Here is a 57,671-nt window from a genome sequence, read left to right as displayed (position 1 = left end):
TTTAGCGCATTGGTGCGCCAAGGGAAAGACTTCATTGCAGCGTGTCGGGATGAAGCGCGGGCAGAATTGTTCAACAATGGGCCTTCACGACTCACCTTGCCCGCCCTCTCGACATGAGATGCCCGTGACCGATTTTCTCGATGCCCTGCTGACACTGCCCGATTACTCTGCGCTGGCCTGGAGCGCGATCATCTTCTCGACCTACCTGACCGGCATCTCCAAGGGCGGCTTCGCCGGTGGCTTCGGCTCGCTCTCGGTGCCGCTGATGGCGCTGGCCATCGGGCCGCTGGAAGCCGCCGGTATCCTGCTGCCGCTGTTGCTGGTGATGGACTTCCTGAGCTCTCGCGCCTGGTGGGGCAAGCAGCTGTGGTCGGAGGTGCGCATCATCCTGCCCAGCGCCGCCATCGGCATCGCGGTGGGCGTGGTGCTGTTCGATGAGCTGGACGAGAACATGATTCGCGGTCTGCTGGGTGTCATCTCGCTGCTGTTCGCCGCCTATATGCTGTTCAAACCGACAGCCAGGAAACCGCTGCCCCGCTGGCTGGCCATTCCTGCCGGGGCCACCGCCGGATTCACCAGCTTCTTCGCCCACGCCGGCGCTCCGCCCTACAACCTGTACATGATTCCGCGCCAGCACCCCAAGGAGACCTTCATCGCCACCACGGTGATCATCTTCGCTGGCATGAACCTGATGAAACTTGGCCCCTACGTTGCGCTGGGCGAGATCAACCTCACCAGCCTCTCCACCTCGCTGCTGCTGGTGCCGGTGGCCTGGGCGGGGGTCAGAAGCGGCCTGTGGCTGCAATCCCGCGTCAACGAGAAGCTGTTCTTCCGCCTGATCATCATCGCGATGGCGCTGGTGGGTGTGCAGTTGATCTACAAGGCCTGGGGCTGATGGCCACAAGCCCCATCACGGCCTGACGACCACTGCCGCCAGCCATTGAAAACTCCCGGTACGGCCCTTGAGGCCGAACGCTGGAAGCCCCCTTGAGAACGATCGAGACAACGCCATGACACACCACATCAGCTACTACCACGCCCATCTCTATTACACCGATGAGCAGAGCCTGGCCGCCGCTCGCGAACTGGCAGCCCAGGCCGAGCAGCGCTTCACGCTGCGCGTCGGGCGCTTCCATCAGCAGCCGGTCGGCCCGCACCCGCTGTGGAGCTGTCAGCTGTCCTTCCTGCCTGAGGAATTCGGGCGCATCATCCCATGGCTGGCACTCAACCGCGGCTCGCTGGACATCTTCGTGCACGCCGGTACCGGCGATGACCTCTTCGATCACACCCAGGGCGTGATGTGGCTGGGCAACTCGCATACGCTGAATCTCGCTGCCTTCGCCAGCGAGTGAGGCCGCGGCAAGCATTTAGCCCGCGGCAAGCATTTAGCCCGCGGCAAGCATTGAGGCCAGGGAAATGGTTGACGCCCACCGCGGGTCTGACACGCTATCATCGCCTGACACCACTGACTCAAGGATTCCCCCATGACGCGACTGCGCCGCCTTTCCTCTCGTGCTGCCCTGCTGGGTGTGATGGCCTCAGGCCTGCTGCTGGCCGGCTGTGATGACAACGAGGTCGGGGATGTCTCGCTGGGCCTGTTCACCACCAAGGACATCAAGATCGAGAGCCTGATCGACCCCAAGGTGCCGGGCGTGACCTGTCACCTGAGCAACATCGAGGCGGACCTCGACTTCTCCGATCCCTCCGACATGAGCATCGCCTGCCGCCAGACCGGCCCGATCACGGCGGAGATGATCGCCGACATCGACACCTCCAAGAGTGGCGAGGAGGTCTATCGCAAGTCCAAGAGCGTGCTGCTCAAGAGCCTCAAGATTCGTCGCATTCTGGATCGCGACTCCCAGAGCCTGCTCTATATCGCCTACAGCACCAAGGAAACCAGCGGCAGCTTCAAGCATGCGCTGAGCAGCGTGCCGCTGTGGGGCAGCGACGCCTGGCAGGCACCGGCAGCGCAGTGAGTCGCCTCGGCGCCTGAATCAAGCCCCGATTGATCAAGCGCCGACTCATCAAGTGCTGGCTCATCAAGTGCTGGCTCATCAAGCGAAAGCTTCACCATCATCCCTTGAAGTTGGGGGTCGTCGCTCCAAGGTCTTGTGCAACGGCTAGCCAGCCGGATTTTCATTCGCATGACGCAAAGGAGTGACACACGATGTCGAGCCCGGAGCACAAGCAGAAGATCTGGAAGCTGATCAAGGATGTGAAGGTCGGCATGTTGGTGACGCAAGGCGATGGCATGCCCCACGCCCGCCCGATGCACCTGGTGCAGGATGACTACGACGGCACCCTGTGGTTCTTCACCCGCGCCAGCGCCGAGAAGGTGTTTGAGGCCAAGAAGGACAGCGAGGTCTGCCTGAGCTTTTCCGATCAGGATGATGGCGTCTACGTGTCGCTGAGCGGTCATGCCAATCTGCACCGCGATCAGGGCCTGATCGACAAGTTCTGGAACCCGTTCGTGGCCGCCTGGTTCCCGGAAGGCAAGGATGACCCCGACGTCACCCTGCTGGAGATCTCGGTGCAATCCGGCGAGCACTGGAAGGCCAAGGAGAGCAAGGCCTATCAGCTCTACGAGGTGGCACGCGCCAACCTCGACAAGGACCACACCCCGGACATGGGCGAGAACGAGAAATTCGGCACGGTGTAAGCAGAAGCCCGAGCTCGTCATGGAGAGCTCTTTGCAGTGCCCGTGTGAGAGTCAACGCGCACGACCATGCCAGACACGACAACGCCAGCCCTCGGGCTGGCGTTGTCGTGTCTGGCAGCCTGCCGTTTCCAGCAGGCCTGTCATCGGTGGTGAGGATTCAGGTCAGCGAACGCCTCAGGCCTTCATGTCGAGCACGATGCGCCCCTCGATCTTGCCGTCGATCATGCGCCCGAAGATGTCGTTGATGTCCTCGAGTTTGCCGGTCTGCACGGTGGCGGCGACCTTGCCTTCCGCGGCGAAGTCCAGCGCCTCCTGCAGGTCCTGACGAGTGCCGACGATGGAGCCACGCACCGTGATGCCATTGAGCACGGTGGAGAAGATCGGCAGCGGGAAGTCGCCCGGCGGCAGGCCGTTTAGCACCAGGGTGCCGCCACGGCGCAGCATGTTCTGGGCCTGATCGAAGGCCTTGGGCGACACCGCCGTCACCAGCGCCCCATGCGCGCCGCCGATGTCGCGCTTGATGACGCTCGCCGGGTCTTCCTTCATGGCATTGACGGTCACGGTCGCGCCCAGACGGCGGGCCAGTTCCAGCTTGGCATCATCCACATCCACCGCCGCCACGTTCAGACCCATGGCACGCGCATACTGCACCGCCATGTGTCCCAGCCCGCCGATGCCCGAGATCACCACCCACTGTCCGGGGCGGGTGTCGGTCATCTTGAGGCCCTTGTAGACCGTGACCCCGGCGCACAGCACCGGCGCGATCTCCACGAAGCCCACGCTGTCCGGCAGGCGGCCGACATAGCCGGCGTCCGCCAGCGTGAACTGGGCAAAGCCGCCATTCACCGAGTAGCCGGTATTCTGCTGGCTCTCGCACAGCGTCTCCCAACCGCCCAGACAATGCTCGCAGTGTCCGCAGGCCGAGTAGAGCCAGGGCACCCCGACACGGTCGCCTTCCTTGACGTGGGTGACGCCCTCGCCCACCGCAGCGATGGTGCCGACGCCTTCATGGCCGGGAATGAACGGCGGATTGGGTTTCACCGGCCAGTCGCCATGCGCGGCGTGCAGGTCGGTATGACAGACCCCGGAGGCGGCGACCTCGACCAGAATCTCGCCACGTCCCGGGCGCGGTACCGCGACCTCCTCGATCACCAGCGGTGCACCGAATTCACGTACCACGGCGGCTTTCATGCTGTTATCCATGACGTACTCCTCATCCATTGAAGACTGACGAACATTCAAGAAAGACGGACATTCAAGACAGACGAACCAGCAGAGTTGCGGTGGAGAGTGTGGGCTTGCGCCTGCATGCGCCAGCGCCCATGCCAGCGTTTTTCCAGCGCCCGAGCCTGCGCTCATACCAGTGCAAAGCTTGCCTCTCCATTGAAACCGGACGCAGCGCTCCCTGCCCTGCGCCAGATCAAGCAATCGGATCTGGCGCGGGCATCGTTGTCATTTTCTCAAGCGAGAATCGCGGGAGGCATGCAGCACCACCAGTCGCGGTGGCGCTGCCAGTCAGGCCTAGAAGAAGCCGAGCGGATTGATGTCGTAGCTGACCAGCAGGTTCTTGGTCTGCTGGTAGTGCTCCAGTGCCATCTTGTGGGTCTCGCGACCGACACCGGATTTCTTGTAGCCACCGAAGGCGGCATGGGCGGGATACTGGTGGTAGCAGTTGGTCCACACGCGACCGGCCTGGATGCCGCGCCCCATGCGGAAGGCGACGTTCATGTCGCGGCTCCAGACACCGGCGCCGAGACCGAATTCGGTGTCATTGGCGATGGCCAGTGCCTCGGCCTCGTCACGGAAGGTGGTGACGGCCACCACCGGCCCGAAGATCTCCTCCTGGAAGACACGCATCGAGTTGTTGCCCTTGAGCAGGGTCGGCTGGATGTAATAGCCGTTGGCCAGCTCGTTCTCCAGCTGCTCGCTGCTGCCGCCGGTGAGCACCTCGGCGCCTTCCTCGCGGGCGACATCCATGTAGGACATGATCTTGTCGAACTGCTCGCGGGAAGCCTGGGCGCCGACCTGTACGTCGGTGTCCAGCGGGTTGCCGCGCTTGATGGTCTTCACGCGCTCCATCACCCGGGCCATGAAGTCGTCGTAGATGCTTTCCTGGATCAGGGCGCGTGACGGGCAGGTGCATACCTCGCCCTGATTGAAGAACGCCAGCACCAGGCCTTCGGCGGCCTTGTCGATGAACTCGGGTTCGGCATTCATGATGTCGGCGAAGTAGATGTTGGGCGACTTGCCGCCCAGCTCCACCGTGGAGGGGATGATGCTGTCGGCGGCGCACTTGAGAATGTGCGAGCCCACGGGGGTGGAGCCGGTGAAGGCGATCTTGGCGATGCGCTTGCTGGTGGCCAGCGCCTGACCGGCCTCGGCCCCGTAGCCATTGACGATATTGAGCACGCCCGCCGGCAGCAGGTCATTGATCAGCTCCGCGAGCACCAGAATCGAGGCCGGGGTCTGCTCCGCCGGCTTGAGCACCACGCAGTTGCCGGCCGCCAGCGCCGGGCCGAGCTTCCAGGCCGCCATCAGGATCGGGAAGTTCCACGGGATGATCTGCCCGACCACGCCCAGCGGCTCATGGAAGTGGTAGGAAACGGTATTGGCATCGATATCCGCCGCGGTGCCTTCCTGGGAGCGCAGGCAACCGGCGAAGTAACGGAAGTGATCCGCCGCCAGCGGGATATCGGCGTTGAGCGTCTCGCGCACCGCCTTGCCGTTGTCCCAGGTCTCGGCGACGGCCAGCATCTCGAGGTTCTGCTCGATGCGATCCGCGATCTTGAGCAGGATGTTGGAGCGCTCCTGCACCGAGGTCTTGCCCCAGGCAGCGGCTGCCTTGTGGGCGGCGTCCAGCGCGAGGTCGATATCCTCCGCACTCGAACGCGGGATACGGCAGAAGGCCTCGCCCGTCACCGGGCTGACATTGTCGAAGTACTCACCCTTCACCGGCTCGACGAAGCGACCGCCGATATAGTTGCCGTAGATATCCTTGAACGTGACCAGCGCATCGGCGCTGCCCGGGGAGGCGTAGATCATGGCGAACTCCTGTTGGCCGGATTCACGAGTGGCGCTCGTGATCGACGGCCTGTTGTTGTCATTGCTGCACAGTCGTTGTCGTTACTGAAAAATCGTTGTCGTTGCTGAAAAGTCGTTGTCGTGTCAGCGAAACGCCTGGGTTGGCTCTACTTCAGTGGCCCCATTGGCGTTGACCCGCTGCCCGCTCTATCAAGCGGTACTTGATCAGGCGACTCTCACAGTCTTGACCACCGGCGCCAATCGCGACATGCCCCCATGGGCGGAGACCGTCTCATCCCTTGGGAGGAGAAAAGGAAGGAGAAACGAACGCCGCCATACCGCGAAGGCCGCAAGGCACGACACCACGCCATGACGTTATGCTCAGGGTAGCTATGATCAGCAAGGTCATGATCAGCAAGGTCATGATCAGGATCGTCATGCTCAGGATATCGCCCGCCACCGGCCAGGAGCCTCCATGTACCGTCTGTTGATCGCGGATGACCATCCGCTGTTCCGTGATGCCATCAGTCGTACCCTGAGCCTGAGCGTCGCCGATGACCCCACGCCGCCCTACGAGCTGCTGCAGGCCGCCAGTCTCGCCGAGACGCTCAGCCTCATCGACGTGCATGCCGATAGCCTCGACCTGCTGCTGCTGGATCTCGACCTGCCCGATAGCCACGGCCTGGAAGGCCTGACGCGCTTGCGCCAGGAAGCAGACTGGCTGCCGGTAGCGATTCTCTCTGCCCACGAGGCACGCGAGACGGTGCTGGAAGCCTTGGCACTCGGCGCGGTCGGCTATCTCTCCAAGTCGAGCTCGGCGGAGGTATTGCGCGAGGCGCTTGCGCGCATGCTGGCCGGTGAGGTCTATGTGCCCGCCCGCCTGATGCGCGCCGCCCCGCGCCCGGCGCTGGCGAGCCAGGCGGCTTCCTCACCCTCACCCTCATCAGCCTCGGCATCGGCCCCAGCGCCATCGCCAGCGCCTCAACTCGCGACGAGCCTCAGCGAGGCGGAATTCGCGCAGCGCTGGCAGACCCTCACCACCAAGCAGCGCGGCGTGCTGGAGCGCATGGTGCTGGGCGAATCCAACAAGATGATCGCCTGGCAGCTGGGCGTGGCGGAGACCACCGTCAAGTCGCATGTCTCCGCCATCCTGCACAAGCTGGGGGTGGCCAGCCGGGTACAGGCGATTCTGCTGGCCAGCCACGCCCTGCCTGCCGTGTCAGGCGCGAGTGCGCCCCCTGCCTCTCCACAACGCGCAACGCCCCGCCGGGGCGCTCACGAATGAGGCACACAGCGGGGCGTTGCGAGGGCCTGCCACCGGCAGGGCTTTTACCTCTCACAGGGGCATGGGAACTGGGGCGTAAAGCATGGAGCCTACATCAGCTCGCCGACCAGCACATAGCCATTGAGCAGGATGATGATCGCCGCGACCAGCACCCCGATGGCCGTCACCCAGTGACGATTGACCAGGTCTCCCATCAGGCGGCGGTTGGCGGTGAATATCAACAGCGGCACCAGCGCAAAGGGAATCCCGAAGCTGAGTACCACCTGGCTTGCGACCAGCACCTGCTGCTCCGGCAACTCCATCAGGATGATGGCGATGGCGGGCGCCATGGTGATCACGCGGCGCAGCCACATCGGGATGCGGAAGTTGACGAAGCCCTGCATCACCACCTGACCGGACAGGGTGCCGACGATGGACGAGGACAGCCCCGCCAGCAGCAGCGTGAAGCCGAAGATGAGACTCGCCGCATCCTGACCCATCAGCGGCGACAGCAGCTTGTAGCTCTCGGTGATGGAGGCCACGCCGGTCTCGCCGTTGCCGTGGAAGACCTTGGCGGCCAGCACCAGCATCGCCATGTTGATCAGCCCCGCCAGCGCCATGCCGATGATGACATCCAGCCGGTAGTAGCCCATCACGCGACGACGCTGACCGCTGTCACGCACCCGGATGCGATTCTGGGACAGTGCGGAATGCAGGTAGATGACGTGGGGCATCACGGTGGCACCGAGGATACCGGCCGCCAGGAAGATGGCATGGCTATCCGGGAAGTTCGGGGTCAGCAGACCGTAGATGATCGGCTCCACCGGCGGACGACTGAGAATGATCTCGAGCAGGAAACCCGCCGAGACCGCCAGAATCATCGCGCCGATGATCATTTCCATCATGCGGAAGCCGAAACGCTGCATCACCAGCACCGCATAGGTGATGGCGCCGGTCAGCAGCGCCCCTTCCAGCATGCTGAGCCCGAACAGCAGATTGAAGGCTAGCGCCGCCCCCAGGAATTCGGCCAGATCTGTCGCGATGGCGACGATCTCCGCCTGCACCCAGAAGGCCCACACCACCGGACGCGGGAAGCGTTCACGGATGACCTCGGCCAGATTCTTGCCGGTCGCCAGCCCCAGCCGCGCGGACAGGGTCTGGATCAACATCGCCATCAGGTTGGCCCACAGCACCACCCACAGCAGGGTGTAGCCATAGTGGGAGCCGGCCTCGATGTTGGTCGCGAAGTTGCCCGGGTCGATATAGGCCACGGCGGCGATCATCGCCGGGCCGAGGAATGGCAAGGCGCGGCGCAGGCGGCCAGCGAGGCGGACAGGGGAAGCTGTGTGCGCACTACCGGCAGCAGAGGCGTCGCCTTCGCTGCCCAGTGACATGCTTGCGGCATGACGTACGGATTTATCGGACATGACATTCAGCATGGGGGGAAAACCTGCCAGATCAATGACCCGCGAACAGATAAAGAAATATGCGGGAGGCTATGTGATCAGCTTACACTCCAAATGCCATTGATTCTCATTAAAAATAAGCGTGATACTCAATAGGCTCCTTCAATCACCCCCGTGGCGGACGCCTATTTGCCACTGTCTTTGCCTTCCCCCTTTCCAGCATCTCTTTCAGCACTTCTGTAAGCGGCTAGCGACGATTGACCAGCAACTGGCGCAGACGCAGCGGCTTGACCGGCTTGAGCAGAAACCCGAAACCGAGCGCACGCGCCCTGGCCTTGAGCGGCGCCGAGTGGTCCGCACTGATCACCACCACCGGCAAGCCCGGCCAGCGTTGTTGCAGGCGTTGCGCCTGCTTGAGGCCATCGGGCTGCCCTTCGCCCAGCTGATGATCGACGATCAAGACCTGCGGCGCGGCCACGGCCTGCTGCAACAGCACCTCGGCATCATCGGCGCAGTAAACACTCGCGCCCCAGCCCCCGAGCAATGACTGCATGCCGGCACACACCTCCCGATCATCCTCGACCACCCAGATAACGGTATCGAGCAGTGGCTGCGCGAGCGGTGACGCGCAAGGCTGGCCGGGAGAAGTCGCGTCAACCGCTGGCCCCTCCACACTGGCAGGCTGCCGAATCGGCACGCGGACCGCGAAGGCGGCGCCGCGCCCCGGCGTGCTGGTCAGCGACAGGGGGTGCTCCAGCAGGCCGGTGATGCGCTTGACGATCGCCAGCCCCAGCCCGAGGCCGCGTTGCTCGTTGTCCTGGCGCGGCGCCAGGCGTCGGAATTCCTGGAAGACCACCTCGCGCTGATGCTCGGCGATGCCGGGGCCGTTGTCGGCCACGGTGATCTCCAGCCAGTCACCGCGACGCCGACACCCCAGCAGCACTCGCCCGCGCGTCGAGCCATCCGGCACATGGCGCAGCGCATTGCTAAGAAAGTTGCGCACCACCCGCGCCAGCAATTGCAGGTCCGACTCGATGCTCAGATGACTGGCCACGTAATGCAGCTCGAGCCCACGGGCAGCGCCCAGTTGACGATATTCCTCGGCGAGCACATCCAGAAGTTCACGCACCGGGAAGACTGCGACATCCGCCGTCAGCACGCCGGCATCCAGCCGCGAGATATCGACCAGCGTGCCCAGCAGACTCTCGACATCTGCCAGCGAGCGTCCCAGCCGCGCCACCAGCTCGCCGGGCGTGGAGACGCCCTGCGAAGCGTCGCCCGGCGTGACGTCAGAAATGGCATCGCCTGGCAGGGAAGTATCCAGCGCCAGCCGCGCCAGTTGCTCTTCCAGGGCGCTGGCGAATAGCCGGGCGGCATTCAGGGGTTGCAGCAGGTCATGGCTGATGGCGGCGAGAAAGCGGGTCTTGGAGTGATTGGCCGCCTCGGCGGCGGCCTTGGCGGCGGTGAGGCGTCGATTGAGTGCCCCCAGCTCATCGAGGGTGCGATGCAGGGCATCGGTGCGCTCGCGCACCTGATCCGCCAGCAGCACCGCATGTTCGAAGGCGGCGTAGGGCGCGCTCGGTGAAGGACTGCTGGATTCGACCCGCTCGATCAGGGCGGCGTTGATCTTCTCCAGCTGGCGATTGCGTGCCTTGAGGGCGGCGAGTTCGGCGCTTTGAGCGTCCGTCTGAGTCAGAGCGTCCGGCTCGCTCAGAAAGCCCTGTTCGGTCAGCGGCGTATCAGGCGACATCCTGTCCTCCCGTGCCGTCGGCAACCGAGCGGCGCTGGCCGATCACCACGCCGGTGAAGGTCTGGTTGATGTGCATGCCGTGATGCTGCTCACCGTAGGTATTGAAGCCGATCACCCGGTGCCGCCTGAGCATGCGTGAAGCCTCATCCTCCAGTGCCAGCGCCTCGATCTCCATGCGCCGCAGAAAGCAGTCGCAGCCGATGGTCAGCGCGGGCGGTCCCAGGCGCGCCTCCACCTCGGCCAGGCGCTGCTCGAGCTGCTCGAGAATCGGCGTGGCCTGCATGGCGGTGAGCACGATGCCGGTCTCCACCGCGCAGTAGAAACTCAGGCTGGCATCATCATTCACGCGCTGGATGGAGCGCACGTAATGCGACTCGCCGATGCGCACCGCCAGCGGGCAACGCGCGAAGACCGCCTCCTCCAGCGCCTCGGGCGCGACGCCTGCCAGCCTGGCGTACTCCTCGGCGGCGGGCTCGGCATTCAGCTCCAGCACGCGGCGCGAATCGCGATCCACCGCCGTCACCACCAGCTTGTCGGCCAGCGGCGTGAGGTGATGGGTGCTGATGACCTCGAACGGCAGCCGCGTATTGACCACCACCACGACCGCCGCCTGATCATGGAAGACGCCATCGGCGTAGACATAGGTGTGCGACAGGCGATTGTCATCCCCGGCGGAGCCACCGAAGGCGGGGATGCTGCCCAGCGCCGCATCCAGCGTCGCCAGCACCTGCTCCTCGCTGCTCGAGAGCCCGTCGAGCAACGTCAACGCGAAGCTGTTGCCCATCACCGGCGCCACGGCCTGCTCGCGACAGCGTGCCAGCAGCTCGTCACTCAGCGCCTGGGCACGCGGAAGATCGAAACCGCTCAGATCATCGATCAGCACCTGCGCCAGCGCGAAGTCACTGCGCGCAAGGCCGATGGCGGTGATGGAGCCGCGCGCATAGCCCGCGGGCGTGATCTCGCCGGCGGTGGTGCAGCCGCTCACCGGCACCTCGCCGAAGGTGGCGGCCAGCGCCTGGCCCAGTGCCGCCAGCGGATAATCCGCCGAGCAGAAGAACAGCACCCCGCCGAGCCGCTCACGACTTCCCAGCGCCAGATCAAGCGTTCGGGCAAGCTCAGCCACCGCCGCCTGTGGGTCCTTGAGCTGGCTGGCCGCCGTGGCCAGCGGCACGGTATGCATCTCGCTCTGTGGCTGCGCCCTTTCCTTCACGCGACTGCTGACATCCGTCATGTCCCCTCCTCCCGTCGAGCGCGGCGGAGCCGGAGACGACGATCATCCGTCAGTGTCCGGCCTAGAGCACCAGCCCGCTGGCTCTCACCACGCGTCGTTCAATGGCGCCTTCCAGCGTCTCGCGGCGGGTTCCCGCCAGCGTGACCCGCGACTTGGCCCGCGTGATGCCGGTGTAGACCAGCTCGCGGGTCAGAATCGGGTTGGCGCCCTCAGGCAACACGAATAACACATGGCGGAACTCGGAACCCTGCGACTTGTGGACCGTCATCGCGAAGACGGTCTCCACCGCCTCGAGGCGTGACGGCAATACCGCGCGCACGCCACGGTGAAAGCGCTGGATGTCGGTGTCCTGCCCGTCACGCTCGGTGTCTGGCGTCGCCTCCTCCTCGACCGGGAAGAACACACGCAGACGCCCGCCGGCGGCGGGGTCCGGCAGGGTGATGCCGACATCGCCGTTGTAGAGCCCCAGTGCGCGGTCGTTGCGCGTCACCATCACCGGGCGACCGGCGTACCAGCCGCGCTCGTCGGCGATCAGGCCGCGCCGCATCAGCACTCGCGCCACGCGCTGGTTGAGGCCATCGACGCCGTAGGGGCCACGGCGCAGCGCGCACAGCAGCTGGAACTCGAGCAGCAGGTCGATCACCTCACGCGCCGGACGCCGCTCACGCACGGCCTCCAGCGCCGGGCGGTAGCCGTTGACTACCAGCTTCTCGAGATCGCGGTCCTCCGGGCCACTGAGCTTGAGCCAGGCGATGTCGCGATAACCGGCCTTCCAGACCTCGCGCAGCGCCTGACGATCACCGGCGTTGCTGGCGCGTGCCAGCGCGCCGATGCCACTGTCGGCAGAGAAGCGATAGCTCTTCTGCAGCACCACCACGTGATCGGCGAGTCGGCCGCGCGTCGCTGATGTTTCCTCCAAGTCCTGGCCATCAGGCACGGCGATGGCCTGCTCCAGCGTTTCGCCGGTCAGGCGAGTGAGATCTTCACACAGCGCCGGTGAATAGCGCGGCGGCAGCGCATGCTCGCAGAGATCGCCCAGCACGGCGCCGGCTTCCACCGAGGCCAGCTGGTCCTTGTCGCCGAGCAGAATCAGGCGGGCGTGGGCGGGCAGCGCGCCGAGCAGTGCGGCCATCAGATCGAGATCGACCATCGAGGCCTCGTCCACCACCAGCAGATCCAGCGCCAGCGGGTTACCGGCGTGATGGCGGAAGTGGCGCGAATCCGGACGTGCGCCCAGCAGGCGGTGCACAGTGCTTGCCTCGCGCGGGATGGCGGCGCGTACCGCGTCTGGCACCTCGAGCTTCGCCACCGCCCCCCGGATCGACTCCGACAGCCGCGCCGCCGCCTTGCCGGTCGGGGCGACCAGGCGGATATCCAGCGCCCGCCGCTCGTGCGATTGGGCTGTCTCTTCGCTCTCCAGCTCGCCCTCTACACCGTCAGTCCCACCCGCCAGCGCCTGAGCCTGCAACAGCGCCAACAGGCGCGTGACGGTGGTGGTCTTGCCGGTGCCGGGGCCGCCGGAGATCACCGTCAGGCGCTGACGCAACGCCAGGGCACAGGCCAGCTTCTGCCAGTCCGGCTCGCCGTGCGGGTCCGGCTGATTGCTGGCGAACAGCTCGCGCAGACGCTCGCCCAGCGCATCGCTGACCCGCGCCTCGCCCTCCTCGCTCGGCCCCATCCGCGCACGCAGCCCCGCCGCGACTTCACGCTCGGCCTGCCAGTAACGGCGCAGGTAGAGGCGCTCGCCCACCAGCACCAGCGGGCGCAGCGGTAGATGGCCTGCCGGGGAATCGGCCTGCGCCAGCACGCTGACCAGCCGCGATGCCGCCAGTTGCTCGGCCCAGCGCCCGGCATCGAGATCCGCCAGGAAGGCTTCCGGCAGGGCCACGCTGACCTCGGCCAGATGCGCCTCGGACTGCTCCAGCGGCGGCAGCGACAGGGTCGCGCGTGGCTCGGCCAGCGCCCGCGACAGCGACAGGCACACATGCCCGCGCCCCAGCTGGTGGCTGGCCAACGCGGCCGCCAGCAGCACGCTGGCCGGGGCCTCCGGCACATGGCGCGCCATGAAGCGCACCAGATGGGCATCGACGCGCCTAAGCCAGCCCAGCTCCACCCACAGTCCGAGCGTGGCGAGCAGGGTGTCGGCAGTCGGGGCGTCAGGGGCAGCGCTGAGCTGCTGCGTTGGCACAGACATGGTGTCAGACATCGAAGGCCCCCTGCTGGCCGCTTTGCGTGAGTGGCGAGGTGTCGGTGGTGTTGAGGAGCAGGCTGTCCAATGCGGAGCTGTCGCCGCCCAGCCAGAGATCCAGCGCCTCGATCAGCGCCTGTGATGGCCTGCGCTGGAAGACGCCAGGCGTCGCCATTCCGGGCGTCGCCATTCCGGGCGTCGCCATTCCGGGCGTCGCTTCAGTCTCATCCACCGCAAGCGCGGGTGAGTCACCGCCGGCATCCAGGCCACGCAGGAAGACATACAGCACCCCGCCCATGCAGCGCTCGTAATCGTAGTCGTCGCCGAGGCGCGCCTTGAGCAGACGATGCAGCGCGAGGGTGTAGAGCACGTATTGCAGGTCGTAGCGGTGCTCGACCATGGCGCGGGCCAGTGACTCGCCAAGATAATCCTCGGGGCGCTCGCCCAGATAGTTGGATTTCCAGTCCAGCACGTACCAGCGCCCGCCGGACTGGAAGGTCAGATCGATGAAGCCCTTGAGCATGCCGTGCATGCGACGTGGCGCGAGTCTGGGACGCGAGCGCGGCAACGGTTCCAGCGCGGTGACCACGGCATCCAGCGGCAGACTGCGTGCGTGCACGGCCGGCAGCCAGAATTCCAGCTCCGGCAGCCAGGCCTCCAGCCGGTTGAGCAAGATAGGCTCGCCCTCGAAGCCCTGCAGCGGGCGGGTCAGCGCCTGCTCCAGCCAGTCGGTGAGGCGCGGCTGCCAACTGGCATCGAAGCCACCGAAATGCAGCCGCGAGCCCACCAGCCGCTCAAGCTCGCCGCGATAGTCATCCGCACCGAGGCGATCGAGGTCCACCGCCTCCAGCAGGCCATGCAGGAAGGTCCCCGGGCGCGGTCCGCGCGGGAAATCATGCAGATGGATCTCGCCCACCGTCATCGGCAGGCCGCCAGCCAGCAGCGGGCCGGACTGCCCGGCCACCTCGCGGTCCGGGCGCGTCAGGCCCTGCTCGCCCTCTTCCAGCGCGATCTCGGTGGCGCCCTCGGGCACGCGGTCATCCGCGGCATCGGCGGTGTCTTCCAGCGCCGCCGTCACCTGACGGGCATCGGTGAGCAAGGCGGTGTAGGAGGCGATCCACCAGTCATCCTCGATACCGCCCGCGAAGTGGCGCGCGCCGTGGAAGTGCTGATCGCGCTCCGCCGGTGGCTGATATTCGTGGCCTGCTGGCGTGGGCAGGCCGGAAACGCGCGCCAGGCCGGCAGACTGCTGTTCACACCAGCCGAGCAGCGCGGCCTCGATGGCGCTGGCCTCGATGTCCGGGGTATCACTCAGGCCGAGCAGGTAGCCGACGGCGGTGGACGGCAGGCTCAGCTGCTTGCTGAAACCGCCCTTGCCGATGGGCGCCAGTCCCAGCCAGCAGGCGAACTTGGGACGCGTCAGCGCCACGTAGAGCAGACGCACGTCTTCCATCAGCCTTGCATGGTCGGCCGCCGCGATGGCCTCCCTGGAGGGCTTCTTGACCAGGATGCTGTCATCGAGAGCGTCATCCTCCTGATCGACTCTGTGAGCAGGCACTTTCTCGTTATCGTCTTTCTCGTTATCGCCTTCCACGTCATCACCTTCCACGTCAGCCGAAGCCAGCCAGCGCTGCTTGAGGGTCAGCAGGCCGAAATTCCTGTCCGGCTCGGCCGCGCGGAAGCTGGCCATGAACGGCAACAGCACGATGGGATACTCAAGCCCCTTGGACTTGTGGATGGTGACGACGCGCACTAGCCCCTCATCACTTTCCAGCCGCTGACTGAGGCTATCGCTGTCCAGCGCTTCATGACCGGATTCCAGCGCCTGATGCCACCAGCGCAGTAACGCCTGCTCGCCATCGAGGCGCTGGGCGGCATTCTGGGCCAGCTCGCCAAGGTGCAGCACGTCCGTCAGGGCGCGCTCGCCCCCGGCGCGCGCCGCCAATCGCTCACCGACCCGGAAATCGCGCATCACGCCGCGCAGCATCGGCAGCACGCCGCGCCGCTGCCAGTCGCGGTGATAGCCATCGAAGCGCTCGACTTCACGCTCCCAGGCCAGCTCATCCACCGCGAGGCGTTCGACCAGCGAGAGATCCTCGGCCAGCAGCCGCGTCGCCAGCGCCGCGCGCAGGCGGCGGTCATCACGCGGATGGGCCACGGCCTCGAACAGCTGCAGCAGCTCGAAGGCCTCCGGTGTGTCGAATACCGAGCTCTTCTCGCTCAGATAGACGCTGCGGATGCCGCCTTCGGCCAGCGCGCTACGTACCGCTGCAGCCTCGCGGCCGTTGCGCACCAGCACGGCGATATCGCTGGCGGCCACGCCACGCGGCGTCGCATCCCCTTCGTCCATGAACACCAGCCCCGGCTCGCCCGCCGCCAGACGCTGCTGCCCTTCCAGCAAGGCCTGGATCTGGGCGCGACAGGCACCACTCATGGCGCGGCGGTGGTCATCGGCGCTAAGACGCTCACCGCTGGCCCACCACAGATTCAGCGCGCAGGCGGCCTCTTCGCGGCCATCCGCATGACGCAGTACCAGCCGGGTGCGCGTGCCCTGGGCCTCGACCGGCTGGAAGGGAATGTCCTCACTGCCGAAGGGCGCCTGATGCTGGGCGAACAGGGCATTCACCGCGGACACCATCGCGGCGCTGGAGCGGAAGTTGCGCGGCAGGGTGAAGCGCGAGCTGGTGACCTTGCGCGCCGCCAGATAGGTGTCGATATCGGCGCCGCGGAAGGCATAGATAGCCTGCTTGGGATCACCGATCATCAACAGCGTGCTGGGCGCCTCGCCAGCATCGTTGCCGACATCACTGCCGATGGCATCGTCATCGGTCGGGCTATCGCCCGCCGTCTGCGGATAGATGCGCCGGAAGATGCGGTACTGGACCGGATCGGTGTCCTGGAATTCGTCGATCATCGCCACCGGCAGTTCCTGACGGATCTGGCGCGCCAGTCGCTGGCTGGCCTCGCCATTGAGCGTCGGGTCCAGCGCGTGATCGAGATCATTGAGCAGGTCCGAGAATTCCCACAGCCCGAGGCGGCGCTTCTCGCAGATCAGGGCACGGGCGACGCTGTCACGCGCGTGCACGGCGACCTGATCCAGCAGTACGGCGTCCGGGGCGGGCACCTCGGCCAGCATGTCCAGCGCCGCGAAGAAGGGGTGGCGCGGCGTCTGGCAGTTCTTCTTGGTGCCCTTCTCGAGCTTGGCCTGACTCAGCCAGCACAGCTTCTTGCTGTCGAGCATGTCAGCGGCGAAGTCGTGCTCGCCGCTGGCCAGCCAGGCGGCCGTCGCCGCCAGGCGGGGCTCGAGCTCGGCTTCCTTGTAGCTGTTGCCGTTGAGGGCCTTGCTGGCGAAGGCCTCACCCATCACCGCGCGGATAGCCGCCTCATCGAAGCTTTCCTCGACGGCGCGCCGAGCGGCCTCCTGCTGCTGACGCCACTGTTCGGCATTGCCGAGCAGCTCGCTCAGGTCGTCCGGGGCCTCAAGACATTCGCCGTCGCGGTACAGCGGGCGTGGCGTGCCATCCCGCAGCAGGCCGCGCAGCTCTTCACCCAGCGCGTCGGGCCCGGCCCAGCGCCCACGGATCAAGGCCTGCCATTCGCGGGCCAGCGGATAGAACTCGCAGCGCCAGTAATCCTCGACGCAGCGCGCCAGCAGCGACTGGCCGTCCTGCAACAGCTCGGCGCCGAAGCGCCCGCCGGCATCGAAGGCATGTCGACTGAGCATGCGCTGACAGAAGCCGTGGATGGTGAAGATGGCGGCGTCATCCATCAGGCGCGCGGCCTGATCGAGGCGCCGTGCCGCGGCAGCCTTGAGGCGCGCTGTGTCCTCGGCAGGTGATGATGTCAGCAGCGGCGCGAGCAACTCGGCCAGCACCGGATCAGGACTAGCACGCTCCAACAGCGCCTCACGCGCCTGCTTGAGGCGCGCCCGAATGCGGTCACGCAGCTCCGCAGTGGCGGCTTCGGTGAAGGTCACCACCAGAATCTCCGGCGGCGTCAGCGGGCGCGGATAGCAGACGCCCGCGTCCTGGCCGGGCAAGGGCCCGAGCACCAGCCGCACGTAGAGCGCGGCGAGGGTGAAGGTCTTGCCGGTGCCGGCACTCGCCTCGATCAAATGCTGACCGAGCAGCGGCAGCGTCGGAATATCGAGGGCCTGGCCCTGCTGGCTCTGATCCATCTCGTCACTCATTGCCGCTTCCTTGTCCTGAGCGATGCCACTCCTCACGCCACTCTCCACACCGCGCATGTCTTCCACCCTGGTATCGCTCATGACGTCGCCTTCCCGGTGGCAAGCTCCACCGCGCGTTCGCCGAGAATGCCCTGACGCACGCCGATCATGCTCTCGATCAGCGGCTGGTAGAGCTGCACGCTGTTGAGCACGCCGCCGGCCTGTGCAAAGGCCTCGAACTCCGGCCACAGCTCGCCCAGCGCGCCTTCCTGCCGCCTGAGCGCCTGGGGGCCCTTGAAGATGTCTTCGCTGAAGCGGGTTTCCATGGCGCGCGTCAGGCTCTCACCAAGCCAGGGCTTGTGAATGGCGGCCAGCGCCGTCTCAAGGTTTGCGCTGCCGTCAGCGGCCTGCGCCTTGAGCACGCCGAACAGGGCATTGCGATCCTCCTCGCCCACCACCTCCCAGAGGGTGGTCGCCAGTTCCAGCGCGGCCGCCAGCGGCGCCTGCCAGCCCTGGGCATAGGCCTTGACGATATGGCGCAGCGCGGCCTCGGCCTGCTCGATGCGCAGCGCGGGGAACAGCAGCCAGCGGTCCTCGAACACCGCAAGCCACTGATAGCCTTCACGGCTTGCGTCCTGATCACCTGCCACTTCCCCGAGGCCGGGGCGCGCATTGGCCATCAGCCAGTCGAGGTAGCCGGCCAGCAGACGATGCGGCTTGCCGAGCTTCTTGTAGCGCCCTTCCTTGCCGGGCTTGAGGGTGCCGAAGTGGGTCGCCTCCAGCGTGGCCAGCAGGCGGCTTTCGCCCTCGGCGTCATCGCGCAGCTGCTGACGGCTGATCAGACGCGTGGTGAGGGTCACGCGCAGCATCTCGCCGCCCTCATCCTGCATGATCAGCGGTACCTCGAGGGTACGCGGCGGCAGCGAAATGGCATCGCTGAGCTGGTCACGCCAGCTGGCCAACTGCTGGTCGAGACGCTTGAGGCGCGGTTCGATCAAGGCATCGGCAAAGCCCAGCGCCGGCAGCCGCCCTGCCCGGCGCAGACGTTCGGCGGCCAGCGGCAGTGACTGCCCGGCAAGCGCGGCGTCCAGCAGCTCGCGGGTCAGGGTGAAGTTCTCCAGCCCGTCGGGGGCGAAGGGTTCGTTGTCTTCATCCGGCACCTCGGCATCGCGGAAGCGCACGCCGACGCGGTCCAACCCCAGCTGCCAGGGGCGGCGCAGGAAGCGCGCCAGCGAATCGGCGCCGAGGCGCAGATGGAACTCCGGCGCCTGCTCCACCAGCTGCCTCAAGGCAGTCGCTGCCGCCGCTTTCACCTGACTGGCATTGCTTGGGTTTTCCTGAAGTGTTTCAGGCACTTGAGCCTGACCCGCCGCGCGATACAGGCTCGACCAGCTGGCGTCATAGCTGAACAGATCGACGACCGCTGCCTGGGAGGCATGGAAATAGCGCCGCGAGAACGGCTGCAGCGGGTGCTCGGTGATCAGGCGTTCACGCAGCGCCGCCTCGCGCGAACGCTTGGCGGAGTGCGGCTGCTCGGGCTCCCAGCCCAGCTCGATGTAGTCGAGCAGTTCACCGACCAGCACCGAGGGTGGCCGCTCGCCGTTGTCGCGCTGGTCACGCCCGACCCACGAGATCGACAGGCGATCCCGCGCCGCCAGCAGCGCCTCCAGGAACAGGTAGCGATCATCGTCGCGGCGTGAACGGTCGCCCGCCTGCGGGCGGCTGGCCATCAGGTCGAAATCCTGCGGCATGCGCACCCGCGGGTAGTCGCCATCGTTCATGCCCAGCAGGTGCACTTCGCGGAAGGGAATCGCACGCATCGGCATCAGGGTGGCGAAGTTGACGCGCCCGGCGAGGAAGCGTTGGGCGAGACCGCCGCTGTCCAGCTCGCCGCGTAGCGCCTCGCGCACCACCTTGAGCGACAGACAGCCATCGAAACCGGCCTGCTGCCAACCCTTGTCGAGGCGCGAGAGCGCCGCCTGCAGACGTGCCAGAATGTCGAATTCCTCGGCGCTATCCGGGCTGAGGCTCTCCTCCCACAGCCGCTGCAGCGTGGTGGCCCAGTCCGCCGGCGTACGCGAGGTATCCAGCCAGCGCCGCCAGCGATCCAGGCTCTCGATCAGCTCGCCGACCTTGCCTGCCAGCTCGGCCTCGAGACCGGCCACTTCATCGAAGGGCACCACGCCGTCGAAGCTCAGGCCGTTCATGTCGACAAGGCCGTCCATCAAGTCGTCCCTCTGGCCGTCCATCAGGTCGGCGCTCTGCTCATCGCCAACTCCCCCCTGCGCGGGGCGGCCGGCCGCGGGGGCGCCGGTGGCGTAGCCCAGCAGCATGCGCTCGAGGCCGAAGCGCCAGCTGTTCTCGTCGAGGGGCATGAAGCCGAGCTGCTCCCGGTGCTCACCGGAGAGTCCCCAGCGGACGCCGCTGTCGGCCAGCCAGCGCCGCAGACGCTCGAGCTCGCCCTCCTCGATGGCGAAACGACGCCGGAAGGCGGCGACATCCAGCGCATCCAGCACCTCGCTGACGCCGAGGCGGCGCTCCGGCAGTTCCAGCAGCATCAGCACCAGCCCGAGCAGCGGGTTGGCCTGACTGGCCACGCGGTCGGCGATGGTGAAGGGAATATGGCGCGGATTGCCCGGCGGCAGCTGACCGAACACCGCCTCGATATAGGGGGCATATCGGTCGATGTCGGGCACCATCACCAGGATGTCGCGCGGCCGTAGCGGCTCGCCCTCGCCGCGTTTCTCGGCGTCATGGGCCCGCTCGAAGGCCGCCAGCAGGCGGTCATGGAGGATCTCGACCTCACGCAGTGCCGAGTGGGCGCTGACCAGACTGATGGAGTCGTCATCGGCCGCGAGCAACCGCGGACTGCCCTCGGCCAGCGCACGCTCGCCGGGGTGGACCAGCTCGAGTATCTCGTCCTGGATCTGCTGCAGAAGCGGTGCCTGTTCGGGAGGCGTGTCCTCGCTGATGCGCGGCACGAAGACGTCCAGCTCGAGATCGAAGCCGCTGTCGCGCCCCGACAGCGCACTCTCGAATTCATACAGGCTGACGATGAAGTCACGCCCCTGTGCGCCAAGTCCTGCCAGCAGCGGGTTGGCCTTGAGGTGCAACTCCTCCTCCGCCAGCCCGATCAGCGCCGGTGCCTCGGGGTGACGGGCACGCTGTTGCGCGAGGCGCTCGCTGTCCATGCGCTGGCTGTCTGCTCGCGAACTGCGCCGCACGGCTTCACGGTCGGAGACGATATCGCCCCAGTAATGGCGGCAGGGATTGGTGATCATCAGATAGATGTCCATCACCCCGGACAGCGCATGCAGCGCATCCAGCGTCTGGCCCGGCAACGCCGAGATACCGAACACGAACAGGCGTGGCGGCAGCGGATGACGGCGTGTCGAGGGCAGTGTCTCCAGCGCGCGCGCCGCCGCGACGAAGCGACCATGCAGGGCGGCGCGGTGATGCTGGCGGCTGCTGGATGGCGCATCGGCCAGTACCGCTCGCCACAGTGCCGGCTGCCACTGCTGGCTGTGCGGCAGGTTGTCGGGCAGCAGATTGGCCGGCAGCTCGCTTGCGGCCTGCTGGCGCGCGAAGGCATCCCGGAAGTTGTCGTCTTCAAGCCCGCTCTCCCAACTGCGTACCCACTCGGGGCGATAGTTGAGGTACTGATCGAACAGGTCCGCCAGCTGACAGGCCAGCTGCCACTGCTGACGCTCAGCCTCGGGGCCTTCGGGCAGCGCTGGCAATGCGTCCTCACCGACCGCCTCGATCAACTGGCCACGCTCGTCGCGACACAGGTAATCCCTGAGCGGCGCATAGCATTCGGCCCGGGATTCATCGGCCAGCAGCCCCGGCAGCAGGCGCAGCAGACGCCAGGCAAGCGGGCCCTTGTCGAAGGGCGACAGCTCCGGAATCTCGTCGCCCAGCACGCCGCCCAATACCCCGCGATAGGCGCGCCATACGAAGCTTGAGGGCAGTGGAAAATCCACCGAGGCGGCGATGCCATCGGCCTCGGCCAATGACAATCTCAGCCACTGGGCCATGCCGTTGGACTGGACGAGGAAGGTTTCCGGCACCAGCGGAGGCTGAGGCGCGGCCTTGATCACCTTGAGAGCCAGATCGCGCAGGTCCTCGAGGTGATTGGCGTGAAGAACGGTAAACATGCGGGCATCCTGCTGGGAGTGACAACCCGGCCATCGTGGCCGTGGCAAGCCGCTGCGCGGAAGAGACAATGAATGGCTCTATCCTAGCGTCGCCGTGGCGCCGGCCCAAACGAAAAACGCGCACCACCCAGAGGGTGATGCGCGTTTTCAGACAGAGGCAGGCCACAAGGGCCTGCCTCTCATCCTGCGATGCCAGATACGCTGATCAGACGATGCGCATCAGTTCGCGGCCGCGCGGGCTGATCGCCAGCCACAGGCCGAGCACCACGCCCATCAGCGACAGCGCCGCCACGTACCAGGTCGGCGACAGCGGCGAGACGGTCATCATCAGCGAGACCAGAATCGGCGTGAAGCCACCGAAGATGGCGTAGGCGACATTGTAGGAGAACGACAGGCCAGTGAAGCGCACCGCCGGCGGGAAGCCGCGGATCGCGATGCTCGGCACCGCGCCGACGATGCCGACGCTGAAGCCGGTCAGGCAGTAGAGCGGCACCAGCAGGCTGGGGTCTGAGTGCATGGTGGCGAGGAAGACCCAGTAGGTGATGCCCAGCAAGGCGCTCCACAGCACCAGGGTGACGCCGGCGCCGATGCGATCGACCATGTAACCGGAGACGATGCAGCCGACGCACACCGCCACGATCGCCAGACTGTTGGCGGAGAAGGCCGCGGCGCGGCTCAGGCCCTCGAGGCCCGCGATCAGGCTCGGCGTCATCAGGATCACGACCACAATGGCAGCGGTCAGAATCCAGGTGACCGCCATCGCCACGGCAATCGCCGGACGCTGTTCCCGCAGGATCATCTTCAAGGGCAGCTCGGCGGCCAGCGCCTTCTTCTGCTGCATCTCGGCGAATACCGGCGTCTCGTGCAACCAGCGACGCAGATAGACCGAGAACAGCCCGAACACGCCACCGATGATGAACGGAATCCGCCAGGCGAAATCACTGACCTCTTGCGGGGTGTAGACACTGTTGATGGCGCTGGCCATCAGCGAGCCGAGCAGGATGCCACCCACCAGACCCATCGAGAGCGTGCCGCAGGCCAGGCCATTGTGACGCGGTGCGACGTGCTCGCTGACGAACACCCAGGCACCCGGCACCTCACCGCCGACCGCCGCGCCCTGGAACAGACGCAGGATGATCAGTAGCAGCGGCGCCCACATGCCGATGACGGCATAGGTCGGCAGCATGCCCATCAGCAGGGTCGGCAGCGACATCATGAAGATGGATAGCGTGAACATTTTCTTGCGGCCCAGCGTATCGCCGAAGTGGGCCATGATGATGCCACCCAGCGGGCGCGCCAGATAACCGGCGGCGAAGATGCCGAAGGTCTGCACCTGACGCAGCCACTCGGGAATGTCGGGCGGGAAGAACAGCTGGCCGACGACAGTGGCGAAGAACACGAAGATGACGAAGTCATAGAACTCGAGGGCGCCGCCGAGAGCGGACAGACCGAGTACCTTGATGTCACCACGCTTGAGCGAATTTTCGTTGGGCAAATCGTGAGCAGCGGAGGCGGAGCCCGCTGCGGGGACGGAATCGTTCATGGATCTCTGTTTAGCGGGGGCTGGTGTCCAGCGATGGTCAAGGGTGATTCACGCGTCGCACATCTTGTCTTGGAGGCTTTCAGTCGGGGAGACATCATCCTGTCGAAAGACATCATCCAACCGAGAGACATCATCGGTCACGGAGCGGAAGTCGTGCTGATGATGACTGAAAGCACCGGGGTTGCCCCGGAGGCGTGGCGATCATGCGGAATCCTGCCAGCGTACGACGCATCACTGCATTGCAAAAAACACAATACAGATCGATGCAATCATGCGTCTCATGTATCGCGTCCAGAGTAGCAAAGGCGACCTTGGCTGGGTAGCGTTCGCTCACTGTTTGGCAGGGGACTTGCGGGAAATCACGCCGGCCTTGCCAAGAGTTGGCATGAAAAACCCCGGCGCCTCGAGAAGGCGGACCGGGGTGGTGGACGTCATCCTGTGCAGTTCAAGCAATGAGGGACGTGGTGGTCGTCATGCGAGGAGCCATCTTCTCTCGCATGACGGGCGACGCGACGCCCGAGGCTCAGGTTCATCGACAAGCGTCAGCTGCAGTAGCCCCAGCCTTCCAGGCGCTGGCGAATGTCCTCGACCCGCTGGCGGTTCTTGCCGAGATCGGAATGCCCTCTGCGCGAGACGCTGCGCACATGACAGACCCCCTCCTCTTCATTGCAGACGATTTCCACATCATCGACGAAGCCCAGCACGGGGGTGTGGAATTCGGCGTGCAGATAGCCGCCATCTTCGCTGACGATTTCAGCATGGCCCATCGATTCTATGATGCCGTGCAACTTCTCCATCGCACTGACGCAGCAATCCTGCGGCATCGGGAGTGGCGCGACATAATGCTTGCTGTCAGTAGCCTGGGAACTGACCCCGTTGGGGGTGCTGGGAGCCGGAGCCAGCATGCCATCATGCAGGCCGAGATTGTCGGGACGAGGTGAAGCAAAAAGACCTTGGCGCATTTCGAATCCTTCCTGTCATCTCTGGGCGTCGGTAACAGCATCCTCTGTCACCAGCCTGATTGTTATCCAAGTCAGCTTGAAGACGTTGCGAAGACTGTGCGCAAGAAAGCCCCATGAGGGCTTCTCCGCTGATGTGATTCGCTTGAGGCAACTCCCACACGCTGCCATCGTGTGGGCTTGTCGGTGAATGACAAGGGCCTCGACTTTCAGCGTAGCGACTTTTGTCGATTTTGCCCGTGGAAGGGTTTGATACAGATCATCTGCCTGATAATGCGCCGCACCTTGAGCGGCTTGAGGCCGTGCCCTCTTCCGCCCCAGCGAAGCCAGACCGTACACTGGGCAGCATTTCACCCGGCCCGGCTTGCCCCAGGCGCAGCCCCAGCCACCGGCCAGACGACTTCGCAAGGACCCCATCGTGAGCTTCCGCTTTCTGCACACTTCCGACTGGCATCTCGGCCAGAGCTTTCACGGCCAGAGCCGACACGTCGAGCATGCTGCCTTTCTCGACTGGCTGCTCGGGCAGCTCAAGACTCTGGCGCCGGATGCGCTGCTGATCGCCGGAGACCTGTTCGATGTGGTCAACCCGAGCCTGGCCGCCCAGGAACTGCTCTACGACTTCATCGTGCGCGCCCACGAGCAGGACGCGGCGCTGGAGATCGTGATGATCGCCGGCAATCACGATTCCGGCTCCCGCATCGAGCTGCCGGCCGCGTTGCTGGCACGTCTCAAGACCCATGCGCTGGGTCGCGTGCGCTGGGTGGATGACTCCGCCGACGGCGGCGATGCCCACAGTCTCGACTGCCAGCATCTGCTGGTGCCCCTGCATGATCGTGACGGCAAGCGCCGCGCCCTGTGTCTGGCGGTGCCCTTCCTGCGCCCGGCCGAGGTCACCGGCCTGAGCAGCGGCGAACAAACCGAGCAGGAAGGAGAAGCAGCAGGCAAGGCCGAACGCACCCGCAGCGAGGCCTACCGCGACGGCGTGGCCCGCGTGCACCAGCAGCTGGTCAGTGCTGCGCGCGCCGCCCGCCAGCCCGGCGAGGCGCTGATCGCCATGGGTCATGCCCACATGCGTGACGGCGAGGTGTCCGAGAACAGCGAGCGCCCGATCCTGATGGGCGGCGAAGAGGCGCTCTCGACCAGCCTGTTCCCCGACGACATCGCCTATGTGGCACTGGGCCACCTGCATCGCCCGCAACGCGTGGGCGGCGAGGAGCGCATCCGCTATTGCGGCACGCCGCTGGCGATGGACTTCTCCGAGGTCGACTACGGTCACCGCATCCTCGATGTCACGCTCAACAATGAAAGCCTGGAGAAGGTCGCAGAGCATCGCGTGCCCCGCCATGTCGCGCTCACGCGCGTCGGGCCTGCGCCACTGGCCGAGATCACCTCTCGGCTCACGGCGCTGGTCGCCGAGGCCCAGGCGGATCTCGAGCCGACACGCTGGCCGTGGCTGGAAGTGACCGTGCAGCTGGAAGCCCCGCTGATCGACCTGCGCGCCCGTATCGAGGCACTGCTGGAAGGCGCGCCGCTGCGTCTGATCAAGCTGGTCACCCGCTACCCGGCCCCCAGTGCCGAGCATCGCGCGCCGAAAGGCGTGAAGCTCGATGAGCTGGGCCCGATGGGGCTGTTCGAGCGTCACTATCGCGCCACCTATGACAGTGAGCCGGACCCGACGCTGATCGAGGATTTCGCCCAGCTGCTCGAGGAGGTCGAGGCCGCGCGCGAGACGCGCCTCGAAGGCGAGCCGACCACCCGGCCCGCTCGCAAGCCAGACAAGGCGGCTTCGATAGACAAGACAGCTTCGGCAGACAAGGCCAAGGGAGGTCAGGCATGAAGATTCTCGCCCTGCGCCTCGACAACCTGGCGTCGCTTGCCGGCGCACATGAAGTCGACTTCGAGAAGGCGCCGCTGTCCGATGCCGGCCTGTTCGCCATCACCGGGCCCACCGGGGCCGGCAAGAGCACGCTGCTCGATGCCCTGTGTCTGGCGCTCTATGGCACCACGCCGCGCCTGCGCCAGACGCCGAGTGGCGGCCAGCTGGAGGATGTCGGCGAGCATCAGCTGACGCTCAAGGACCCGCGCAGCCTGCTCCGGCGTGGCTGCGGCGAAGGCAAGGCCGAGGTGGACTTCATCGGTCGCGATGGCCTGCGCTATCGCGCCAGCTGGACGGTCAGCCGCGCGCGCGGCAAGCCCGGCGGGCGCCTGCAGAATGCCAAGCAACATCTCCAGCTGCTGCCCACCGGCGATGACACCCAGCCGGCTCAGACCCTCAACACCACCAGCAATGACGCCAAGGCGTTGATCATCGACAGGCTGGGGCTCAATTTCGAGCAGTTCACCCGCGCCGTACTGCTGGCGCAGAGCGAGTTCAGCGCCTTCCTGCGTGCCAATGACAATGAACGCTCGGAGTTGCTGGAGAAGCTGACCGATACCGGCCATTACTCCGAGATCTCGATGGCCGCCCATGAGCGCGAGCGCGCCGCCCGCGAGGCCGTCACTGAACTGGAGCGCAAGCTGGGAGGCCAGCTGCCGGCCAGCCCGCAGGAACGCCAGGCGCTCGAGGAGGAAGTCCGTCTGCGTCAGACGGCCATGACCCGGCTCAGCGAACAGCATGATGCGCTGACGGCCTATCACCAGTGGACCACCACGGCGGGCGAGCTCGAACAGGCGCTGCGTCAGGCGCAACAGGAGCAGACCGAGGCTCACGCCGCCAGCGATGCGCTTTCCCGTCAGCGCGAGCAACTCAGCGCCCTGGAAGCCCTCGCGCCGATTCGCCCTGCCCTGCTGCGCCTCACGGCGATCGCGCCGCAGCATGCGCAGCTGGTCACGCAACTGGCCCAGCTGGAGCAGCAGCTCGGCGCCCTGTCGCCCAGGGTTGAGCAGGCCAGAGCCGCCAGGCACACCGCCGATGAACGCATGCAGCGCTGTGATACCTGGCGTGGCGAGCAACTGCCGAAACTTGAAGAGGCACGTCAGGTGGCTTCGCGTCTGGCGCAACAACGCGAAGCACACGCCAGCCAGCAGAGTGAACAGCAACGCCTGCGCGACACGCTCGGCCAACATCAGCAGGAGCTGGAGACACAGGATCGTCAGCGCCAGCAGCTGGAGCAGCAACTCCAGCAGCTGCAGGCGACGCTGGTCGACGAGTCAGGCCAGCCGCTGCGCGATGCCGAAGACTATCGTGACCAGCTGCAACGTCAGCGCGATGCACTACTGGAGCTCAAGCCCGTACTCAGCGAGCAGATCAGTGGCCTGGCCCGCCGTGATGAGGTGCAGCAGCTTCTTGTCGAGCTGGAGCAGCAACTGCCCCGACAGCAACAGGCGTTGCGGGATGTGGCTGGCCGGCAGGCGCAGGCATTGCAGGCCCGTGATCAGGCGCGCCACGAGGAAGACGCCGAGCGCCGCCAGCAGGAGCAGGAGCGTCTGGCACGCAGCGACAACGTGATGGCGCTGCGCCGCGGGCTGGTCCAGGGCGAGGAGTGCCCGGTGTGCGGCAGCCACGAACACCCCGCCGCCGGCCAGGCCGCACCGGCCGAGGCGCTGATCGCTCAACTGGAGCAGCAGGCCCGCGAGCGCCTTGACCAGCGCCGCCAGGCCACGGCCACCGCACAGCAAGCCATGGAGACGGCCAGTCACGAGCACGCCCGCCTCGAGGAGCAGCTCGGCTATCTGCAGCAGGAACAGGCCCAGCTGCACACGGAGCTGCAACGCCTGCAGCAGCAGGCGCAGAGCTGCCAGACGAACCTGACCGATCTTCTGGCTCGGCACTCGCTGTCGGAGCAGCCCCAGCTTGCACCCTTGCCGCAGCTGCCGGCTGCCCGCGCACTGCAACTGATCGAGCAGCGCCTTGGGGAACTGGACACCCGCCAGAACACGCTGGTGACGACACTGCGTCAGCTGACGCCGCTGCGTGAGCAACGCCAGGCACTGGCAACACGCCACGCCACGCTGACGACGCAATGCCAGCATGGCGAGGCGCAGCTTCAACAGTGCAAGACGCAGATCACTGCGCTGGCGCGCGAGATCGAGCAACTCAGCGCCACGCTTGCCCAGCAGCTGAGCGCAGACCCCAAGCGGCAGCATGCCAGCGTGAGCGACTGGTCCGACTGGATCGAGTCGCTGACCACTCGGATGCGCAACGAGCAAGAGGATGCGCGGCAGGCACTGCAGGAATTGAGCGACCAGCAACAGCAGCTGACGCAGCAGCAGGCCAACCTGCAGCAACGCCAGACGGAGCTGCGCGAGGAGCAAGACTCGCTCGACCGCGAACGCGCGCATTGGCAGGCAACGAATCCCGGCCTGGATGACGCGCGCATCGCGGAGTTGCTGGCCGTCGAGGATCACGAGTTGCAGGCACTGCGCCAGCAACTGCGCAGCGCCCACGAGCGCGTCGCACGCGCGGATGCCCTGTGTGAGGAGCGCAATGCGCGTCAGCTCAAACACTGGCAGGCCGCTCGAACCTCAAGCTGGCAGGCAGCACTCGAGCAGCTGGCAGCGCCCGCCGAGGAGACGCCGGGAGCAGGTACCGCTGGAGAAGGCACCGCAGGAGACGGTGCGTCGGATACGGAAGAGACGGGCGTCATCCGCGCCCAGGCCCAGCAGGCCCTGGCGCTGCATGCTCGCTTGCAGGCTCATGCGCAACCCTCGCAAGAAGATGCCGCTGGAGAGCCGGAGCATGCGCAGCCACAGCCCGAGGAAGACACTCACGCGCTTGGCGAGGCGTTGGCCACTTTGATCGCGGCGCTCAAGACACCCCTCACTGCCGTGCGCGAGGCCCATCAATCGGCGCAGGCGGCGATACTCAATGATGATCAGCGCCGCAGCGGCAGCGCCGAACTTGGCGAGCAGCTGGCCCGCGCCCGCGCAGTCCATGAACGCTGGGGCGCGCTGTCGGAGCTGATCGGCAGTGCCAGTGGTGCCAAGTTCCGCACCATCGCCCAGGCCTTCAATCTCGAGCGCCTGATCGAGCATGCCAATCTGCATCTGGCCAATCTGGTTCGCCGCTATCGTCTGGCACGCGGCGCCAGCCCGCTGGGTCTGGTGGTGGTGGATACCGAGATGGGTGACGAGCTGCGCAGCGTGCATTCGCTGTCCGGCGGCGAGACCTTCCTGGTCTCACTGGCGCTGGCGCTGGGCCTGGCGGGCATGGCCTCCGGTGAGCTGCGCATCGAATCGCTGTTCATCGATGAAGGCTTCGGCAGCCTCGACCCGGATTCGCTGGCCCTGGCGATGGAGGCGCTGGATGGCCTGCAGGCCAGCGGCCGGCGCGTCGGGGTCATCTCGCATGTGGCCGAGATGCATGAACGCATTCCGGTGCGTATCGCGGTGCGCCCCTCGGGCAACGGCCAGAGCCGACTGGAGATCGAAGGCTAGCGGCGGCCAGGCGTCACGAAGCCAGGTTCAGCGTAGCCGCTTGAGGCGGCGGCTGGCGAGCTGGTCCGCCAGTCGGGTCGGCTCGGGCAGTTTGGTCTTGCCCAGACAGTGCAGGGTCATCGCCAGCGCCGTGTCCAGATTCATGCGCTGGCCCGACGAGACGAACACCGGCTTGACCTTCGCGCGTGAGCGCAGCACGGCGCCCAGCTGGCTGCGCTGTTCGCGTTTGGGCAGCTCGCTATTCTCGATGATGCCGAGCTCGCCATCCGCTTCACGCACGCGATCCGTCAGCGCGACCCAGTCACCGCGCTCATCGCCCGGTTCGCCATGCTTGCCGCACAGGCGCTTCTTGGCCACGCCGAAGGATGGCAGGTCACACCACAGGCCGAGATGCGCCGCCACGCCCAGGCGGCGCGGGTGCGCGATGCCATGGCCGTCCACCATCAGGCATTCGGGCGCACGCTCCAGCGATTCGAGGGCGGCGATGGCGGCGGGCAACTCCCGAAACGACAGCAAGCCCGGAATATACGGCATGCGTGTCGGCTGACGGATCAGCTGCTGCTCGAGGGGCTCCAGCGACGCCAGATCCAGCGTCACCACCGCCGCGCGTGTCACCTCGCCCCCATCCTCGAAGCCGATATCGACCCCCGTGATGGTCGCTGGCCACTCGCCGGGGCTTGCTCCCCAGGGCGGCGTCAGCGTCAGTCGAGTGGCCATTTCGCGTTGCTTGGCAACGGCGGCGGCAGGGTCGAGATTCCAATCGTGCAGTGCTGTCATCCACTCACTCATGCATTCCCTCTCGGCGGTTGCGGGTCTCTCTCCCTCAGATGCTATCGATCGCCCTCACCTTCAAGCTGCTTGCCCAGTGAACGCAGCACCTCCGCCGCCTGATTGCGGAAGGTGTCCAGCCCGTTGCCGACCTCCCCCATGCTGCGTTCCAACTGGCGTGACAGGCGATTGGAAAGCGGCTGGTCCGCGCGGGACGTCAGCTGCTCCGGCGTCATGTCGAGCACCAGTCGGTAACGGATGTCGCCGGGGGCCTCAGCCGCCAGCGGGTCACTGACCGCCTCACGGGTGAAGCGCGCGAAGTCGATGCTGGCTGCCTTGTCACCGCCGTCAGGGCGAATCAGCAGGCGATGGATCTGACCACGGGTGTCACTGAGCACATCCTCGACCTTGCCCAGCGCCTCGCCCTGCGGTGAGACCACCGGCGCCAGACGCAGGGCCTCCAGCGAGACCAGCGGGACGCGAATCTCCGGCGTGGCGCTGCTGGCGGGCATGCCGGATTCGGCGTGGGCCGCACCGAGTGGCAGCCAGGGGGTCGCCAGCAGAGCGCACAGCATCAGCTGGCGGGCAGGCGTGGCCTGCAGGCCACGGCGCAAGGCATCGAGTGAAGAGATCATGTGGGCATCCTCGGGAAATGATGAGCGGTGGAGCTATGATGAGCGGTGGAGCTACGATTAGCGGTGGACCTACGCCAGCACAGGATACCAGCCCCGGTGACGCCTTTCGTTCAGGCACAAAAAAACCGGCACCTCGTGAGAGGTACCGGTCTTTTCAGAAGCCGTGGCCAGCACTGCGACCAGTGCCGGCCCGACTCAGGCCTGATCAGGCGCGACGACGGTCGTCGTTGCCACCTTCACGGCGCTGCGGACGAGCGCCCGCACCGTCTTCTGCCAGTTCCAGCGGACGGCCAGCGACGCGAGCACGCGCCATCTTGGACACGATGCTGGTCGGCAGACCGCTCGGCAGTTCCACGACACTGTGCGTGTTGCGGATGTCGATGCGACCGATGCGTGAACCTTCGATGCCGCCTTCGTTGGCGAGAGCGCCAACCAGCTGGCCCGGCTTGACGCCGTCACGGTGACCGACGGCCACACGGTAGAGCTTCATGCCTTCACGTGCGACCGGCGCGGAGTTGCGACGCTCACCGCGTTCCGGACGCTCGGTGCGCTCACCGCGCTCGGAACGCTCGTTGCGACGCGCGCCCGGCTTCGGCAGAGACTGGATCGGCGTCTCTTCGGCGCGAGCCATCTTGACGAAGACAGCGGCCAGCTCGACGGGGTCGTGACCTTCTTCGACCAGGCTCTGGACCAGAGCGCGGTGACCGTTGGAGCTGCTGCCCAGGGCTTCGACGACGCGAGCACGGAAGGCGGCGTCACGGTGGCCACGGATCTCTTCTTCGCTCGGCAGCTGGCGTTCGGTGATGCGCTGGCCCAGGGCCTGCTCCATCCAGCGAACCTTGCGCATTTCGCGACCGCTGACGAAGGTGATGGCACGACCTTCACGACCGGCACGGCCAGTACGGCCAGTACGGTGGACGAAGGATTCGCTGTCACCCGGCAGGTCGTAGTTGAAGACGTGGGTGATACGCGCCACGTCCAGACCACGAGCGGCGACGTCGGTCGCGACCAGCACGTCGACCTTGCCACGCTTCAGGCGAGTCACGGTGCGCTCGCGCAGGGACTGGTCCAGATCACCGGACAGTGCTGCCGCGGAGATACCGCGAGCGATCAGCTGTTCGACGACAGTGGTACAGGCGGCACGAGTGCGCACGAAGACGATGGCCGCATCGACGGTCTCGACTTCCAGCAGACGGGACAGCGCTTCCAGCTTGGCGCCGCCTTCGACACGCACCATCATCTGTTCGATGGTGGAAGCGGTACGTGATTCGGACTTGATGGCAACCTTGACCGGATCAACCAGGTAGCGGTTGACGATACGCTCGATCTCGGTCGGCAGCGTCGCGGAGAAGAAGACGCGCTGCGCTTCCTTCGGGGTATCGGCGACGACGCGCTTGACGTCATCGATGAAGCCCATGCGCAGCATCTCATCGGCTTCATCCAGCACGAGGGCTTTCAGGCCGTTCAGGTTCAGGCTCTTGCGGTCCAGGTGGTCGATGACACGACCCGGGGTGCCGACGACGATCTGCGCGCCGCTCTTGAGGCTACGCATCTGCTCGCGGTAGTCCTGACCACCGCAGAGAGTGGCCACTTCCAGGCCACGCATGAACTGACCGTAACGTGTGAAGTTGACGGCGACCTGTTGGGCCAGCTCACGGGTCGGGGCCAGCACGAGAACCTGCGGTTCACGGCGGTCGAGGTCCAGACGGGTCAACAGCGGGAGTGCAAAGGCAGCGGTCTTGCCGGTACCCGTCTGTGCCTGGCCGATCATGTCACGGCCTTCGAGCAGACTCGGGATGGTCTGAGCCTGGATCGGGGACGGAGTTTCGTAGCCCAGCTTCTCGAGAGAGGTCAGGACGGCAGGCAGCAGGGCAAGATCGCTGAAGCGATCGACGACGGAAGTCGTGGTCATGTATATCTCACACCTAAATGGCTACAAGTAAGGCTTGCAGCTGAAGAATGGGTCGGGTTGAACCGACACGAAGCGTAAGGGCTCCGTCTGGCGATGCAGTCAGGCACGAGGCGCTGGCATCATCAGAAAAAACGTACGAGTGCTGGACGTCTTGGCATGGACGGGCCCGGGTTGCTCTGAAGGTGGACGCAATTCCACTTTCAGGCACAACGCTGCGGCGACCGTACAGCAACCAGAGGCTCTTCTACTCAGAGTCTCGGGGCGCTCCATCATGCACACTGTGGACAGGGACGGGTCTTGCATCGCGGCGGCCGGACATCGATCGAGTCGAGGGGTCACGGATGGCTGGGGCAAGCTACGCCACGCGGTCCGGGAGGCGCGAAATACCGGCTGATGGCCACAAGAAACGGCGATCACGTCGGGCTCGGCTACTCAGGATGGTGGGTCACTACATGCGAGGAGCTGGCATTCTAGCAGCCTCTCACGCATTCTGCATCCTTTCTTTTGACCTTGGTCGCAGGCCGGCCGCCCTCGGGCAGGCATGCGCCCTGCCATCACGACTCGCTGAACAGCCACCTGACAGGAGCCTGCATGACTGACGCGCAAGACCATGACGCCCCCTCCCCACAACATCCCGCCGAGCATGTCACCACGCTGTGGGTCGACGCCGATGCCTGCCCGCGCGCCGCACGTGACATCCTGGTGCGCGCGGCGGAACGCACCGCGACCCCCACCTGGTTCGTCGCCAATCATCAGGTGCCGCTGCCGCGCTCGATGCACGTCAAGGCGCTGTCGGTCCCGCAAGGGGCAGATGCTGCCGATCAGTTGATCGTCGAGCGCGCCCACCCTGGCGACATGGTGATCACCTCCGACCTGCCGCTGGCGCTGGAGGCGATCGAGAAAGGCGCGCTGGTGATGACGACCCGCGGCGAAGCGCTGGACAGCAACAACATTCGCGCCAAGGTGCAGATGCGCGACTTCATGGAGAGCATGCGCTCCAGCGGCGAGCACACCGGTGGCCCGTCCGCCTACGGCCAGCGCGAGCAACGCGACTTCGGCAATGCACTGGACCGCTGGCTGGCCAAGATCAGACGCCCGACACCGCGTACCTGATCCAACCGCCGCTGCTCGCCATCAACCCTGGCGCCACCAACTCAGGCGCGATCAACTCAGGCGCGATCAGCTCACACTTCAAGACCTCAGGCGTGACGGCGAATGCCCTGGCCCGGCAGACGCTCGCGGTCATGGGGAGCGTCGAGCGCCAGGCTCGGGCCGACCGGCACGATAGCGGTGGGATTGATGGTCTGCTGACTGGCGTAATAGTGGGTCTTGATATGCGCAAGATCGCAGGTCTCGGCGATGCCCGGCCACTGATACAGCTCGCGCAGATAGTGCGAGAGATTGGGATAGTCGGCGATACGGCGCTGATTGCACTTGAAGTGCCCGAAATAGACGGCATCGAAGCGAATCAGGGTAGTGAACAGGCGGATGTCGGCTTCGGTCAGCCATTCACCGGTGAGGTAACGCGAGTCGGAAAGCCGGTGCTCCAGTGAATCCAGGCACTCGAACAGCGCCGTGAAGTGACGCTCGTAGACCTCCTGCCGCGTGGCGAAGCCGGTCTTGTAGACGCCATTGTTGACCTTGTCATAGACCTCGGCATTGATGGCATCGATCTCGCCGCGCAGGTCTGCGGGATAGAAATCCAGATCATTGCCGGTCAGCGAATCGAAGGCGTCATTGAAGATGCGTACCAGTTCCGCCGACTCGTTGTTGACGATGCGACCGGTCTGCTTGTCCCACAACGCCGGCACGGTGACACGGCCGGTGTAGTGCGGGTCGGTCAGGGTGTAGAGCTGGTGGTGATAGCGCACGCCATTGATCGGATCACCGCTGGAGCCTTCTTCCTCGAGATAGCTCCAGCCATGTTCGAGCATCAAGGGGCTGGTGTAGGACATGCCGACCAGCGGCTTGAGCCCCTTGAGAGAGCGCATGATCAGCGCGCGGTGCGCCCAGGGGCAGGCCAGCGAGACGTAGAGGTGGAAGCGGTCTGCACTGGCGGGCACGGCCGCTTGTCCCTGCGGCCCCTCGAGCGGGGCATCGGGCGCCACGACCCAATCCCTGAGCCGCGCGCTCTCGCGCTTGAATTCACCGCCGGTGCTGTCGGTGTCATACCAGCGATCCTGCCACTTGCCGTCGACCAGTAAGCCCATCTTGCACGCTCCTTATATGGCTTGAGGGGATGCCACCAGCCTAAGAGCCAAGCGCGACAGCGCAAGCGAATTCACTGCGTGGCAACGATCGAGTTTCTCGAACGATCACGTCGTGCGCTCTTCTCAAGCCCTCACTCTTTTCAGGGCCTGCGCGCTTATCAGACCCTGCACGCTTTCAGGAGCGCCGCTCGCTGGCGTCCTGCTCGACGGCAGCGTGCAGCTGCGCCTTCATCGCCCGGACGGCAGGGCCCGCGCGATCATCGTCCGGCAGATAGAGCATCAGCGACACTTCGCGCTCGCCGCCATTGGCCAGCGGCAGTGGCAGCAGCCGCCCTCGGGCCAGGGCCTCGCTCATGCGGGTACGGGGTAGCCAGGCGAAGCCCAGTCCGCGTTCGGCAAGATCGACTGACGTGGCCAGGTGGCTCACCGTCCAGCGCGCCTCGGCCTTGAGCCAGCCGGCATCCATGCCGCTGGAACGGCTGCTGTCGCGTACCACCAGCTGGCGATGCTGCACGAGATCACGCAGATCCAGCGGCCGTCCGAGGGCATGCAGCGGGTGCCCCGGCGCCGCCACGGCGATGAAGGTTTCACGCAGCAACGGGGTGCCGAGATGGCCATCCAGCATCAGGCCGCTGATCAACAGGTCCGCTTCCTTCTCCTCGAACAGCTCGCGCCCGCCGGTCAGCGTCGTCTCGTGCAGCTGGACACGCACCTGAGGGTAGGCCGTCGAGAAGGCTTCCAGCGCCCGTGCCAGCACATCCGGCGGAAACAGCTGATCCACCGCGATGGCGATCTCACTCTCCATGCCTGCCGACAACGCATCGGCCACATCCTCGAGTGCCCGCGCATTCTCGATCAGCTGACGCGCCCGGCGCAGCAGCAATTCACCCGCCTCGGTCAGCCGGACATTGCGCCCGACCGGCTCCAGCACCTGCACGCCCAGCAAGGCCTCCAGGCGATGCACGGCGTGATTCAGGGTCGAGGGGCTCTTGTGGATCGCGGCCGCCGCGCGCGCGAAGCTGCCATGGTCCACCACGGCGGCCAGCATCTGCCACTGAGCCAGTGTCACGCGTGACGACATCGGGATTCCTCTTGCAGAACGTACGGGAATGCACGGGGCAATCCTGACATGCCAGACGCAAAAAACCAGACACCTGATACTGCAACCCGACGGGAGCAAAAGAGCATTCTGTGCTGTCAGACTCCCGACATCTGGTCGCAATCCTCGGACATCAGGACGGCATCCTCTGAAATGCAGGAGGCCAAATACGCTATTTTGCGTAACTTTACAAAATTTAACACCAAGCAGGATTTACTGCCTGAACAGCGTTTCCTAAGCAAAAATGGCGCTATTTTCGCCAGACCTCATGTTGCCGGTACCGCCAATTGCGCCGTCAATGATCTAAACAGGGTTGAATTACTCATACTGGACATGCGTCCAGCCTATCGAACGATGGGAACCTTGGTTAAGGTTCGAATGCCTCATTGTTGCCATCTTTTCATTTCACATAACTTTATCGGTCACATATGCTGCGAATCCTTCATTCGCTCCCTCGCGCGCACAAGTATCTTCTTTTACCTGTTGCCACCATGGTTACCGTGCTGGGTGCTCACAAGCTTCTCGAAACATTCGATGCTCCTGATGTCTCTACGGCCTCACAGTCCATCGCCATCGACCTAGCCAGTGCAAATTCCAGCACCCCGGCCAAGCTGCCGCTGGCGATTGCTGCCTCAGACGACACTCAGTCTCCCTTGAGCCCGGCGCAGCTCGCCAATCAGACGGCGACCAGCTCGGCCTCCGGTGACATTCCGCTGGCAGCACTGACGCCCAGCGAGATCGTCGCCATCGATTTCGACATGCCGACGCTGCTGACGGATGCCAACTATCATCCCGACAGCCAGACGGCAGGTCCGATCGTGGCACTGGCGCCGGCGGCAGTGAAGACCGCAGAAGCCGTCATCGGCACCGCGACCGACGAACAGGCCGGCGGCACCTCCTATGACGACCTCTCCGTCGACCCGGTCGAGCTCGGCGAAAGCCCGACGCTGCAGACCGAGCTGGCGGCCGAGGAAGTCTATGTGCCCGAGTGGCAGACCTATACCGTGCAGGCCGGCGACACCTTCGCCGTGATGGCAGAGCGCTCGCTGGGCCTTGGCTACAGCGAGACCACGCGCATCCTCAAGGCGCTGCCTGACAAGCGCGTGCTGACCCATTGGCGCATCGGCGACAGCTTCGATTACAAGCTGGATGAAGACGGCAACCTGCTGGCGCTGCGCATCATGAAGGACGCGCGTCGCGGCTTCATGGTCAAGCGTGAGGCCGGCGGTGAAAGCTTCAATGTCGCCAAGATCGAGAAGGCGACCCAGGCCACTCAGCGCATGTTCGCCGGTACGGTCAGTGGCAGCTTCTCTCTCTCGGCGGAAGCCACTGGCCTGGGCGTCGCGGAAGTCAGCCAGCTGACCCAGGTGCTGGGCAAGAAGATCGATTTCCGTCGCGATACGCGCAAGGGTGACAGGTTCCAGGTACTGGTCGAGTCCGACATGATCGACGGCACCAGCATGGATTCCCGCATCCTCGCCGCACGCTATGAAGGTTCTCGCAAGTCACTGACCGTGGTGCGCAACAGCAGCGATGGCCGCTACTACACCCCCGACGGCAAGGGCCTCGACCCGGCCTTCAATCGCTATCCGCTGGCGCACAAGGCGCGCATCAGCTCGCCGTTCAACCTCAGCCGTCGCCATCCGGTGACCGGACGCATCAGCCCGCACAAGGGCACCGACTTCGCGGTGCGTATCGGCACGCCGGTGCTTTCCACCGCGGATGGCGTCGTCGAGCTGGTCGGCAACCACCCGTTGGCCGGTCGCTATCTGGTGCTGCGCATGGACAACGGCTACAAGACCCGTTATCTGCACCTGTCACGCCCGCTGGTCAAGAAAGGCGAGCGCGTGACCATGGGTGAGAAGATCGCCCTGTCAGGCAACACCGGCCGCTCCACTGGCCCGCACCTGCACTATGAGGTGATGGTCAACAACCGCCAGGTCGATGCCATGCGCGTTCAGCTGCCGAACAACAAGTCCCTGTCCGGCAAGGCGCTCGCCAACTTCAAGCGTCAGTCAGAGAACATGCTGGCCAAGCTGGAAGCCGCCGACAACACTGGTGCCATCGCCAAGGCCTCTACCCCGAGTCAGGGTGACGAGAGCTAGACGCGAACCCAGGCGCTGGCCCGCAAGCACAGGGCCTGCGCCTGACATGAAATACGCCTGACAAGTAATGTGCCCGACAAAAGAAAAGGCCCCTCACCTCACGGTGGGGGGCCTTTTCTTTTGTCGGTGTCCCGGCCAGAGATCAGGTCACTTCTTCATGCCCTTGTTGGACGCCTGCTCCAGCAGCTCTTCCGCTTCGCTGCTCGCGCCCTCCTCTCGCATCTTGGCCACATCGGCATACAGACAGACGTAGGTACCGCAGGATGCACAGAACACCTTGTCGTCGGGATTGTGGACCTGCGAGACGCGGACTCGCTGACTGCCACAGTCCGGGCACGGCTTGGGAATACGCAGTTCCTCGGAAAGATCTGACATGAAGCATTCTCCTGTTCGGTGTCTGGGCCGCTCGCCTTGAGGCTGGTCGATTGGCGTCTCCCCAAGACATGGGGCCACTCACACGGCATGCAACCCCGCTGGCGGGGAGTCGCTCGCCTTTCGGCTCGAGCTACCTCACCGAGATACCTCGCCCAGGCACTGCCCGGCACTACGCTCAGACGCAAAGCCCCGGCACGATGGCCGGGGCTTGAGGGGCAGACGCGAACAGACAGATGTCACGCGGCGCTGATGCTGCCGGCAAGCGACTCATGGCTGGTGCCGTGACTTGCGGTGTTGGACATGCACGCCACGGGGCGCTCCGGCACACGGTGCTGGCCGTGTGACCTGGCGCCATCACGCGTCAGGCGGAACTCTTCCTGCAGCGCCATCTCACGTGCCGCCAGGCGAAAATCGCCCATCGAACACAACGCATGGCCGTTCGGGCACTTGAGGATGTGATCATCCGGCAGATCACGGGCAGGCCAATCCAGCGCTTCGTTGCATTCGGGACACTGAGGGCCATTACGGGTCGGGACTGATGGGGTAAACATGCGCGAACTCCTTTTCGACGCAAAAGATGACGATGTCATGACCAGATTCTCAGTACAGAAAACATCAAGACGTGGCTCGGTTTGCGTGCGCATGATGGAGACAGATAGCGACAGACTCCATTGCACTTTCGGTTAGATGCCACAATTTTATCGCTGGTCAGTCTCTGCGCTCACGGCTGCGGAAGGTATCGCGCAGAGCGCGGAACACACTTCATGGCAGCGCGACCGGCAAGAGTCTGACAGCACTATCTTACAGTCTGATAACACCTCGCGAATGACGCAGATCAAACGCATACCAGATCAGGGGGTGTCCGCCGCACCGTTCTTCAGACGGGCGTCAGACGGGTATTCATGGGCTTGAAGCCAAAAAAATCCCGACCAAAGGCCGGGAAAACACTCTCAGGCAGAACAGGACCTATCGCGGAAGCAACGCGGCTCGCCGCAGGTCGACCAGGACGCTGAACAGTCGTCAGCGATATCACGGAAATCTCGACTCCACCTGCAGTGCCAGATATTCAGTTTCGTTGCCTTGGGCAACAAGCCCGCGACCAGGGCGAAACAGCGAAACCGACTGGCACTGAGGTAAAAATTCTTGTGCGCCCTCACACGCACTGGCGAACACTGGGCCCTACAGGCGCTTGCTTCAGGCCGAGGCGTCCAGCTGCTGGACCACCTTCTGCGCCATCAGGGCCGGGTCAATCGCAGCTCGCTTGCGGGCGCTGACTTCAAGGCGATCACGCAACATGAACCAGACACCCAGAAACTCATCACATTCTGCACAACTGACGATGTCATCATCTGCCGGGGAATCTTCGAGGTGAACCCGGTTGCTGCCACAGCGTGAACACTCCATGGGAACCTTGCGTACTGTGTTCATCTCGATGCCCTCCATTGGATCCATGATGAAAACCTTGTGCTCGAAACCGGTGGAGCGGGCGGCATGACGATGTGGAAACTTGCGGCAACCTGACAAGGGATTGAAAAAGCGCCTCTGCGGCTCCATCAATGTTGTATCAGGGTGATCTCCTGCCTGCCCCGCCGTGCTTCGACAGTTGCAAAGTTAGACACTTCCAAAACCTTGTACAAGTTTTAACGCGTATCAGAACGTATCTGTATAGCTAATGTAGACGCATTGGTAGGCGTTTTCATGTGCGCTGATCAAGCGTTTACCTCTCCCCATGCGCCCGCTGTAGCACGAGAGCGCCCCGCCAGAGCCGTGTAACACTTCGCTACAAAAAAGCCTCTTTTGACGTGCAAAAACATCTTGCCCCACTCGTCAGGCAGCCAATCAGCGAGCAGAAAAGCCTTGAACGCGCACTGATTGCGACATATCCACGTGCATCATTTCGACTTCTTGCCTTGAACGGCGCGGGCCTTGGCATCCAAGCAATCCTTCAGCACCTCATCTCTCTGCTCGCCCCTCTACTCGAACCCTTCGTCAGAGCCCTGCTGACAGAGCGCTTGCGGGCGGCCTGTTCGCGACAGTTATGGAGCACCAGAAAGCCCACTTTCTTGGCACGACGACATTGCCCCTTTACACCTTGCATATGACAGACAGAGAAATTCTCGTACAAGTTTTTCTTCCCCCCCCCCCTTGAAACTTGTCGGTCTCGTCAGGATCTCAGTGGGTAGGGTCATGGTTCTGGCGAATCATTTGCGCCACGAGCGAGAAGGAAGCGCTTGAGGGACCGGACCAGAAGTACCGATTCAACACGCAAGGAGTACGGCATGAGCAATATGAACCGCAAACAGATTCTGGGTGCGATCACCGCGACCACGCTGCTATCCACTACCAGCATGGCCATGGCCAGTCCGCAGGGGCTCTACTCCGCAGATGAGCTGATGGATGCCGATGTCTACCTGCAGAACGATGACAACAACGTGATCGGTGAAGTCGAGGACATCCTGCTCGACGACAACATGCAGGTCGCCGCTCTGGTCGTCGAAAGCGATGACTCCATGGGGCTGGACGAGAACCAGTACGTCGTGGAAACGGGCAAGTTCACCCTCGAGACCGAACAGGGCGATGATCTGGATGCTCTGGAATACCGCATCCACCTCGACATGGATGTGAGCGAGTTCGAGCAGCAGCCGAACTACACCACTGACTGGTGGCAGGACACGCGCAAGAGCGCCGCAGCGGCCTGGGATGAAACCAAGAACACCGCTGCCAGCGCCTGGCAGGACACTCGTCAGGCGACCGCCAATGCGCTGACCACCGCCGGCAACGCCATCAGCGGTGCCGCCAATGACACTGAGCAGGAAATGGAAGAAGAGACTCAGTGATAGCGACCCTGCAAGAGATCACCCGAACCGGATGATCCGCGGCAATGCAGAGGAAAACGCCTCATGCCCCACGGCATGGGGCGTTCGTGGTTCAGGACCACGAGAAATCACGCCATTGATGCACTGGTGGGGGAAAGAAGGGAAAGAAAGAACAGCAAGAAAGGCCGGAATGGCAGGCACAAAAAAAGCCGCCATTGGCGACTTGTCGGGGCACTGAAGCTTTTGAGCATCAGCTGAATGAACCCCACTGGCATGCATGCATGGTGGGCCCAGCAGGACTTGAACCTGCGACCAATCGATTATGAGTCGAGTGCTCTAACCAACTGAGCTATGGGCCCATGCAGCGCGCATATGATAGCGAAAGCATGAGCCTCGGGAAAGCCCGAAAACTCAACAACATAGCGATTCTCCCCTCCCGGCTGCGACGAGTGTCGCGAACCCTTGGAGCCGCCGCCTGTCCAATGTCCCATCTGCAGCATCGAATCTTTTCCAGGCGCTCATGGCGGGCCTCGCCCGATCAAGCCCCTGGCCATCAGGAGTCATGACATGTCATTGCCTTTCTTTCGCTGGACCCGCGCCCTGAGTCGCACGCTTGCGCGTCGCTCGACCGGCAAACCCGCCAGCCGCCTCACCGCCACAGCCGCCAAAAGCCGCTTCGGCACCCCGATCAAGGCCGCGGCACTGGCCTTCGCCATGAGTGGCATCGGTGTCAGCCTGCCGACACAGGCCGCCTGGCAGCTGGTGCCCGAGAGCAGCGGCGCCACCGCGACGCTGACCGCGCAGGGCAGCCAGGGCAATGTGGAGCACGTGCATCACCTCAATGGCCTGAGCGGCACCGTGGGAGATGACGGCAAGATGAGCATTCCCTTGAGCGTCGGCCAAACCGATCTGCTCGACAAGGTCGGCGAGCTGCCGCCGTGGCTGTCCGGCGTCAGCCAGATGCGCCTGGCCACGCTGACCCTGAATCTTGATCCGCTGGCCATCGCGGCGCTGGAGCCCGGTCAGACGACGCGCATGCAGGTGCCCTTCTCGGCCACCGATGGCAACCGCACCCACCGCGAGACCCTGCCGCTGGAGGTCACCCGTCAGGATGCCACCCACATGACTTTCATCAACGCCGACCCCATTTCACTGGACAGTGCAGAAGTCGCCAGGAATCAGGTCGGCAGCACTCTGCTCAACCTGCTGGGCTACGGCAAGCTGGTAGGCGACATTCCCATCACGCTGCAGGGCGAGATGGTCGACCAGTAACCTTCAGCACAGCGCGACGCCGCCAGACAAGCGCGGCGATCCCGTCGCGAGCACGTTCATCGCGTCATCAGAACCGCCCTACGGGGCGGTTTTTTTGTGCCGGTAGCAGCCAAGGATAACGGCCTGCGCCAGCCAGCAAGGACGAGCATGACGGCGATGGTCAGCCCTCATGACGCCACGACATAAGAGAATGATAAAAATAATTCTCATTCATGGTTCAGAAAGCGGTCATCTGAACGTCTACCCACAGGAGAGAACGACGAACAAGAATCATTCCTATATAAATCATTCCGGATGGAACACCGCGCTCATGAAAGACTCCGCCGCACATAAAGCCACTCGCTCCCTGCTGATGACCCTGCCCAGGCACCCTCTGGCACTGGCGATTGGCCTTGGCCTGCCCTTCGCCGGTCAGGCCATGGCGGCCGACCACCGTGAGTCTCAGGACGAGACCCTCGACACCATGACGGTGACCACCACAGCGGCTACCAAGACCGACACCGGCTATCTGGAAACCCCCCAGGCCGTCTCCACCATCACGCGCGACGATATCGACAAGCGCGCAGCCGAGACAGTCCAGCGTGCCGCGGACTACACGCCGGGCGTCTTCACCAACCAGATCGGTGCCTCCAACCGCTATGACTATCTGGTGCTGCGTGGCTTCTCCGATGGCAGTGTCAGCAACACCTTTCTGGATGGCCTGAAGCTGATGGGTGACTCGGGCTCCTACAGCTCGATGACCATCGACCCCTACTTCCTCGACAGCATCGAGGTGGTGAAAGGGCCGTCTTCCGTCCTCTACGGTCGCTCCTCGCCGGGTGGTCTGGTCGCGATGCAGTCCAAGCGCCCCGAGTTCCAGGACTCCGGCCAGGTCCGCTTCACCGTCGGCGACGACAACGAACGCAGCGCGGCCTTCGACCTCACCGGCCCGCTGGATGACGAAAAGCGCATCGCCTATCGCCTGACCGGCCTCGCCAGTGCCGAGGACACCCAGGTCGACTCCGTCGAGGAAGAGCGTTACGCCTTCTCGCCTCAGATCACCATGGACGTCACCGACGACACCACCGTCACCCTGATGGGCTACTTCCAGAAGGACCCGGAAGGCGGTTACCACTCCGGCCTGCCCTATGAAGGCACGGTGGTCAGCTACAACGGCACCAAGCTCGGCAACGACTTCTACGAAGGTGACGAGGACTACGAAGAGTTCGATCGCACCGAACGCATGCTCGGTTACGACTTCGAGCACCGCTTCAATGACGCTGTCACTGCACGCCAGAAATTCCGCTATCTGCGCTCCGATGTGGACCTCGAGCAGGTCTACGCCTATGGCTGGGCCTCGGACACCGAGCTGACCCGCTACTACTCCGGCGGCGAAGAAAGCCTGCGCGCCTGGACCGTCGACAACCAGCTGGAGAGCCGCTTCTCCACCGGCGCCTTCGATCACACCCTGCTGTTCGGTGCCGACTATCAGACGCGCACCAATGACGTGGACTGGGAATACGGCACCGCCAGCACGCTGGATGTCTCCAGCAGCAGCGATGCCGATGTCTCCATCTATGCCACCGAGAACCAGAAGCGTGAACTGGACCAGACCGGTGTCTACCTGCAGGACCAGATCAGCTGGGGTCGCTGGAACCTGGCCGCCGGTCTGCGTCAGGACTGGGTCAACATCAAGAACACCGATCGTGACTACAACACCACCAGTGAGCTGAACGACAACGAGATGAGCGGCCGCATCGGCCTGATCTACGGCTTCGACAACGGCATCTCGCCCTATGTCAGCTACTCCACGTCCTTCTCGCCGAACTCCTACACCGATGAAGACGGCGACCTGCTCGACCCGACCACCGGCAAGCAGGTCGAGGTCGGCATGAAGTACCAGCCCAACGGCACGCGTGATCAGTACAGCGTCTCGCTGTTCCGCATCAATCAGGAAAACGTCGCCTCCAAGGACCCGGAAGACAGCTACTACACCGCCTACGGCGAGATCGAGTCCCAGGGCCTGGAGCTGGAAGCCCGCACTCAGGTGACCCGCGACTTCGCGCTGCAGGCCGGTTACAGCTACACCGACGTGACCTATGCCAAGGCGGAAGATGGCACCGAAGGCAACGATGCCAACCAGGTGCCCAAGCACCAGGTCAGCGTCTGGGGTGACTACGCCTTCAATGAAGGCCCGCTCACGGGGCTGAATGCCGGTCTCGGCGTGCGCTACTACGCCGACATGTGGGCGGATTCCGAGAACACCGAGAAGGTGCCGAACTACGCGCTGGTCGATGCCCTGGTCGGCTACGACCTGAGCCAGATCGGCTGGAGCGGCACCAGCGTGCAGCTCAACGTCAGCAACCTGTTCGACAAGGAATACATCGCGTCCTGCTACAACACCAGCTTCTGCTACTACGGTGCCGAGCGCAGCATGACCGCGACACTGACCTATGATTTCTGATTTCGAAAACTCCGCAGTCCGTCGATTCTGAATCGTCCCGCACGACCCGCCGGCGGCAAGGATGTCGCCGGCACCATCGCCCTGAACCACTCATCGTCTGATAGCTCTGGCGTGTCCAGCACATGACACCGGGGATGCCGGCCACCGGGATTGCCGGCCACCGAGATTGCCCGACACAGGGGCGCTCGGTGACGACTCACTCTGCCGATGCCCACGGCAGACGTGACTGACCACGCCGACCGCTTTGCCAACAGCTTCACCAACAACAACGACCGCAAACGCGGCACTTGATGAATGTCCTGACTGGTCCTCGCACCTGAGCCATCTGTCCCAGCTGGCTGCGAGTCTCTTCCAAGTCTTTATCTGCGAACATTCGCATAAGGTTATGTAATGCACAGCCTTCAAGATTCCGCCGCCACCTACGGCGCTGCCGCAGGATCCTCCGTGTCTGACGCCCAGACCGACGCCTGTGCGCGCTCACTGTCCAGCTCGCCGCGCGCCGCCTTGTTCTCGCCTGCCAACATGGATGCCTGGCAGACAGGCATGGACCGCATCAGCCAGCTGGTGGCTGAACAGCTCGACAGTGTTCAAAAGCCGTTCAGTGGCATCACCCCGGAGGCCCTGCGTCCGGCCTTTGCCGACCTCGATCTCGAGACGCCCCTCGAGAACCTCGAAGCCGGTCTGGAGGAGCTCAAGTCGCTCTACCTGAAGGACGCCGTCTACTTCCATCATCCCCGCTACATCGCGCACCTCAACTGCCCGGTCGTGCTGCCCGGTGTATGGGCCGAGAGCCTGCTGGGCGCGATCAATTCCTCACTCGACACCTGGGACCAGAGCGCCGGCGGCACCCTGATCGAGCAGCGCCTGATCGACTGGACCACCGAGCGCCTGGGCCTGGGTCCGACCGCCGATGGCATCTTCACCAGCGGCGGCACCCAATCCAACCTGATGGCACTGCTGCTGGCGCGTGATGCGGTCTGCGAGAAGCTGCCCGACCACCCCGGCAACCAGACCCACGGCCTGCCACCGGAAGCCGGACGCCTGCGCGTCTTCGCTTCCGGCATCAGCCATTTCAGTCTGCAGAAGGCCTGTGCCCTGCTCGGCCTCGGCCACAACGCCGTCATCCCGGTCGCCGTGGATGAGCGTCGTCGCATGGACCCCGTAGCCCTGCGTGACGCCCTCGACAACGCCCGCGCCGAAGGCCTGATCCCGATGGCCGTGGTCGCCACTGCCGGTACCACCGACTTCGGCAGCATCGACCCGCTGCAGGCCATCGGTCGTGAATGCCACGCCCGTGGCATCTGGTTCCATGTCGATGGCGCCTATGGCGGCGGTCTGATCACTTCTCGCCGCCACGGTCACTGGCTCAAGGGCACCGAGATGGCGGACTCCGTCACCATCGATTACCACAAGACCTTCTTCCAGCCGGTCAGCTGCAGTGCCTGCGTGGTACGTGATCGCACCCAGCTGCGCCACGTCACCTATCACGCCGACTACCTCAACCCGGAGCTTCAGGCCCGCGAAGGCACGCCGGATCAGGTCAACAAGAGTCTGCAGACCACGCGGCGTTTCGACGCCCTGAAACTGTGGATGACACTGCGCCTGATGGGTGCCGATGCCCTCGGCGACATGCTCGATTGCGTGATCGACCTCACCCGCGAGGGCTACCAGCTGCTCGAGGCGGCGCCGGACATCGATGTCGTCCAGGCGCCGGAGCTCAGCACCCTGGTGTTCCGCTTCCATGACGCCAGTGAAGAGACCCTCAGCGCCGAACAGTGGGATGCCTTGAACCGCGAGATCCGCAAGCGCCTGTCACGCAGCGGTGAAGCCATCGTCGCCGCCACCAAGGTCTCGGGCCGTCAGTACCTGAAGTTCACCCTCCTGAACCCGGAAACGCGCCAGGAAGACCTGGCCGCCGTGGTCGAGTTGATCCGTCAGCACGGCCAGGCGCTGGTCAAGGCGCATCATCTGGCCGTCAGCACCACCGCCCAGCCGAACCATGGCGCACCACTGGCCGACATTCCGGCCGCCAGCCGTCGCAGTCACACCACAGAAGCCAAGGAAAGCCGTCATGCATGACACCTCGAACCCTCACGTCACAGACACTCTGGAAGCGCGCGATGATGTGCTGGACTTCGTTGCCATCGGCATCGGCCCCTTCAACCTCAGCCTTGCCTGCCTGAGCGAGCCGCTGGAAGACGTCCAGGGCGTCTTCCTCGAGCGCAAGGCCGCGTTCGACTGGCACCCGGGCATGCTGCTGGAAGATGCCAGCATGCAGACGCCCTTCATGGCGGACATGGTCTCTCTGGCCGACCCGACCAGCCACTTCAGCTTCCTCAACTATCTGAAGCTGCACGACAAGCTCTACAACTTCTACATCCGCGAAGACTTCTTCCTACTGCGTCGTGAGTACAACCAGTACTGCCAGTGGGCGGCGCGCGAGCTGAGCTGCCTGCGCTTCGATCACGACGTCCAGGACATCCAGCATGTCGGCGACATCTATGTCGTGCGCGGCACTCGCCCCAGCACCGGCGAAGCCTTCGCCTATCGCGCACGCAAGCTGGTGCTGGGCACCGGCACCCAGCCCTACCTGCCGAAAGCCGCCGACGCCGTGCGTGACGTGGTGCCGGTCGCGGGCAGCCGCGTGTGCCACAATGCCCACTATCTGGCGCGCAAGGAGGAACTGACCTCCCAGCCGGCCATCACCATCATCGGCTCCGGCCAGAGCGCCGCCGAGATCTATCTCGACCTGCTGCGCGAGATCGACCAGCACAGCTACCAGCTCAACTGGATCACGCGCTCGCCGCGCTTCTTCCCGCTGGAATACGGCAAGCTGACGCTGGAGATGACCTCGCCGGATTACATCGATTACTTCCACGCCCTGCCGCGTGAGCAGCGCAACACCCTGCTGGCGACCCAGAAGGGCCTCTACAAGGGCATCAATCTCGAGCTGATCGACGAGATCTACGACACCCTCTACGCCAAGCAGCTGCAAGGCGTGGTGCCCACCACCCTGATGACCAATACCGAACTGACCTCGCTGAACAAGCAAGAGACTGACGGCGACTTCACCCTGGGCCTCTATCAGCGCGAACAGCAGCAGGCCTGGCGTCATGGCACCAGCGCCGTGGTGCTGGCCACGGGCTATCACTACGTGGCGCCGCCCTTCCTGCGCAGCATCGAGTCACGCATTCGTCGTGACGAGGAAGGCCGCTACGCCGTCGGGCGCTTCTACGCCGTCGACACGCAAAGCACCGCGGATGCTGACGGCAACGAGGGCGATCAATCGCCGTTCGCCGGCGAGATCTTCGTCCAGAATGCCGAGCTGCATACCCACTCGCTGGCCGCGCCGGACCTGGGCATGGCCTGCTATCGCAACAGCTGCATCCTGCGCGCCATCACCGGTCGTGAGGTCTATACCATCGAGCGCCGCATCGCCTTCCAGAGCTTCGGCACGCCCGGCTCTGAAAAGGGCTGTGGCAATGGCTTCACACCGCTGCCCGCCGCACACCTGCCCTACGGCGAGACGGATATTCACGCCGGCACCTCTTCTACCGGCACCTCTTCTACCGGCCTCTCTTCTGCCGGCACCGCCTCTACCGACAGCTCCTCTATCGACACCGTCTCTGACACCCAGGCCGACACGACTCACACCGCTGCACCGCAACACCGGGAGACCACCGCATGAACATGCCAGTCGACATCACCAGCGCCGCAAGCGCCGAACAGTCCAGCAGCGCGGCAAGCTCCCACAGTGCGGCGACACCGTCACAACAGCTGTTCGGGACGACCTCACTCGCCGTGCCGGCACCGCTCGATCTGCTCAGCCCGGCACCGGGAACGCGCTTCACCCGCCGCGCAGTGGAGCTGGAGCAAGCCCAGGCTCGCCTGCGCAAGCCGCAGGACGACAGCACGAGCGAGCGCGCCGAATTCGCGCTGCGCCCGCTCGACCTTGCCGCCGACATGGCGATGGTGGATGAATGGACCAGCGGCGAACGCGCCAGCTTCTGGGGCATGAGTGATGACCTCATCACCACCAAGTACGACTTCTACCAGGGCCTGGAAGAGAGCCAGCACGCCCAGGGCTGGGTCGGTTTCTACAACGACCAGCCAGCTTTTCTGGTCGAGCTCTATGACCCGGCGCACGACCCGCTCGGCAAGCATTACAGTGTGCAGCCCGGCGACTTCGGCATGCACTTCCTCGTCGCGCCGCGCAGCGAGGACCAGGCCCCCATCAGCGGCTTCTCGCGGGCGGTGATCGAATCGATCATGGCGATGATCTTCGCCGGCCAGTTCCGCGATGAGCATGCCGATGAAGGGAAAGATGCAGTCCGTCCCGTGACCCGTGTGGTGGTGGAGCCGGACAGCCGCAATCGCGCCATTCATCCGCTGAATGCCGCAGTGGGCTTCGTCGATCATGGCCCGCTGGATCTCGACGGCAAGCCGGCCCGGCTGTGCTTCTGCACCCCGCAGGACTTCCGCGCCGCCCTGGCCACTCGCAGCCCGCGTCTGGACAACGGCGTGACCGCCAACCCGGCCGCGGCCAGCCAGCACCTCACCGGGCCGGACTGGCAGCAGGCCAATCGCCTGCTGGTGCGCAAGGCGCTGGCCGAATTCAGCCATGAGCGTCTGATCCACCCGCAATGCGCCGATGACTGCGGCACCCGCACCGCCTGCCAGAGCCATGACAACTGGCATCACTTCCGCCTGCCGCTGGCGGCGCAGGTCAGCGACACGCCGCCGGTCAGCCGCCGCGCGGCGGAATATCGCTTCGTGGCGCGCCGTTTCCAGCTCGATCACTGGCTGATCGATGCCGCCTCCATTCAGCGTCTGGATGCCGACGGCAACGCCCTGCCGCTGGACGCGCGTGAGCTGATTCTGGAACTCAATGACGTGCTGGAGATTCCGCCACGTCTGCTGCCGGTCTATCTCGAGGAGGTCAGCGCCACGCTCGCCTCCAGCGCATGGAAGATGCAGCGCGCCGTGCGCGAGAATCAGTCCGCCCGCGTGCTGGCGGGCGCCTCCTTCCAGACCCTGGAATCGGCGATGAGCGAAGGCCATCCGTGCTTCGTCGCCAACAATGGCCGCATGGGCTTCGATGCGCTGGACTATCGCGCCTACGCGCCGGAAGCCGCCCAGCCGTTCTCGCTGGTGTGGATCGCCGTGCATCGCGACAACGCCCATTACTCGGCGGTGGATGGTCTCGATCCGCGCCGTCTGCTCGAGGAAGAGCTGGGTGAAGCCGAACTCGCCCGCCTGGAACAGCAGTTGACCGAGAAGGGCCTTGCGCCCGCCGACTACCTGATGATGCCGGTGCACCCGTGGCAGTGGAGCCACAAGCTGGCGATCACCTTCGCCGCAGAGATCGCCAGTCAGCACATCATCTGTCTCGGCCTGGGGGAGGACCGCTATCAGGCCCAGCAGTCGATCCGCACGCTCTACAACCGCAATCAGCCGAATCGCCGCTATGTGAAGGTGGCGCTGTCGATCCTCAACATGGGCTTCATGCGCGGCCTGTCGCCCTATTACATGCGTGCCACTCCGGTCATCAATCAGTGGCTGCAGGGCCTGATCGATTCGGACCCGTCCTTCGAGAAGTGGGGCTTCCGCCTGCTGCGTGAAGTCGCGGCCATCGGTTATCGCGATGATGTGCTGGAAGACGCGGACCCGGCGGCCGTCGGCTATCGCAAGATGCTGGCCAGCCTGTGGCGCGAGAGCCCGGAAGACGTCAAGGACGAGGGCGAGCGCCTGATGACCATGGCCGCGCTGCTGCATGTCGACAACGATGAGAAGGCCTTGCTGCCGGCGCTGATCGAGCGTTCCGGCATCGGCGCCGAAGCGTGGATCGACAAGTGGCTGACGGCTTACATGACGCCGCTGCTGCACTGCTACTTCAAGCACGACCTGGTGTTCATGCCACACGGCGAGAACCTGATCATGCGTCTGCGCGATGGCGTACCGTGCGGTGCGCTGATGAAGGACATCGCCGAGGAAGCGGCGCTGTTCGCCACCGAGGAGACGCGTGCACTCGAACTGCCGGCAGGGGTCGAGCGTCTGGTGGTCGAGGTGCCGGAACCGATCCGCATCCTGTCGCTGCTCACCGATGTCTTCGACTGCATCTTCCGCTTCGCGGTACCGCTGCTGGTGCGCGAGCAGGTGATGACGGAGGAGGCCTTCTGGTCTCGCGTCGCGGCCTGCATCCATGACTATCAGGATGCCCATCCGGAGATGGCCGACAAGTTCGCGCGTCATGATCTGTTCGCGCCGCGCTTCACGCTGTCGTGCCTCAACCGCCTGCAGCTGCGCAACAACCAGCAGATGGTCGATCTCACCGATCCGTCCGGCGCCCTGCAGCTCAAGGGCGAGCTGGATAACCCCATCGCGGCCTTCGCCCGCCGCTAGGCGGTGATCGCCATGACCCATCAGCTACGGCCCGTCAGCCAAGACCAGCTAACTACGATCAGCTAACTACGACCAAGCAGCACCGGGACCGCCCTCGTCATGCACGGGGGCGGTCCTTGGCGTGCCTGACATACAATCATTGATAATGATTCGTAACAACAATACCATTACCCTCCCATCACGACAGATCTCTTTGCGAGCCGTGGATGTCCTCTCACGCCAAGCCCCCAGTTCGGCCTCATCGCGACACGGATGAGCGAACGCCTGACGCACACGGGCCAGAAGCTGAAACGCCCGCTGAGCTGCAGGCTTGTGCTGCACAGCAATACCGTCACTCGCTGGACCAGCTGTTTGCCGAGCATCGTCACGAACTGACCGGCTTTCTGGTGCGCCAGCTGGGCTCGCATGAGCTGGCGGAAGACATCAGCCATGAGGTCTATCTGCGTCTGCGCCTGACCGGAGACTGGCCCGCCAACCCGCGCGCCTGGCTGTTTCGCATCGCTCGCAACCTGATCATCGATCATCACCGCCACCAGTCCCGCGCACCGGAATTCGAATCGGTGTCCGAGGGCGATGAGCGCGTGGCGGCCGCCCATCTGGACCCGGAGAGGAGCCTGGCGCGCCGCCAGAAGCTGCAGGTCGTCGATGCGGCACTCTCCGAGCTGGCGGGCCATTTTCGCCTCGCCCTGACCTGGTATCGCCTCGAGGGCCTGACCAAGCGTGAGATCGGCGAGCGACTCGGCGTGTCCGAGCGCATGGCGGGCCGCTACGTCACCCAGGCGCAGCAGCACTGCGAGATGCGCCTGGCCGCGGCGGGCTGTTATCGCAATGAAGTCAGCCGCGACTGTGCCGCCTGCCAACACGACACCGCGGATTCGCCGTCAGCCGCGCACCACACGTCAACCGCGCCCGGCAAGGCGCGACGAAGAAGCCGGCGTGATGACAGCCCGACAGCAAGAGGCGATCAGCACTGATGGCCCCGCGGAGCACGGATGGGCGAACGTCTCCGCGTCATGTCGCCCAGAATGAATCGCCCTTAGCCTGACGCCCTGACCACGGATGACGATGCTTTCATGTTCACTCTCGACCACCTGCGCTTTGACCTCGGCGAGCGCTGCCTGCTCAAGACGCAGTCTCTCGATTTCGCCCCCGGCCAGGTGCATGGCCTGATCGGCCACAATGGCTCCGGCAAGTCGACACTGCTCAAGCTGCTGGCGCGTCAGAATACGCCGACCAGTGGCAAGCTGGCGCTGGACGATCGCCCGCTCTCGCAGTTCGGCAGTCGGGAATTCGCGCGGGCGGTGGCCTACCTGCCGCAGCATCTGCCGGCGGCCGAAGCGCTGACCGGCCGCGAGCTGGTCGCCTTCGGCCGTTATCCGTGGCACGGCCTGCTCGGCCGTCCCGGCCCCAAGGATGAAGAAGCCATCGAGCGCGCCATCGCGCTGACCCACACCGAAGCCTTCGCCGAACAGCAGGTCGATACTCTCTCCGGTGGCGAACGTCAGCGCGTGTGGCTGGCCATGCTGCTGGCCCAGGGCAGTCGTTACCTGCTGCTGGATGAACCGCTGGCGGCGCTGGATATCGCCCATCAGATCGAGGTGATGGAACTGGTCTCGCACCTGAGCCACACCCTGGGGCTGGGCATCATCATCGTGCTGCACGACATCAATCTGGCGGCGCGTTACTGCGATCGCCTGGTGGCGCTGCACGGCGGTAAGGTGCTGGCCGAGGGCGCGCCCGACGCGATGATGAACCCCGCCACGCTCAAGGATATCTACGGCGTCGAGATGCAGGTGATCACCCCGCCGCAGAGCCAGCAGCAGATCGCGGTGCCACTATGAAGTGGCTGTTGGCACTGATCAGTCTGAGCCTGCTGGCGGTGGGGTCCGCCAACTCTGCCGCAACGGAGGAGGCAGTGGAAGACGAGGCAGTGGCGGCCGTGGCTGCGATGAAACAGACAGCGATGACCGAGACAGCCCGGCCACCGGCCGGCTTCGTCGATCGCCCCATCGTGGCGCTGGACTGGACCCTGGCCGAGACCCTGACCGGAATCGGAGTGCGCGCCATGGGCGTGGGCCAGGTCGCGACCTACGCAAGCTGGGTGAACCAACCGGCGCTGCCGCAGGGCACGCGGGATCTCGGCCTGCGCACCCAGCCGAACCTGGAGCAGCTGGCCGCCCTCGCCCCCGCCGACATCCTGATCAGCCCGATGCTGTCCAGCCTCGCTCCGCGCCTGTCGGCCATCGCGCCGGTCACCAGCATCGCCATCTATACCCCGGACGCCGACACCTGGCAGACACTGGCCAAGGCGACCCGCCAACTGGGCAAGCTGACGCAGCGCGAGCCACAGGCCGAACAGCTGATTCGCCTGAGCACCGCTCGCCTGGCCGGTTACAACGCCGCGCTGCGCCAGCAGGCGGCACGCAAGGGTCAATCGCCCCTGCCGCTGTTGATGGTGCAATTCATGGATGATCGCCATGTGCGCATCTTCGGCGACAACAGCCTGTTCCAGGCCGTGATCGAGCGCATGGGCATCGACAACGCTTGGCAAGGGGACACCAACGCCTGGGGCTTCGCCACCGTCAGTCTCGAGAAGCTGGTGACGCTGAAGGGCCGCATGGTGGTGGTGGAACCGTTGCCGCCCGGCGGACACCAGGCACTGGCACATAACGGTCTGTGGCAGGCCATGCCCGGCGTGCGTGAAAACAGCCAGGCCTCGGCGCCGCTGTTCCTGCCGCCGGTCTGGAGCTTCGGCGCCCTGCCCTCGGCCAATCGTTTCGCCGCACTGCTTGCCAGCCATCTGATTGATGATGAGGCGACACTTGAGGGGGAGACCACCGATGGCAACCACTGAGCAGGCCATGAGCACTCGTCCCGCATCAAACCATCGCCCGCTGCACCTCACGCCGGGCCGGGCCTGCAGCCTGTTGGCCCTGGCCCTGGTGGTGCTGGGCAGCCTCGCGCTCAACCGTGAAGGCCTGAGCCTGATGCAGGGCCTGACCGCACTGTGGGCCTCGCCCGACTTCAGCGCTGCGGCCAGTCTCGGCCAGGCAGACAGTGCACTGCTTTCTGCGCAGCTGGTGGCGCATGTCAGCTGGTGGCCGCGTCTGGTCTGCGCGCTGCTGGCCGGTGGCGCGCTGGGCATGGCCGGCGTGCTGATGCAGCAGGTGCTGCGCAATCCACTGGCCGCGCCCACCACCCTCGGCGTCGCCAGTGGCGCGAGTCTGGCGATGATGCTGGCGACGCTGTTCGCCCCGGCACTGATGGCCGGCACGGGTCTTGGGGGAGACGGCTTCCAGCTGGGCCGTGAATGGGTCGCACTGGCCGGTGGCCTGGCCGCCATGGGGCTGGTGTTCGCACTGGCCTGGGCGCGAGGCATGTCGCCGACCGTGGTGGTGCTGGCGGGGCTGGTGGTCAACCTCTATATCGGCGCACTGGGCATGGTGCTGTTGCTGTTCAATCAGGAGGCCCTGCACGGCACCCTGGTATGGGGCGCAGGCTCGCTGGCCCAGAACAGCTGGGATGGCGTGATCACGCTGCTCACCCGCCTGCTGCCGGGCATGTTGCTGGCGCTGGTGCTGATGCGTCCGCTGGCGGTGCTGGACCTCGACGAGGCCAACGCCCGAAGCCTGGGCGTCTCGCTGCGCAAGCTGCGCCTGATGAGTCTGGGACTGGCGGTATTTCTCAGCGCCTGCGTGGTCAGCGTGCTGGGCATCATCGGCTTCATCGGCCTGGCCGCGCCGGCCTGCGTGCGTCTGATGGGCGCGCGCCGCCTGGGCCAGCGCCTGCTGTGGGCACCATTGTTCGGGGCACTGCTGCTGGCGGTGACGGACCAGGTGGTCGCCAGTCTCGATGGCCTGCTGCCCAACCTGATTCCGACCGGCGCGATGACGGCGGCCCTCGGCGCGCCGCTGCTGCTGTGGCTGATTCCGCGCCTCAAGATGGCGCAGGGGGCTGGCCCCGCCAGTCATCACGGCATGTCACTGACGCATCGTCATCCCCGCCCCGACCGCCTGCTCGGCTGGCTGCTGGCCGGGGTCTGCGTGGCCCTGATGCTGGCACTGCTGGTCGGCAATGGCGCCGATGGCTGGACTCTTGGCGCTGACATGCTCGAGCAGTTGCTGGCCGGCCAGACCAGCGTGCTGGACTTCCGCCTGCCACGGGTACTGGCGGCGGCAGGCGCCGGCGTGCTGCTGGCCCTGGCCGGCACCCTGTTGCAGCGCCTGACCAGCAACCCGATGGCCAGCCCCGAGATTCTCGGCATCAGCGGCGGCACCGCCATCGCCCTGATGCTGACGCTGCTGCTGGCCCCGGCGCCGGGGCAACTGACCCTGCTGGGCGCAGGCATCTGCGGGGCGCTGGCCTGTCTGGCGCTGCTGGTGGTGCTCAATCATCGCAGTGGTTTCATTCCCGAACGCGTGCTGCTGTGCGGGGTGGCGATCACGGCGCTCTACGATGCGGTGCGCGGCATCATCCTCGCCGATGGCGACCCGCGCGGTCAGCAGATTCTGGCCTGGCTGTCCGGCTCCACCTATTACGTGGGCCTCTCCGCGGCGGTTGGCGTGCTCGCGCTGGCGATCATCGCGGTCCTGCTGGTGCGTCCGCTGGCGCGCTGGCTGGATATCCTGCCGCTGGGCATGGCGAGCGCCAGTGCGCTGGGTATCGGCGTGACCCGCGCCCGCCTGGTGCTGCTGGGCGCGGTGGCGGTGCTCACCGCGCTGGCGACCCTGATCGTCGGCCCGCTGTCCTTCGTCGGCCTGCTGGCCCCGCATCTGGCGCGTCTGCTGGGGCTGAGCCGCGCCCGCGAGCACATGCTCGGCGCGGTGCTGTGCGGCGCGCTGTTGATGGTGCTGGCCGACTGGCTGGGCCGCCAGCTGCTGTCGCCCTACGAGATTCCCGCCGGCCTGATGGCCTCGCTGATCGGCGGCAGCTACTTCCTGTGGAGCCTGCGCAGAAGCTGACGCGCATACGCACACGCACAAACGACGAAGCCCGCCACCGAAAGGTCGCGGGCTTCGTCGTTTGTGGAGTCGGTGAAGTTCATGAACAGAGTGAACTGGCGGACGCAGCCCGGGCTCAGTTGCCGAACACCACCGTGCGCTTGTCATGCAGGAAGACGCGACGCTCGAGGTGATAACGCACACCACGCGACAGGGTCAGGCACTCGATATCACGACCCTTGGCGATCAGGTCTTCGGGATAGTGGGCGTGATCCACCGTCTCGACGCCCTGGGTGATGATCGGCCCTTCATCGAGATCATCATTGATGTAGTGCGCGGTGGCGCCGACCAGCTTGACGCCCTTCTCGTAGGCCTGGTGATAGGGGCGTGCGCCCTTGAAGCCCGGCAGCAGCGAGTGGTGGATGTTGATCGCACGCCCCGAGAGCTTCTCGCACATGTCGCTCGACAGCACCTGCATGTAACGCGCCAGAATCACCAGCTCAGCCCCGGTGTCCTGCACGATCTGCCATACCTGGGCTTCCTGCTCGGCCTTGGTCTCGGCGGTGATCGGCAGGTGGTGATACGGCAGGCCATGCCACTCGGCCAGCGGTGCCATGTCCGGATGGTTGGAGATGACGGCGGTGATGTCCATCGGCAGCTGGCCGATGCGATGCCGGTAGAGCAGGTCGTTCAGGCAGTGGTCCGAGCGCGAGACCATGATGACCACCTTCATGCGCTCATCCGGCGCACTCAGGCTGACGTCCATCTCGAAGTCGGCGGCACGCGTGCCCAGGCCCTGCTCGAAACTCGCGGCATCGAAGCCGTCATCGAGGGCACCGGCCTCGGTCTGCGGACGAAATTCGGCCCGGATGAAGAAGCGCCCCGACAGGCGGTCATCGAAGGAATTGAGCTCGGTGATATAGCAGCCCTGCTCGCGCAGGTAGCGTGTCACGACGTCCACCGTGCCGATGC

Annotated in this window: 38 protein-coding genes and 1 tRNA gene (1 of these 39 running past the window's edge); 19 read left to right on the top strand and 20 right to left on the bottom strand. The window is 64.9% G+C overall.

The features are described 5' to 3' along the window. Positions 1 to 124: 124 nt before the first annotated feature. From QD208_RS01400 to QD208_RS01385, 4 genes are all read left to right on the top strand, one after another. Positions 125 to 895 carry a sulfite exporter TauE/SafE family protein gene (locus QD208_RS01400; protein WP_279835378.1) on the top strand — a complete coding sequence of 257 codons (771 nt, stop codon included), beginning with the start codon at positions 125 to 127 and terminating at the stop codon, positions 893 to 895. A 115-nt stretch (positions 896 to 1,010) separates the two neighbouring features. After that, positions 1,011 to 1,352 carry a DOPA 4,5-dioxygenase family protein gene (locus tag QD208_RS01395; protein WP_043333117.1) on the top strand — a complete coding sequence of 114 codons (342 nt, stop codon included), beginning with the start codon at positions 1,011 to 1,013 and terminating at the stop codon, positions 1,350 to 1,352. Between the two features lie 132 nt (positions 1,353 to 1,484). Then, on the top strand, positions 1,485 to 1,976 hold the full coding sequence (locus QD208_RS01390; RefSeq protein ID WP_131431280.1) for a CreA family protein: 492 nt from the start codon (positions 1,485 to 1,487) through the stop codon (positions 1,974 to 1,976). A 191-nt stretch (positions 1,977 to 2,167) separates the two neighbouring features. Continuing rightward, positions 2,168 to 2,659, top strand: coding sequence for a pyridoxamine 5'-phosphate oxidase family protein (locus tag QD208_RS01385; protein ID WP_054555360.1), 492 nt, complete (start codon positions 2,168 to 2,170; stop codon positions 2,657 to 2,659). A gap of 174 nt (positions 2,660 to 2,833) precedes the next feature. On the opposite strand, the gene adhP is transcribed toward QD208_RS01385, so the two are convergent. Together adhP and QD208_RS01375 are read right to left on the bottom strand one after the other, a co-directional pair. Beyond that, entirely contained in the window at positions 2,834 to 3,862 is a 1,029-nt protein-coding gene (gene adhP / locus QD208_RS01380) for an alcohol dehydrogenase AdhP (protein ID WP_215823830.1), read from the bottom strand. Between the two features lie 318 nt (positions 3,863 to 4,180). Further along, on the bottom strand, positions 4,181 to 5,701 hold the full coding sequence (locus QD208_RS01375; RefSeq protein WP_043333120.1) for an aldehyde dehydrogenase family protein: 1,521 nt from the start codon (positions 5,699 to 5,701) through the stop codon (positions 4,181 to 4,183). Between the two features lie 454 nt (positions 5,702 to 6,155). Here QD208_RS01375 and QD208_RS01370 point away from each other — a divergent pair, with 454 nt between their 5' ends. After that, a complete protein-coding gene (locus QD208_RS01370; protein ID WP_279835375.1) occupies positions 6,156 to 6,965 on the top strand; it encodes a response regulator transcription factor in 810 nt (269 codons plus the stop codon). A gap of 89 nt (positions 6,966 to 7,054) precedes the next feature. Here QD208_RS01370 and QD208_RS01365 read toward each other — a convergent pair whose 3' ends face one another. The 8 genes from QD208_RS01365 to QD208_RS01330 form a co-directional block, all read right to left on the bottom strand. After that, positions 7,055 to 8,371 (bottom strand): Nramp family divalent metal transporter, encoded by a 1,317-nt coding sequence (locus tag QD208_RS01365; protein ID WP_279835374.1) that lies wholly within the window; start codon positions 8,369 to 8,371, stop codon positions 7,055 to 7,057. Between the two features lie 226 nt (positions 8,372 to 8,597). Next, positions 8,598 to 10,100, bottom strand: a complete 1,503-nt coding sequence (locus tag QD208_RS01360) for a hybrid sensor histidine kinase/response regulator (protein ID WP_279835373.1) — start codon at positions 10,098 to 10,100, stop codon at positions 8,598 to 8,600. Next, positions 10,090 to 11,280 (bottom strand): nitric oxide-sensing protein NosP, encoded by a 1,191-nt coding sequence (nosP, locus tag QD208_RS01355; protein ID WP_279835460.1) that lies wholly within the window; start codon positions 11,278 to 11,280, stop codon positions 10,090 to 10,092. The genes QD208_RS01360 and nosP overlap by 11 nt, the downstream gene beginning before the upstream one ends. A 112-nt stretch (positions 11,281 to 11,392) precedes the next feature. Next, a complete protein-coding gene (recD, locus tag QD208_RS01350; RefSeq protein ID WP_279835371.1) occupies positions 11,393 to 13,525 on the bottom strand; it encodes an exodeoxyribonuclease V subunit alpha in 2,133 nt (710 codons plus the stop codon). 4 nt (positions 13,526 to 13,529) lie between these two features. Then, positions 13,530 to 17,789, bottom strand: coding sequence for an exodeoxyribonuclease V subunit beta (gene recB, locus QD208_RS01345; protein WP_279835369.1), 4,260 nt, complete (start codon positions 17,787 to 17,789; stop codon positions 13,530 to 13,532). Then, entirely contained in the window at positions 17,786 to 21,844 is a 4,059-nt protein-coding gene (gene recC / locus QD208_RS01340; RefSeq protein WP_279835368.1) for an exodeoxyribonuclease V subunit gamma, read from the bottom strand. The genes recB and recC overlap by 4 nt, the downstream gene beginning before the upstream one ends. 205 nt (positions 21,845 to 22,049) lie before the next feature. Then, positions 22,050 to 23,387, bottom strand: a complete 1,338-nt coding sequence (locus QD208_RS01335; protein ID WP_052384471.1) for an MFS transporter — start codon at positions 23,385 to 23,387, stop codon at positions 22,050 to 22,052. Between the two features lie 542 nt (positions 23,388 to 23,929). Continuing rightward, positions 23,930 to 24,349, bottom strand: a complete 420-nt coding sequence (locus QD208_RS01330; RefSeq protein ID WP_043333122.1) for a DUF1499 domain-containing protein — start codon at positions 24,347 to 24,349, stop codon at positions 23,930 to 23,932. A 415-nt stretch (positions 24,350 to 24,764) separates the two neighbouring features. Here QD208_RS01330 and QD208_RS01325 point away from each other — a divergent pair, with 415 nt between their 5' ends. Together QD208_RS01325 and QD208_RS01320 are read left to right on the top strand one after the other, a co-directional pair. Further along, positions 24,765 to 26,183, top strand: a complete 1,419-nt coding sequence (locus QD208_RS01325) for an exonuclease SbcCD subunit D C-terminal domain-containing protein (protein WP_279835365.1) — start codon at positions 24,765 to 24,767, stop codon at positions 26,181 to 26,183. Next, a complete protein-coding gene (locus QD208_RS01320) occupies positions 26,180 to 29,722 on the top strand; it encodes an AAA family ATPase (RefSeq protein WP_279835363.1) in 3,543 nt (1,180 codons plus the stop codon). The genes QD208_RS01325 and QD208_RS01320 overlap by 4 nt, the downstream gene beginning before the upstream one ends. Before the next feature lie 27 nt (positions 29,723 to 29,749). Here the strand turns inward: QD208_RS01320 and QD208_RS01315 are convergent, their stop codons facing one another. From QD208_RS01315 to QD208_RS01305, 3 genes are all read right to left on the bottom strand, one after another. Further along, a complete protein-coding gene (locus QD208_RS01315) occupies positions 29,750 to 30,499 on the bottom strand; it encodes an endonuclease V (RefSeq protein ID WP_279835362.1) in 750 nt (249 codons plus the stop codon). Between the two features lie 53 nt (positions 30,500 to 30,552). Beyond that, on the bottom strand, positions 30,553 to 31,125 hold the full coding sequence (locus tag QD208_RS01310) for a hypothetical protein (protein ID WP_279835360.1): 573 nt from the start codon (positions 31,123 to 31,125) through the stop codon (positions 30,553 to 30,555). A 205-nt stretch (positions 31,126 to 31,330) separates the two neighbouring features. Next, positions 31,331 to 33,037: a DEAD/DEAH box helicase gene (locus QD208_RS01305; RefSeq protein WP_043333127.1), complete on the bottom strand. Its 1,707-nt coding sequence runs from the start codon at positions 33,035 to 33,037 to the stop codon at positions 31,331 to 31,333. Positions 33,038 to 33,628: 591 nt separating this feature from the next. Here QD208_RS01305 and QD208_RS01300 point away from each other — a divergent pair. Next, complete coding sequence (locus QD208_RS01300; RefSeq protein WP_279835359.1) at positions 33,629 to 34,150, top strand: YaiI/YqxD family protein; 522 nt, start codon at positions 33,629 to 33,631, stop codon at positions 34,148 to 34,150. 86 nt (positions 34,151 to 34,236) lie between these two features. Here the strand turns inward: QD208_RS01300 and QD208_RS01295 are convergent, their stop codons facing one another. Beyond that, positions 34,237 to 35,247, bottom strand: coding sequence for a glutathione S-transferase family protein (locus tag QD208_RS01295; RefSeq protein ID WP_279835357.1), 1,011 nt, complete (start codon positions 35,245 to 35,247; stop codon positions 34,237 to 34,239). Positions 35,248 to 35,422: 175 nt separating this feature from the next. Further along, complete coding sequence (locus tag QD208_RS01290) at positions 35,423 to 36,328, bottom strand: LysR family transcriptional regulator (protein ID WP_279835354.1); 906 nt, start codon at positions 36,326 to 36,328, stop codon at positions 35,423 to 35,425. Between the two features lie 509 nt (positions 36,329 to 36,837). Between QD208_RS01290 and QD208_RS01285 the strand changes: the two genes are divergently transcribed. After that, positions 36,838 to 38,451, top strand: a complete 1,614-nt coding sequence (locus QD208_RS01285; protein ID WP_279835353.1) for a peptidoglycan DD-metalloendopeptidase family protein — start codon at positions 36,838 to 36,840, stop codon at positions 38,449 to 38,451. A gap of 147 nt (positions 38,452 to 38,598) precedes the next feature. Here the strand turns inward: QD208_RS01285 and QD208_RS01280 are convergent, their stop codons facing one another. The 3 genes from QD208_RS01280 to QD208_RS01270 form a co-directional block, all read right to left on the bottom strand. Next, positions 38,599 to 38,826: a hypothetical protein gene (locus tag QD208_RS01280; RefSeq protein ID WP_054555349.1), complete on the bottom strand. Its 228-nt coding sequence runs from the start codon at positions 38,824 to 38,826 to the stop codon at positions 38,599 to 38,601. 236 nt (positions 38,827 to 39,062) lie between these two features. Beyond that, the gene (locus QD208_RS01275) at positions 39,063 to 39,377 is read right to left on the bottom strand and encodes a hypothetical protein (protein WP_279835352.1); all 315 of its coding nucleotides are present in this window, start codon (positions 39,375 to 39,377) and stop codon (positions 39,063 to 39,065) included. A 643-nt stretch (positions 39,378 to 40,020) separates the two neighbouring features. After that, a complete protein-coding gene (locus QD208_RS01270) occupies positions 40,021 to 40,383 on the bottom strand; it encodes a hypothetical protein (RefSeq protein WP_279835350.1) in 363 nt (120 codons plus the stop codon). Between the two features lie 722 nt (positions 40,384 to 41,105). Between QD208_RS01270 and QD208_RS01265 the strand changes: the two genes are divergently transcribed. Further along, positions 41,106 to 41,663: a hypothetical protein gene (locus tag QD208_RS01265; RefSeq protein WP_052384472.1), complete on the top strand. Its 558-nt coding sequence runs from the start codon at positions 41,106 to 41,108 to the stop codon at positions 41,661 to 41,663. 261 nt (positions 41,664 to 41,924) lie between these two features. On the opposite strand, the gene QD208_RS01260 is transcribed toward QD208_RS01265, so the two are convergent. Then, positions 41,925 to 42,001 (bottom strand) — tRNA-Ile (locus tag QD208_RS01260). Positions 42,002 to 42,209: 208 nt separating this feature from the next. On the opposite strand from QD208_RS01260, the gene QD208_RS01255 reads away from it, so the two are divergent. From QD208_RS01255 to fhuB, 9 genes are all read left to right on the top strand, one after another. Continuing rightward, complete coding sequence (locus tag QD208_RS01255; protein WP_279835349.1) at positions 42,210 to 42,914, top strand: hypothetical protein; 705 nt, start codon at positions 42,210 to 42,212, stop codon at positions 42,912 to 42,914. Positions 42,915 to 43,224: 310 nt separating this feature from the next. Continuing rightward, positions 43,225 to 45,357, top strand: a complete 2,133-nt coding sequence (locus QD208_RS01250) for a TonB-dependent siderophore receptor (RefSeq protein ID WP_249330378.1) — start codon at positions 43,225 to 43,227, stop codon at positions 45,355 to 45,357. Positions 45,358 to 45,801: 444 nt separating this feature from the next. Further along, the gene (locus tag QD208_RS01245; protein WP_279835347.1) at positions 45,802 to 47,436 is read left to right on the top strand and encodes an aspartate aminotransferase family protein; all 1,635 of its coding nucleotides are present in this window, start codon (positions 45,802 to 45,804) and stop codon (positions 47,434 to 47,436) included. Continuing rightward, positions 47,429 to 49,045 carry a SidA/IucD/PvdA family monooxygenase gene (locus tag QD208_RS01240; RefSeq protein WP_279835346.1) on the top strand — a complete coding sequence of 539 codons (1,617 nt, stop codon included), beginning with the start codon at positions 47,429 to 47,431 and terminating at the stop codon, positions 49,043 to 49,045. The genes QD208_RS01245 and QD208_RS01240 overlap by 8 nt, the downstream gene beginning before the upstream one ends. After that, complete coding sequence (locus tag QD208_RS01235; protein WP_279835344.1) at positions 49,042 to 51,759, top strand: GNAT family N-acetyltransferase; 2,718 nt, start codon at positions 49,042 to 49,044, stop codon at positions 51,757 to 51,759. The genes QD208_RS01240 and QD208_RS01235 overlap by 4 nt, the downstream gene beginning before the upstream one ends. 206 nt (positions 51,760 to 51,965) lie before the next feature. Further along, positions 51,966 to 52,733 carry an RNA polymerase sigma factor gene (locus QD208_RS01230; protein WP_279835343.1) on the top strand — a complete coding sequence of 256 codons (768 nt, stop codon included), beginning with the start codon at positions 51,966 to 51,968 and terminating at the stop codon, positions 52,731 to 52,733. A 99-nt stretch (positions 52,734 to 52,832) separates the two neighbouring features. Then, positions 52,833 to 53,600 carry an ATP-binding cassette domain-containing protein gene (locus QD208_RS01225; protein WP_279835342.1) on the top strand — a complete coding sequence of 256 codons (768 nt, stop codon included), beginning with the start codon at positions 52,833 to 52,835 and terminating at the stop codon, positions 53,598 to 53,600. Positions 53,601 to 53,608: 8 nt separating this feature from the next. Then, a complete protein-coding gene (locus QD208_RS01220) occupies positions 53,609 to 54,613 on the top strand; it encodes an ABC transporter substrate-binding protein (RefSeq protein WP_279835341.1) in 1,005 nt (334 codons plus the stop codon). Between the two features lie 7 nt (positions 54,614 to 54,620). Further along, positions 54,621 to 56,720, top strand: coding sequence for a Fe(3+)-hydroxamate ABC transporter permease FhuB (gene fhuB, locus QD208_RS01215; protein ID WP_279835340.1), 2,100 nt, complete (start codon positions 54,621 to 54,623; stop codon positions 56,718 to 56,720). A gap of 115 nt (positions 56,721 to 56,835) precedes the next feature. On the opposite strand, the gene purU is transcribed toward fhuB, so the two are convergent. After that, positions 56,836 to 57,671 carry the 3' portion of a formyltetrahydrofolate deformylase gene (gene purU / locus QD208_RS01210; protein WP_054555342.1) on the bottom strand. It continues 40 nt past the right edge of the window, so the window shows 836 of its 876 coding nt (coding positions 41-876); the start codon falls outside the window, past its right edge; the stop codon is at positions 56,836 to 56,838.

This window comes from Cobetia sp. 29-18-1 (genome assembly GCF_029846405.1).
Taxonomy (GTDB): domain Bacteria; phylum Pseudomonadota; class Gammaproteobacteria; order Pseudomonadales; family Halomonadaceae; genus Cobetia; species Cobetia amphilecti.
The sequence above is the reverse complement of the archived record's forward strand: the minus strand, read 5'-3'. Positions and strand labels throughout refer to the sequence as shown.

What these genes read in the sequence shown, in the direction of transcription:
- QD208_RS01395 (WP_043333117.1), top strand. Translation starts at nt 1,011, where the DNA reads ATGACACACCACATCAGCTACTACCACGCCCATCTCTATTACACCGAT.
- QD208_RS01390 (WP_131431280.1), top strand. Translation starts at nt 1,485, where the DNA reads ATGACGCGACTGCGCCGCCTTTCCTCTCGTGCTGCCCTGCTGGGTGTG.
- QD208_RS01385 (WP_054555360.1), top strand. Translation starts at nt 2,168, where the DNA reads ATGTCGAGCCCGGAGCACAAGCAGAAGATCTGGAAGCTGATCAAGGAT.
- adhP (WP_215823830.1), bottom strand. Translation starts at nt 3,862, where the DNA reads ATGGATAACAGCATGAAAGCCGCCGTGGTACGTGAATTCGGTGCACCG.
- QD208_RS01375 (WP_043333120.1), bottom strand. Translation starts at nt 5,701, where the DNA reads ATGATCTACGCCTCCCCGGGCAGCGCCGATGCGCTGGTCACGTTCAAG.
- QD208_RS01370 (WP_279835375.1), top strand. Translation starts at nt 6,156, where the DNA reads ATGTACCGTCTGTTGATCGCGGATGACCATCCGCTGTTCCGTGATGCC.
- QD208_RS01365 (WP_279835374.1), bottom strand. Translation starts at nt 8,371, where the DNA reads ATGTCCGATAAATCCGTACGTCATGCCGCAAGCATGTCACTGGGCAGC.
- QD208_RS01360 (WP_279835373.1), bottom strand. Translation starts at nt 10,100, where the DNA reads ATGTCGCCTGATACGCCGCTGACCGAACAGGGCTTTCTGAGCGAGCCG.
- nosP (WP_279835460.1), bottom strand. Translation starts at nt 11,280, where the DNA reads ATGCATACCGTGCCGCTGGCCACGGCGGCCAGCCAGCTCAAGGACCCA.
- recD (WP_279835371.1), bottom strand. Translation starts at nt 13,525, where the DNA reads ATGTCTGTGCCAACGCAGCAGCTCAGCGCTGCCCCTGACGCCCCGACT.
- recB (WP_279835369.1), bottom strand. Translation starts at nt 17,789, where the DNA reads ATGAGCGATACCAGGGTGGAAGACATGCGCGGTGTGGAGAGTGGCGTG.
- recC (WP_279835368.1), bottom strand. Translation starts at nt 21,844, where the DNA reads ATGTTTACCGTTCTTCACGCCAATCACCTCGAGGACCTGCGCGATCTG.
- QD208_RS01335 (WP_052384471.1), bottom strand. Translation starts at nt 23,387, where the DNA reads ATGAACGATTCCGTCCCCGCAGCGGGCTCCGCCTCCGCTGCTCACGAT.
- QD208_RS01330 (WP_043333122.1), bottom strand. Translation starts at nt 24,349, where the DNA reads ATGCGCCAAGGTCTTTTTGCTTCACCTCGTCCCGACAATCTCGGCCTG.
- QD208_RS01320 (WP_279835363.1), top strand. Translation starts at nt 26,180, where the DNA reads ATGAAGATTCTCGCCCTGCGCCTCGACAACCTGGCGTCGCTTGCCGGC.
- QD208_RS01315 (WP_279835362.1), bottom strand. Translation starts at nt 30,499, where the DNA reads ATGACAGCACTGCACGATTGGAATCTCGACCCTGCCGCCGCCGTTGCC.
- QD208_RS01310 (WP_279835360.1), bottom strand. Translation starts at nt 31,125, where the DNA reads ATGATCTCTTCACTCGATGCCTTGCGCCGTGGCCTGCAGGCCACGCCT.
- QD208_RS01305 (WP_043333127.1), bottom strand. Translation starts at nt 33,037, where the DNA reads ATGACCACGACTTCCGTCGTCGATCGCTTCAGCGATCTTGCCCTGCTG.
- QD208_RS01300 (WP_279835359.1), top strand. Translation starts at nt 33,629, where the DNA reads ATGACTGACGCGCAAGACCATGACGCCCCCTCCCCACAACATCCCGCC.
- QD208_RS01295 (WP_279835357.1), bottom strand. Translation starts at nt 35,247, where the DNA reads ATGGGCTTACTGGTCGACGGCAAGTGGCAGGATCGCTGGTATGACACC.
- QD208_RS01290 (WP_279835354.1), bottom strand. Translation starts at nt 36,328, where the DNA reads ATGTCGTCACGCGTGACACTGGCTCAGTGGCAGATGCTGGCCGCCGTG.
- QD208_RS01285 (WP_279835353.1), top strand. Translation starts at nt 36,838, where the DNA reads ATGGTTACCGTGCTGGGTGCTCACAAGCTTCTCGAAACATTCGATGCT.
- QD208_RS01280 (WP_054555349.1), bottom strand. Translation starts at nt 38,826, where the DNA reads ATGTCAGATCTTTCCGAGGAACTGCGTATTCCCAAGCCGTGCCCGGAC.
- QD208_RS01275 (WP_279835352.1), bottom strand. Translation starts at nt 39,377, where the DNA reads ATGTTTACCCCATCAGTCCCGACCCGTAATGGCCCTCAGTGTCCCGAA.
- QD208_RS01265 (WP_052384472.1), top strand. Translation starts at nt 41,106, where the DNA reads ATGAGCAATATGAACCGCAAACAGATTCTGGGTGCGATCACCGCGACC.
- QD208_RS01255 (WP_279835349.1), top strand. Translation starts at nt 42,210, where the DNA reads ATGTCATTGCCTTTCTTTCGCTGGACCCGCGCCCTGAGTCGCACGCTT.
- QD208_RS01250 (WP_249330378.1), top strand. Translation starts at nt 43,225, where the DNA reads ATGAAAGACTCCGCCGCACATAAAGCCACTCGCTCCCTGCTGATGACC.
- QD208_RS01240 (WP_279835346.1), top strand. Translation starts at nt 47,429, where the DNA reads ATGCATGACACCTCGAACCCTCACGTCACAGACACTCTGGAAGCGCGC.
- QD208_RS01235 (WP_279835344.1), top strand. Translation starts at nt 49,042, where the DNA reads ATGAACATGCCAGTCGACATCACCAGCGCCGCAAGCGCCGAACAGTCC.
- QD208_RS01230 (WP_279835343.1), top strand. Translation starts at nt 51,966, where the DNA reads ATGTCCTCTCACGCCAAGCCCCCAGTTCGGCCTCATCGCGACACGGAT.
- QD208_RS01225 (WP_279835342.1), top strand. Translation starts at nt 52,833, where the DNA reads ATGTTCACTCTCGACCACCTGCGCTTTGACCTCGGCGAGCGCTGCCTG.
- fhuB (WP_279835340.1), top strand. Translation starts at nt 54,621, where the DNA reads ATGAGCACTCGTCCCGCATCAAACCATCGCCCGCTGCACCTCACGCCG.